Raw genomic sequence first — 57,671 nt, forward strand, 5'->3', positions numbered from 1 at the left:
CCCTACCAGAAGATCGACGGTGGCCACCCTTCTCAGGAAAACCTTCCTACACCACCCCGTGGGACACGACCTCTTTTGGTCCGCTAGGCGTGAAGGTTATTCCGCGGCGGATGTGATTTCGGGCCGTGTTTAGGCTCGTCCCGAACCGCATCTTCTCTTCCGCCAAACCGCACTTTCTCTTTTCAACTAAGTCCGCTTTTAGGGCGAGATTACGTAGTCACCTACGGCCATAAAAGGCGCATGCCAGACACCCTAAATCTCCCACCAAAAAAGGGCGCCCGGTTGCCCGGACGCCCTTCTTCGTTTCGTAAGGAAAGGGGATGCCTTACGCTTTATAGACCTTGTCGACTGCCGCGCGGAATTTGGCCATGTCGTCGGCGGAGCCGACGGTGACGCGGGAGACGGTGGGCCAGATGGCCCAGCTGCGGCCGATCTGCACCTTTTCCGGGGCGGCCAGCAGCGCGGCCTGCATGTCCTTGGCGGGCTTTTTCCAGTTCACCATGAACATATTGGCCTGGCTGCCGGGGTGGACCTCGATGCCCTTCTTGGTGAGCCAGGCGATGGTTTCCTCGCGATTGGCGATCATCTCGTTCCGGCGCGCCTTGATGAGGGCGGCTTCGGTATAGACCGCATTGCCGCAGTGCATCGCGGTGATCGCGAGGCCCCCGGCCGCCGGGCCGAACAGCATGATGCGCTTTTGCACTTCGGGATCGGCGAAGGTGAGGCCGAGGCGCACGCCGGCCATGCCGAACAGTTTGGAGAAGGTCCGCATGACGATGATGTCCTTGCGGGTGCCGATCAGCGTGGCGGCGCTGGGGCTTTCCGAGAAGTGGAGATAGGCTTCGTCCACCAGCAGCATGGAATCGGCAGGCTTGTTGTCGAGCAGCCACTGGATGTCGGCCAGCGGCGTGATCGTGCCGGTCGGGTTGTTGGGCGTGCAGATATAATAGAGGCCCGCATTGGGGTTGGCGGCCAGCATTGCCTTCACGTCATGGCCCTTGCCGATGGCCTGGGGTGCCTTGGCGATGGGAGCCTTCATATAGTCGGCGGTGCGCCAGGCGGATTCGAAGGTCGGGTCGGCGGTCACCAGACCCTTGGTCGGCGAGCAATAGGCCGCCACGATGCTGACCAGCGGGCCGCCCGAACCGGGCCAGGGCATGACATGGCTTTCGGGGATACCCTCGACCGTGGCGACCGTCTTGACCAGATCGCCGCGATAATTGTCGGGGTCATACCAGTTGCCGAACGATGCGGCTTCGGCAGCGGCGGCGACGCCGGACGGGAAGGGGCCGGTCCAGCATTCGTTCGCGCCGATGCGCACCGCGCCCTTGATGCCGCGCCCGGCCTGCTGCTGCGCCATCGCAGCGCCACCCAGCATCGAGCTGGCGGCCACGCCGGCGCCCAGCAGCGCGGCCACTTCGGCCAGCTGGCGGCGGGAATAGCCGCGTTCGATCAGATCGTCTCTGGCATCCTTGTCGAGCATCATGGTCATGTCGTCTGTCCCTTTGTCCAGCCATCCGGGCGTTCGTTCCGGGGGTTCATGGGGATAAACGAAGCGGCGGCGCATTTCCGCAATGCGCCGCCGCCGGAGTCTGTAAATTTTATGGTGGTAAAGGGTCTGTTGCGAAATGCGCGAAAGAGCGCATTTCGGTTACCGCACCGGCCCACACCCCCACCCGACCTCCCATCCAGGATACACTCTGTGGGCGGTCGGGTGGGGGTGCGGGCCGGTGCGGCCTCCAAAAGGGGCCTGCCGTTACGCTTTCCACACCTTGTCCACGGCGGCGCAGAACGCGTCCATTTCCGCCGCCGACCCCACCGATACGCGCGACACATTGGGCCAGATCGGCCAGCTGCGGCCAATTTGCACATTTTCCGCCAGCAGCGCGTCGGCCATCGGCTTGGCGGGCTTGCCCCAATCGATCATGAACATATTGGCATGGCTGCCGGGGATGACCTTGATCTTCTTCTTGGTCAGGAAGGCAATCGCCTTGTCGCGATTGGCGTTCATCTCCGCGCGGCGCGCCTTGATGAGGTCCGCCTGCGCGACCGATACCGTGCCGCACGCCACGGCGGTCATCGGCAACATGCCGGTCACTTGCCCGCCATCATAACGCATCATCTTTTCCATCAGCGCGGGCGCGGCGAAGGTCAGGCCCAGCCGCATCCCCGCCATGCCGAACAGCTTGGAGAAGGTGCGCAGCACGATCACGTCATCACGGGTCGCGGCCATGCTGGCGGCGGTGCCGGTCTCGGTCCAGTGGATATAGGCTTCGTCCACCACCAGGATCGCGTCCTTGGGCTTGTTGTCGGCCAGCCACTGGATGTCCGCGATCGGCGTCACCGTGCCGGTCGGGTTGTTGGGCGAACAGACATAATAGAGCCCGGCTTTGGGATCAGCCGCCAGCATCGCCTTGACGTCATGCGCATAATCCTTGGTCAGCGGCACTTTGGTCACTTTCGCGCCCAGCCAGTCGCCGGTCCGCCAGATCGCCTCATAGGTCGGGTTGGCGGTGACGATGCCGCGCGTGGGCGAGGCGAAGGCGATCGCGACGCGGCTCAGCGGATCGGACGATCCGGGCCAGGCGACGATGCGATCGGCGGGAACGCCCTCGACCGCGGCCACCGCATCGAACAGTTTCTGATGCTCATTGTCGGGTTCATAGCGATTGCCCTCGGTCACCAGCTTGAACGCGGCTTCGGCGGCAATCGGGAAAGGGCCGGTCCAGCATTCATTCGCGCCGATTCGGACAGCGCCAGCGACGGGCTTCGCCGCCTGCTGCGCTACAGCGCTTGTCGCACGGATCGCCGCTGCGCCAGCGCCCAGCAGCGCGGTCGCCTTGGCCAGTTGCCGCCGCGAATAACCCCGGTCCAGAAGATCGCGTTCAAACGCCGTTTCACCTGATGTCGCCATGGTCCCATTCTCCCTGAAAGCCGACTTTGTCCTCTTAGACGATTGTACAGAATGTTTCCGCCATGCAAATGACCTCTGCTTAACTATCGCGCTGCATGAATCGCCTTGGAAAGCAGGCCGCCGATCTGATAGCGCTGGCGCCATGCCCAGCACACCCGCCGCCGCCGCCCGCCAGATCCTCACCCGCCTTCAGGAAGTGATGGCGTCGCGCACCAGCGCGCAGGCCAAATTGAACAAGGTGGTGGAGATTATCGGCCAGTCGCTGTCGAGCGAGGTCTGCTCCATCTATCTGGTGCGCGAGGGCGTGCTGGAACTGTTCGCGACCCGTGGCCTGAAGCAGGAGGCGGTCCATGTCACCCGCATGGCGATGGGGGAGGGGCTGGTCGGCCTGATCGCCACCAATGTCGAAACGCTGAACCTGGATGAGGCCGCGTCGCACCCGGACTATAGCTATCGCCCCGAAACCGGCGAGGAACTGTTCCACAGCTTTGCCGGCGTGCCGATCGTGCGGCGCGAAAGGGCGATCGGCGTCCTGTGCGTGCAACATGCCGAACCGCGCAAATATGAGGAAGTGGAGATAGAGGCGCTTCAGACCGTCGCTATGGTGATGGCGGAACTGATCGCCAACGCCGAACTGGCCGATGACGGGCCAAGCGACCAGCGCGTCACCGACACTGGCACGACAATGCTGCACGGGCTGCAACTGGTGATGGGCATGGCGCGCGGCCATGCGGTGTTCCACCAGCCGCGCGTCCATATCGAACATACGGTCGCGGAGGATACCGAGGCCGAGCGGCAGCGCGTCATTTCCGCCTTTGCCAAGATGCGAGAACAGATTGACCGGATGACCGGCGCTGCTGAATTCGGCATGGAGGGCGAGCATCAGGAGGTTTTGGAAACCTACAAGATGTTCGCCTATGACGAAGGCTGGACCCGCCGGATCAATGAGGCGATCGACAGCGGCCTGACTGCCGAAGCGGCGATCGAACGGGTGCAGCAGCGCACCCGGATGCGGATGCGGCAGATTGACGATCCGCTGCTGTCCGACCGGATGCATGATCTGGAGGATCTGGCCAACCGGCTGCTGCGGATCGTGTCGGGGCAGCTGGGCACGGCGGCGCAGATGGGCCTGCGGCAGGATGCGATCCTGATCGCGCGCAACCTGGGTCCGGCCGAACTGCTTGAATATGATCGCCGTCGCCTCAAGGGTGTGATTCTGGAAGAAGGGTCGCTCACCGCCCATGTCACCATCGTTGCGCGCGCCATGGGCGTGCCGGTGCTGGGCCGCGTGCGCGACATCCGCCATCTGGTGAATGAGGGCGACCTCATCCAGATGGACGTCAACGCCAATGCGCTGCTGATCCGCCCGACCGCCGATATGGAGGAGGCGTTCGATAACAAGCTGCATGTGACGCAAAAGCGCCGCGCCGAATTTGTCGCGATGCGCGATCTGCCATCGGTCACCGCCGACGGGCAGCGGGTGGAGCTGATGGTCAATGCCGGCCTGCGCGAGGATGCGCAGGCGCTCGACATGGTGGGCGCAGACGGCATCGGCCTGTTCCGTACCGAGTTCCAGTTTCTGGTATCCGCCACCCTGCCGCAGCGCGAAAAACAGCAGCGGCTGTACAAGGATGTGCTGGACGCGGCGGGCGATCGCCCGGTCATCTTCCGTACCGTCGATATCGGCGGCGACAAGGCGCTGCCCTATATGCAGCGTGAAGATGAGGAGCTGGAGGATAATCCGGCGATGGGCTGGCGCGCGCTGCGGCTGGCGCTCGACCGCGACGGGCTGATGAAGGCGCAGGCGCGCGCCCTGCTGGAGGCGGCGGCTGGCAAGGTGCTGCACGTCATGTTCCCGATGGTGTCGGAACCCTGGGAATATGAGGAGGCGCGCGCGCTGGTCGAGCATCAGCGCATATGGTTGCAGGAGCGCAAGAAGAAGCTGCCGATCGCGGTCAAATATGGCGCGATGCTGGAGGTGCCTGCGCTCGCCGAAGTGCTCGACATATTGCTGCCCCGGCTCGATTTCCTGTCGATCGGCACCAACGACCTGACCCAATTCCTGTTCGCGGCCGACCGCGCCCACCCGCGCCTGGCCGAGCGCTATGACTGGCTGAGTATCGCGATCCTCCGCTTCCTCGACCGGGTGGTGCGGACCTGCCGCGACTATCAGGTGCCGGTCGGCGTCTGCGGCGAAATGGGCGGGCGCACGCTTGAAGCGATGGCGCTGGTTGGCCTTGGTATCCGCCGCCTGTCGATCACCCCGGCATCGGTCGGGCCGGTCAAGGCGATGATCCGCGCGATCGACGCTGCGGAATTGCAGGCGCTGATGCGCGAACTGCTGGACGGCGGCGCGCGCGACATTCGGGCGCGGCTGACGCAATGGGCGGTTGAACGGAACATCGAACTGGGTTGAGATGAGCTGTGCAGGGTTGACGCGGCGTTGACAATCCCCGACGCTCAATGAGACAAGACCGACCATATAAGGTCGCGGAGCAGCATGGCAGACGAAACAGAAGTGGACACCGGTGCGGACAGCGCGCCGGAAATGCAGCCCGACACGCCCGGCGCGAAACTGCGTGCCGCGCGGGAGGCGTTGGGTCTGTCGCTGGCAGAGGTCGCCACCCGCACGCGCATTGCGCTGCGGCAGTTGGAAGCGATTGAGCGCGACGATTATGCCGCCCTGCCGGGCATTCCCTATGCGGTCGGCTTCGCCCGTGCCTATGCCCGCACCGTTGATGTGGACGAGGTCGCAATCGCTGCGGAAGTGCGCCAGGCGGTGCATAGCAGCGACATGGGTGCCAATCGCTACGAAGCGTTCGAGCCGGTCGATCCCGCCCGCGTGCCGTCGCGCACGCTGGCCTGGACCGCGGCCATCATCGTCCTCATCCTGATCGCCGGTTATACGCTCTGGCGCTCGCAATCGCTGACGCCGCCGACCGGCGAGGAAATCGCCCAGGAACAGGCAAATGCCACAGCCCCCGCCGCCGCCAGCGCTGCGCGGGTAGCGCCAGCCGCACAGCCCGTCGTCTTTACCGCCATCGACGACGTCTGGCTGCGTATCTATGACGAAACGGGCGAACGGCTGAAGGACGGCCTGCTCAAAAAAGGCGAAGCATTCACCCTGCCTGTAGGCGCGCGCAACCCGATGATCCTGACGGGTCGGCCGCAATCGCTCAGCGTCACTGTGGGTGGAAAGGTCGTGCCGCCGCTGGGCGCACCGGACCGGACCATCGCCGACGTGCCGGTCAGTGCCGAGGCGCTGCTGGCGCGCGGAACGGCTGCTGCTGCCGCACCGACAGCGACCACAGCGCTCCCGCCGCCACGCCCCACGCAGCGCCGCTCCGCACCGCGTGAAGCCACATCCCAGCCGACTGGCGAAACGACACCCGCCGCTGCGCCAGGCACAGCGCCAGCACCGACCCCCGCTGCGCCCGATCCTGCTTCGGCACCATCGGGGAGCGACGCTACCGGGGGCTGAGCATCGTTTCCGGCCTTGGGCAGGGCGAAAGTCGCGCTTTACCGCGCGAAATAACGCCTTATGGTTAAGGCTAGTAAGTTAGTCGGGGAATATCATGCGTCACGCCTTCTTCGCGACCTCCTGCCTGGCATGGAGTGCGCCGCTCCTGCTGGCGATCGCGCCGCCAGCCCTCGCCCAAACGGCATCGGTCGATGCGCGGGTCGGTCGGCTGGAAAAGGAAATGAAGGCTGTCCAGCGCAAGGTTTTCCCGGCAGGCGCGCCGATCGAGGCGGAGATTGTCCGGTCCGCTGCACCCAGCATTTCGCCCGGCTCGCCATCCTCCTCGCCGATATCGGACCTGACCGCGCGCGTCGGCGCGCTGGAATCGCAGCTGGCGTCGATTACCGGCCAGGTCGAGGAAAACAGTTTCAAGCTCAAGCAGCTGGAAGACTCGTTCAACAAATATAAGGCCGAAATCGAAGGCCGCCTGCTCCAGCCTGAAACGCCCCCCGCCGTGAAGCCGACGGCGGCTGCATCCGTGGCTGGCGATACCGCGCCGGTCGCGGCCAAGCCTGCGGCACCCAAGCCTGCGCCTGCACCCGCCACCCCGGTCGTGAGCGAGGCCCGCAAGGCGGCGGTCGCCGCAATCGAGCGGCCCGATACGGGTGATGCGCCGATGGACGCCTACAGCTATGGCTATCGCCTGTGGGATGCGAAATATTATCCTGAGGCGCAGGCGCAGCTGAAAGCCACGGTCGACAAATATGGCACATCGCCGGTCGCCAGCCGGGCGCAGAATCTGCTGGGCCGCGCCTATCTGGACGAAGGCAAGCCTGCTTTGGCCTCGGTCGCCTTCTACGAAAATTATCAGAAGCGCCCACGCGGCGATCGCGCGCCCGACAGCCTTGCCTATCTCGGCGAAGCGCTGATCCAGCTCAAAAAGCCCGCCGACGCCTGCAAAGTCTATGCGGAACTGGAGCAGGTCTATGGGACGAGCCTGTCCGCCAGCCTGCGCGGCATGATGGACAAGGGCCGCACCAGGGCGAAGTGCAGCTGACGAGTGACCGCGCTGGCCTGCAAGCCCGGCTGATCGCGGCGACACAGGCGCTGGTGGGGGATGACCCGGCGGCGCGCTTTGGCGTTGCGGTGTCGGGCGGGCCGGACAGCATGGCGCTGCTCTATCTGGCGGCTCAGGCCTTTGCCGGGCGGGTGGCGGCGGTGACGATCGACCATGGCCTGCGCCCGGCTTCCGCCGACGAAGCGGCCATGGTCGCGCGCTGGTGCGCGGGGCAGGGCATCACCCACCATGTCGCAACGCCCGATACGCCGCCCGCTGGCAATATTCAGGCCTGGGCGCGGACGCAGCGTTATGCGCTGATCGAACAATGGCGCGCCGCGCAGGGCATCGACTGGATCATGACGGCGCATCATGCCGACGATCAGCTGGAAACATTGCTGATGCGGCTGAACCGAGGGTCGGGGGTCGGTGGTCTGGCGGGGGTGCGCGGGCGGTCCGGCACGGTCATCCGCCCGCTGCTGGGTGTGCGCAAGGCCGTGCTGCAGCAACTGGTGGATGATGAAGCGCTGCCGCATGTCCATGACCCCTCCAATGTGGATCCACGGTTCGACCGGGCGGCATTGCGTGCGGCGCTTGCCGGGGCGGACTGGCTGAACCCGGAAGCTGCAGCCCGCAGCGCAGCGGCGCTGGCGGAGGCGGAGGCTGCGCTGGACTGGAGCGTTGCTGAATTGGCTGCGCGTCATGTCGAACGGGACGGGGTGCAGTGGCGGCTCGATCGCACCGACCTGCCGCGCGAATATCTGCGCCGTCTGATCCTTCACATGCTGCACACTGCCGCGCCCGATACACCAGCGCCAAGGGGCGATGCGCTGGATCGCGCGATCGGCGCGGCGCAGGCCGGAGGGCAAGCGAATCTGGGGGACTGGCTGCTGCGGGGCGGGTCGGTCTGGACGCTACGTCCCGCGCCGCCGCGCGCTGATCCCAAAAAAGTTCCGCAACCCGACGCATGAACCCAACGGCCTGCCGTTTTTGTGCGCCGCAACAGTCTTTCCTTAACGCCGCCCATGCGTCATTCTGCGCGGAAATAAGCGGAGATTTGCAGCGATGGTGGAATTTGCGGCCCTGACCTACGGCCTGTTGGCCAGTGTCATTCTTTCGGCAGCGCAACGTAACCACAAGCTGGCCCGGCCACACCCGCCGCTGCTGCTCTATCTGGGCTATCTTCTCTGCGGCCTGTCAGCGGGGCTGGCGCTGGTGCTGGCCTATCTCGTGATTGTCCAACTCACCGTCGGTTAATCCTCTCCAGATAGGGTTTGCCCCACGCTTGCGCTTTGCAGGACGCGCCCTATCTTGGCGGGTGAAAGAGAGTGATGATGAACGACGAGAAAGACCCGCAGGGCAATCCCTGGATCAAGAGCGCGATGATTTGGGCAGGGGTGATTGTCGCCCTGTTGCTGTTCGTGTCCATGTTCGACAGCCGTTCCGCCTCCACCGCCGGGACCGGCATCGCCTATTCCGAATTCCGCTCGAAAGTGCAGGAAGGGCAGGTCAAGGACGTCGCCATCGCGCCCAACAAGATTTCAGGCACGCTGGCCAGCGGCCAGAAGTTCAACACCATTCCGGTCAGCGATCCTGGCCTCACGACCCTGCTGGACGATAATGGCGTCAAATATTCGGGCCAGGCCGAAGAGCAGCCCAGCTTCTGGATGATCCTCATCTACCAGTCGCTCCCCTTCCTGCTGATCCTTGGCATCGCCTTCTTCGTGCTGCGCCAGATGCAGAAGGGCGGCGGCGCGGGCGGCGCGATGGGCTTTGGCAAATCGAAGGCCAAGCTGCTGACCGAAAAGCATGGCAAGGTCACGTTCGATGACGTCGCGGGCATCGACGAGGCGCGCGAGGAATTGCAGGAGATCGTCGAGTTCCTCAAGAACCCGACCAAATTCGCCCGTCTGGGCGGCAAGATCCCCAAGGGCGCGCTGCTGGTCGGTTCGCCCGGCACCGGCAAGACGCTGCTGGCCCGCGCGATCGCGGGCGAGGCGGGCGTGCCTTTCTTCACCATTTCCGGCTCCGACTTTGTCGAAATGTTCGTGGGCGTCGGTGCCAGCCGCGTGCGCGACATGTTCGAGCAGGCGAAGAAGAACGCGCCCTGCATCGTATTCATCGATGAAATCGACGCGGTCGGCCGCCATCGCGGCGCGGGCCTTGGCAATGGCAATGACGAGCGCGAACAGACGCTGAACCAGTTGCTGGTTGAGATGGACGGCTTTGAAGCCAATGAAGGCATCATCATCGTTGCGGCCACCAACCGTCCCGACGTGCTGGACCCTGCGCTGCTGCGTCCCGGCCGCTTCGACCGGCAGGTCGTGGTGCCGCGTCCCGACATTGAAGGTCGCGAGAAAATCCTGGCCGTCCATATGAAGAAGGTGCCGCTGGCCCCTGACGTCGAACCGCGCACCATCGCGCGCGGCACGCCCGGCTTTTCCGGCGCGGACCTCGCCAATCTTGTCAACGAAGCGGCGCTGATGGCGGCGCGGCGCGGCAAGCGGCTGGTTGCGATGGACGAATTTGAAGCGGCCAAGGACAAGGTGATGATGGGCGCGGAACGCCGCTCCATGGTCATGACCGACGATGAAAAGAAGATGACCGCCTATCATGAGGCTGGCCACGCCATCGTCTCGGTCCATGAGGCGGCGTCCGACCCTATCCACAAGGCAACGATCATTCCGCGCGGTCGTGCGCTGGGCATGGTCATGCGCCTGCCCGAACGGGACAGCTACAGCTATCACCGGGACAAGATGCACGCGAACATGGCGGTCGCCATGGGTGGTCGCGTCGCTGAAGAGATTATCTTCGGCTATGACAAGGTGTCGAGCGGCGCTTCGGGCGATATCCAGTACGCGACCAAGCTGGCGCGCGACATGGTCACCCAATGGGGCATGTCCGACAAGCTGGGTCCGCTGCAATATGAAGAGCAGCAGGGCGAAACATTCCTGGGTTATTCGCAGAGCGCCCGCGTCCATATGTCGGACGAGACTGCCAAGCTGATCGACAAGGAAATCCGCGGGCTGGTGGAGCAGGGCTATAACCGGGCCAAGGAATTGCTGACCGGTCATGAGGATCAGTTGCACCTGCTGGCCAACGCCATGCTGGAATATGAAACGCTGAGCGGCGACGAGATCAAGGCGCTGCTGGAAAAGGGTGAGATCACCCGCGACGATGGCACGACGATCAAGCCGTCGGTCATTCCGGCAGCCGGTTCCTCCATCCCCCGCGCGGGCAAGCGCAAGGGACCGTTTGGCAACCCGTCGCCCGCCGGAGCCTGATCCCGCAAACGTGAATTAGGGCGCGCGACCGCAGGGTTGCGCGCCCTTTTTCACGCCCCTGCCGCCAGCGCAATAAAATGCCCCAAAGGGACTGGCCGTCCGCCGCCATAGTGGTTACATGGGCCGCCACAAATCCCCCGGAACCAACCAGAGGTTCCGCATCAGAAAGTGGCATTTTCCATGGATATCCGCCTCGGCCTCACCTTTGACGACGTGCTGTTGCAGCCCGGCGAATCCGACGTGCTGCCCAGTCAGGCGGACACGTCGACCTACGTCACGCGCGAGATAAAGCTGAACATCCCGATCCTGTCGTCGGCGATGGATACGGTGACGGAGGCCGACATGGCGATCGTCATGGCGCAGTTGGGCGGCATCGGCGTGCTGCACCGGAATATGACGGTGGAGGAACAGGCCGACGCGGTGCGCGCGGTCAAGCGGTTTGAAAGCGGCATGGTCGTCAACCCCATCACCATCCTGCCCAGCGCGACGCTGGCCGACGCGCAGATGCTGATGCAGAAGCATCGGATCAGCGGTATTCCGGTGGTTGAAGAGTCCGGCAAGCTGGTCGGCATATTGACCCATCGCGACACCCGCTTTGCCGAGAATCCTGCCCAGCCGGTCAGCGAACTGATGACCAGCGAAAATCTGGCCGTTGTCCCCGCCGGCGTCAGCCAGGACGAAGCCAAGCGGTTGCTGCACCAGCGCCGGATCGAAAAGCTGCTGGTGGTGGATGACGCCTATCGCTGCGTCGGCCTGATCACGGTCAAGGACATGGAAAAGGCGGTCACTTATCCGCAGGCGACCAAGGACGGCACCGGCCGCCTGCGCGTGGCGGCGGCGACCACGGTGGGCGACAAGGGGCTGGAGCGCAGCGAGGCGCTGATCGACGCGGAATGCGACCTGATCGTCATCGACACCGCCCATGGCCATAGCAAACAGGTTTCCGCCGCCGTCGAAGCGGTCAAGCGCCTGTCCAACCATGTTCAGGTGGTTGCCGGTAATGTCGCCACTGCCGAGGCGACCCGCGCGCTGATCGGCGCAGGGGCGGATTGCGTGAAGGTCGGCATCGGGCCGGGATCGATCTGCACCACCCGCGTCGTGGCAGGCGTCGGCGTGCCACAGCTGACCGCGATCATGGATTCCGCCGAAGCCGCCGCGAAGCTGGGCGTGCCGGTGATTGCCGATGGTGGCCTGCGCACGAGCGGTGACGTGGCCAAGGCGCTGGCGGCGGGCGCAGGCTGCGTCATGGTCGGATCGCTGCTGGCAGGCACCGCCGAAGCGCCCGGCGAAACCTTCCTCTATCAGGGCCGCGCCTATAAGAGCTATCGCGGCATGGGCAGCGTCGGCGCGATGGCGCGCGGCAGCGCCGATCGCTATTTCCAGGCGGACATCAAGGACCAGATGAAGCTGGTCCCCGAAGGCATTGAGGGCCAGGTGCCGTTCAAGGGGCCGGCCAAGGATGTGATCCACCAGCTGGTCGGCGGCGTGAAGGCCGCGATGGGCTATACCGGCAGCCGCACCATCCCCGACCTGCAGGAACGCGCCCGTTTCGTGCAGATCACCAATGCCGGGCTGTCCGAAAGCCATGTCCATGACGTCACCATCACGCGGGAAGCGCCCAATTATCCGACGCGCTGAGTCCTCCCCGGTACGGGGAGGGGGACCGCTGGCGAAGCCAGTGGTGGAGGGGGGGCGCCGTTGGGCGCTACCTCTCCTGTCGTTGCGCTTGCCTCCCGCCCCCTCCACCAGCCTTCGGCCGGTCCCCCTCCCCGTGCCGGGGAGGATATGACCCCCGCCGCCCGCCTTCAAGCTGCGATAGAGCTGCTCGACGCTATCATCGCGTCGGCGCGGGACGGTGGGCCTGCTGCCGACACGCTGATCGCGCGTTATTTCAAGGAGCGGCGCTACGCCGGGTCGCGCGACCGGCGGGCGGTGCGCGACCATGTCTATGACGCGATCCGGCGCGCGGGGGAGCGGCCCGATACCGGGCGCGAAGCCATGATCGGGCTGGCGCAGGAGCGGCCCGATCTGGCCGCGTTGTTCGACGGGTCGGCCCATGCGCCGATGCCGATCGAGCCGGGCGAGGCCGGGGCCAGCGCCGGGGCGGTGCCGGCATGGCTTGCGCCGCTGCTGGCCGCGCCGGTCGAGCAGGACGCCCTGCTGGGTCGCGCGCCAGTCGATCTGCGGGTCAATCGGCTGAAGGCCACGCCTGCCGCCGTCGCGCCGCACCTGCCCGACGCTCAGCCGATCGCCGGATTGCCCGATGGCCTGCGCCTGCCCGAAGGCTTCCCGGTCGAACAGGCCGATCCATGGAAGCAGGGGCTGGTCGAGGTGCAGGATGGCGGCAGCCAGATGATCGCGCTCGCCTGCGGCGTAGCGCCCGGCATGACGGTCGTGGATCTGTGCGCCGGAGCGGGCGGCAAGACGCTGGCGCTGGCCGCGGCGATGGCGGGGCAGGGGACGCTGATTGCCGCCGATACGATCCGCGCGCGACTGGCGCGGCTCAGCCCGCGGGCCGAACGGGCGGGCGCGACCTTCATCGAAACGCTGCTGATCGATCAGGGGCATGAGGGGCGGGGACTGGACAGCCTGAAGGCGGAGGCCGATGTCGTGCTGGTCGATGCGCCCTGTTCAGGCACCGGCACCTGGCGCCGCAACCCGGAGGCGCGCTGGCGGCTGACGCAGGCGCGGCTCGATCGGCTGGTCGCGGAACAGGCGCGTATTCTGGATTTTGCCGCGCCCTTGCTGGCCCCCGGCGGGGCGCTGGTCTATGCTACCTGCGCGCTGACGGATCAGGAGGGACGCGATCAGGTGGACGGCTTTCTGACCCGGCATGACGGATGGACGGCGGAGGCGCTGGATATGCCGCTGGGCCGCGCCCATGGCGCTGGCTGGCTGCTGACGCCGGGCCATGATGGCACTGACGGTTTCTTCTTTGCGCGGCTGCGCCGGTCGGCATGAAAGCGGCGGCGTGAAACAGGCCATGGACAAGCGCCCGCAAAATGGCGACACTTGGACCACATCAATGCCTGAAACATGGCTGGAGACACTCATGCGTTTTACCCCCGCCTCGATCGCGCTCGCCGCTGTCCTGACCACCGTGTCCAGCGTCGGCCTGACCCAGCGCCCCGACGCACAGATCGAGCCGCGCTCGATCGAATGGCAGAAAGCCGGTGCTGCGGCCTTTGCGGCGGGCAATCTGAACGGTGCGACCGATGCGCTGGAAAGCGCGCTGGCGGTCGATCCGCGCAACCGGGCCGCCTATGTCGATCTGGCCCAGGTCGCCCGCGCACAGGGGCTTCAGGGCAAGGCGATCCGGCTTTACAAGGAAGCGCTGCTGCTCGACCCGACTGACGTGACCGCGTTGGCGGGGCAGGGTGAGGCGATGGTGGAGAAGGGCGCGCTGGCCAAGGCCAAGGAGGTGCTGGCCAAGGCGCAGAGCCTGTGCAAGGCCGATTGCGCGCCCGTTGGCAAGCTTGCCGCGGCGATCCAGAAAGGGCCGCCCGCCGTGGCGCTGACCGCCAAGGATGCCGTCCCGACCGCCCCCAAGACGGTGCCGACCGAGACGCCGTAAATAGGATTTGCTGGGCTTAACTTCGCATATTTCCCGGTAAATGCGACATTTTATTATCGGATTGCGATAGATTATTATGCGGGCCGTTTTGGGTGTCGACGGTGAGAAAGAGCCTGTGGGCGCAATGTAACATGGCTGGCGGCGTGTAGGACAGAGGTCGTCCCGTGCGTCTGGTGTGCGACGTTTCTCGACTTCGCTCGAAACGAACGGATCACAGTGAAGTCAGCGCGCTATAGGGCGCAAGTCGGGTCTACCGCCCCAGCACCCGCGCCACTGCGACAAACTCCTCGACGCTCACCGTTTCCGCGCGGCGTTGCGGGTCGATGCCGATTTCGGCCAGCGCATCGAGCGCGCCGGGCAGGCCTTTCAAACTTTGCCGGAGCATCTTGCGGCGCTGGCCGAAGGCGGCGGCGGTCAGGCGTTCGAGATGTTTGAGTTGCACCCCGTCCGGCGCGGCCTTGGGCGTCAGGTGAACGACGGCGGACATGACCTTGGGCGGGGGAGTGAAGGCGCTGCGGTGGACCTTCATCGCGATGCGCGCGTCGCTGCGCCATTGGGACAGGATGGCAAGGCGGCCATAATGGTCGGTGCCGGGCTGGGCGACGATCCGTTCGGCGACCTCCATCTGGAACATCAGCGTCAGGGTCGACCACCAGGGCAGCGGTTCCCAAGGCGCTGACAGCCAGCCGATCAGCAGCGCGGTGCCGACATTATAAGGCAGGTTGGCGATGATATGCGCGCCATCGCCCGCTTCGGCGCGGGCGTCGATTGCCATCGCGTCACCCGACAGGACACGCAACTGCCCCGGAAAGGCGGCGTCCAGTTCAGCCAGCGCGGGCAGGCAACGCCGGTCACGCTCGACCGCGACCAGTTTTGCACCTGCGCGCAGGATGGCGCGGGTCAGGCCGCCGGGACCGGGGCCGACCTCGAACGCGGGCTGGCCGTCGATCGCGCCGGGGACAGCGGCGATCCGGTCGAGCAATTGTTCGTCGAGCAGGAAATTCTGCCCCAGCGCCTTGCTGGCCTGAAGCCCGTGCGTGGCGATCACCTCCCGCAGTGGCGGGAGCTTCACCTTGCCCTCAGCAGACATAGGCGGCACGCGCGCGGGCGGCGTCGGCGGCCATGCGCAGCGCGGCGATCATAGCGCCCGGATTGGCGCTGTCGGTGCCTGCAATGCCAAAGGCGGTGCCATGGTCGGGCGATGTGCGGATGATCGGCAGGCCCAGCGTGATATTGACGCCATCGTCGAAATTCAGCGTCTTGATCGGGATTAGCGCCTGATCATGATACATGCACAGCGCCGCATCATAGGCTTCGCGGGCGCGGGCATGGAACATGCCGTCGGCGGCCAGCGGTCCGACTATGTCATAGCCTTCGTCGCGCAGCGATTCGACCGCCGGGCGGATGATGTCGATTTCCTCCCGCCCCAGCGCGCCGCCTTCGCCAGCATGGGGGTTCAGCCCCGCGACGGCGAGGCGGGGGCGGGCAATGCCGAAATTCTTTTGCAGTCCCTTGGCCGTGGTGATCGCGCGGGCGCGGATCAGGTCGATGGTCAGCGCGGACGGTACTTCGCTCAATGGAATATGGATCGTGACCGGCACGACCTTGAGCGATGGTCCGGCCAGCATCATCACCGCATTATGGGCCGACACGCCGCAGCGTTCGGCGACGAACTCGGTCTGGCCGGGGTGGGTGAAGCCCACGCCGTACAGCTGTTCCTTGCCCACCGGCGCGGTGACGATGCCCGCCGCCGATCCCGACCGGGCGAGGCCGACCGAGGCTTCGAGCGATTCAAACGCGGTGCGCGCGCCGTCGACGCTGGGGGTGCCGGGGATGATCTCGCCCGCCTGTCCGACCTGAAGGCAGGGCAGGGCCGATCCGAAGGCGGCGGCGGCTTCCTCCGGCGCGCTGATCATCGCGATCGGGCCGAGCCAGACCGCGCGCAGGGCCGCGACGTCGCCCACCGCAAAGAAGGGCGGCAGGCCGCGTGCGTCGCGCATCACCCAGCTTTTGGCGACGATTTCCGGCCCGATCCCGGCAGGATCGCCGAGCGAGACCGCAAAGGGCAGCGGCGGCTGGCCGACCGGGGGGGTGGCGTCAGTTATATTCGATGATCGCATCACGACGCAGATCGCGCAGATAGATGCGCGCACGCTTGTTGACCCGTTCTTCTTCCAGCTGCGCCATAATCTGTTCGGGATTGGGCGCATTGGCCGATGCGGGATCATCACGGCCACAGACGATCAACACGCGAACGCCGTCGGTGATGGAGCCGAAGGGCGGCGTGGCCTGACCGACCTGGAGGTTGAGCAGGATTTCCTGCAACTGGGGCGGCAGGTCGCGCAGCTTCACATTGTCATTGTCGACCACGTCCGCGCCAATCTTTGCGCCCACCTCATTGGCCTGGCCGCAGCCCTTGATCTCCTTGATCGCGGCGGCGAAACCTGCGGCCTTGGCGCTCGCCTGTTCCTTGGTCGTATCCTTGGGGAAGAGCACGGACAGCTGTTTCAGGCTGAGCAGCGAATCGCGTGGATCGGCGGTCAGCACCTTGCGCTTGTCCATCACATAGATCAGCGACACGCCGCCTGCGACCTCGATCGGCCCGGCGATCTGGCCGACCTGCATGTCGGCGGCGGCGGTCGCCAGTTCGGGCGGCAACTGCACCGGGCGGACCCAGCCCAGATCGCCGCCGACCGCTGCGGTCGATGCTTCGGAAAATTGCCGGGCATAGGCGGCAAAGCTGCCGCCCTGCTGGATCTGCTGGATGATGTTGCGCGCGTTGGCGACAATCTGATCGCGATTTTCCGGGGTCGCCGACAGATAGATTTCGCCGATGCGCAGCTCGTCGCTGCCCTTGGCCGCGTTCAGCCGGTCGACCACCGACTTCACTTCATCTTCGGACACATTGACGAAGGGCTGAATATTGCGCCGTTGCAGGCGGCTCCAGGCGAGTTCGCCCTCAATCTGGCGCTTGATGCTGGCGGCCGAGCTGCCCTGGCTGCGCAGATAGGCGTCGAACTGGGTTGGCGACTGGCGGAAATTGGCCGCGACCCGCTCATAGCTTTGCTGGATTTCGGCCGGATCGACCTTGATGTCGTTGGCGGCGGCTTCCTGAATCTGGAGCGTTTCGTCGATCAGGTTGCGCAGCACCTGCACCCGCAGACGCTCCTTTTCTTCCGCTTCCACCTTGCCGCCATTGGCGGTGATGATCAGCGCGAGGCGCTGGTCGATGTCGGTGCCGGTGATGATGCGGCCGTTGACGATGGCGGTTGCCTTGCGGACATTGGGGTCGCTCTTGCCAAAGACTGTGACGTCCCTGGGCAGGTTGAGCTGCTGGCTGGCGACGTCGCCGCCGTCATCGACCGTCTGCGCGGCAACGCCCTGCACCCCGACGCCAAGCAGCGCTGAGGACAGGAACAGGGTGCGCAGGGCCGAACGAACGGCGGGAAACATGCGGGTGGGCGTGGAAACGACAGGCAGCATCGTCGGCAAATATCTCCAATACGGTCCGGCACGGATGCGCCAGTCCGCCTGAACCAGCCCTGACAGGGTAGCGGGAAGGGTGATCCTTATATGCCAATATTGCGGAAAGCTAGCCGAAGCTGGAAAGCATTGCCTTTTCGCGCGTCGCCATTGGCCTGATAGTCGCGCCGCCAGGTGAGGCCGAGCGTCAGACAATCATCCTCATAGGCGATGCCCAGCCGATGGCGAACCGGCTCATAACCATCGGCAATGCTGAGCGGATCTTCCTTGCCATCGGTCAGATCGATCACGGTAGAGCCGAACACCGACCAGAAGCGCGCGAACTGGATACGCCCGCCCAGCCGCAATTCCTCCCGGTCCTGCAAATCCTCCAGCGCGGCCAAAGCATCGCGGTTGAGCCGCAGATAGCCGACCATGGCATAGGTATTCCTGCTGCCCACGGTCGCGTCCAGCTCATTGCGGCGGACGGCCAGATGGTCCTTGTCCAGTCGGAACCGGTGGGTGAAGCTGATGAAATCCTTGTAACGCACAGTCGTGCGGCCAACGATGTCGGACGTGCGATCCGACAGGCCGGTGCCGTCGGGCAGGATGCTGGTGCGGCTGTTCAGGCGATAGCTTTGCCCCACGATGGTCTGGAGCGAGAAGTCGGGCAGGGACAGGCTATATTCGATGCCGTAGGTGACCCGCGTCGAATCCTCGAACCGGTCATAGCCGGCGAAGCGGTTGAGCGCGAAGAGGTTGCTGTCCTCCAGATCGACGGCGCGGGCATCCTCATTGGGTAGCGACAGGTTGGCGAGTTTCGGCGCGGCGACGATCTGGACGCGCGGGGCGATCCGTTGCACCCCGCCAAAGGCTTCGCCGATGAAGGGCCAGCGCATGTCCACTGCGGCGGCGGCGATGCCGCGCGCCTGCCAGCCCGGATCGCCAGCATAGCTGGCGGTCGTCGTCAGCGCATTGTCGCTGCTGTGATAGGCGTCGCCGCGCAGATAGCCGGTGAAGGTCACTTCCTGCCCCATGCCGGTCAGCGTGCGCAGATTCCATTCGGCAGCGGCAAAGGCGCGTTGCGTATCCTGGCCATGGGTGCGGGTGATCGCCAGCGTATTGGCCTGCAATTGCAGGACGCCGCCCAGCAGCGGGTCTTTCAGCCGCAGCCGATAGTCGATGACCGGCAGCGCGATCGGCGTCTGCCCCTGCGAATCGCCTGCGCGCAGCGTCTGCACCGCCCAGCCGCGCAGCGAGAAATAGCTGTTCTGGCCGATTCGCTGCGCGCCGAGGGTCGAGCGCAGCCGGTCATCGCGGCTGATGTCGTAGCGGCGCAGGAAGGTGCGGTCGCTGGCGAAGCGGATCGATCCATCGACGCTCCATTCCGGCGTCAGCTGCAATCCGCCGCTGGCGTCGAGATAGAAGCGCGGATCCTTTTCGGATGCGGCGGGCGTCGTGCTGCTGCTGTCTCCGGTGGCGACGCGGCTGCCATAGGTGGCATAGCCGGTGATCTGATAGGCACCACGATCATAAAGATGGCGGAAACCGGCCTCCAGCATCGGCAGGCTGTTGCTATAGACATGCGGCGTGACCGTCAGGTCGCGATTGGGCGCCAGCTTGAAATAGTAAGGCAGCGCGACTTCAAAGCCGTTGTTCCGGTCATAGCGCAGATTGGGCACCATCAGGCCGCTGCCGCCGCCTTCGCCCACCGGATGGGACAGGCCGGGCAACGGGATCAGCGGCAGGCCGAACAGCTCGATATTGGCGTTGGTGTAGGTCACCCGCTCGCGCGTCGGGTCATAGACGACCTTGACCGCGTTGATCTGCCAGGTCGGTTCCTTGGGGCAGCCGTCGCTATCCTCGACCGCGCAGCCGGTATAGGCGGCGCGGTTGAGCGTATAGATGCCGTTGGTGCGGGTGCCGGTGGCCGCTGCCAGCCGACCGCCCGACTGGAGGACCAGCAGCATATTGTCGACCACGCCGTCCTTCAGCGTATCGGTGACGTCGAACCGGTCGCCATAGGCGATATTGCCGTCGGGATCGGTGACCGAGACATTGCCGATCGCCTCCACCTTGCCACTGGTGCGGTTCCACACGACCTTGTCGGCGCGCAGGCGATTGCCATCGCGCAGCAGCTGCACCGCGCCGCTGGCGGTGACGATTTCGCTATTGCTGTCATATTGCAGCGCGTCGGCGGAAAAGCCGATCTGGTCGTCGCTCGCCGGAACGGGGGCGTCGGGCGCGCTGATCGGCACCTGCGGTTCGTTGAGCTGCTGCGCCATGGCCGGGGCGGTGACCGCAAGGCACGACAAAGCGCAGCCGATCAGCAGGGCGGGGCGCAAAGACATGAACTTTGAAGGGGGGGACATAGGGGAGGTAGCCAAACGGTCAGGCCTCATGAAGGGGCGGTATCAGCGCCTGCCTATCGCACTGCTTGGCGCGCGCCGCAATCGCTGCGCTACGCTCTTTTCCGGCAAAATCGGTCGAACGCCTTTGCCAGACGGGGCAAGCCGCACTATTTGGCAAGGATTACGTCTCAAAGCCCGAACAAGAAAAGGTCCCTTGATGGATATCGCGATCAGCCCGACCCGTCCCGATGCCGACACTCTGGTGCTGGCCCTGCCCAAGGGCGCGCCGGACAGCCTGCCGGTCGCTGCATCCGCGACGCTGGTGGCGGGCGCTGCGGCGGCGCGCTTTACAGGCGAAGCGGGCGCGACGTTCGAGAGCTTCGCGGATGAGGGCGGCAAGGTGCGGCGCATCGTCCTGCTGGGCACCGGCACGGGCAGCGACGCGGACCTGGAGCGGGCGGGTGGCGCGCTGACCGCACGGCTGTTGACCAGTGGCGCGACCCATGCAGCGGTCGAATTTGTCGGCGGCGCGAGTGGCGAGGGCGCGGCGCGGCTGGCGCTGGGCGCGCTGCTGCGCGGCTGGCGGATCGATACCTACCGCACCCGCCAGCCGGAAAAGGCCAAGCCCACGCTGGCGACGGTCACGATCGTGTCGGCGGACGCTGGCGCGGCATGGGACAGGCACGCAGCGGTCGCGGCGGGCGTGGCCCTGACCCGTGAACTCGTGTCGGAACCCGCCAATATCATCTACCCCGAAAGCTTCGTTGCACGCTGCCAGCACCTCGCTGAGCTGGGCGTCAAGATCACGGTGCTGGACCGCCCGGCGATGGAAGCACTGGGCATGGGCGCGCTGCTCGGCGTGGCGCAGGGGTCGGTGCGCGATGCGCGGATGTTGGCGCTGGAATGGGACGGCACGAATGGCGCGGCCGAAAAGCCGCTCGTGTTCGTCGGCAAGGGCGTGACCTTCGATACGGGCGGCATTTCGATCAAGCCCGCCGCCGGCATGGAGGACATGAAGTGGGACATGGGCGGCGCGGGCGCGGTCGCTGGCGCGATCAAGGCGCTGGCCGGGCGCAAGGCCAAGGCGCATGTCGTGGGCATTTGCGGCCTGGTTGAAAATATGCCCGACGGCAATGCCCAGCGTCCCGGCGACATTGTGACCTCCATGTCCGGCCAGACGATCGAGGTGATCAACACCGATGCCGAAGGGCGACTGGTGCTGTGCGATGCGCTGACCTGGGCGCAGAAAACCTACGCGCCCGATACGGTGGTTGATCTGGCGACGCTGACCGGCGCGATCCTGGTGTCGCTGGGCGATCAATATGCCGGGCTTTTCTCCAACGACGATGGCCTGTCGGACGATCTGACCGCAGCGGGCAAGGCGAGCGGCGAACCGCTGTGGCGCTTCCCGCTGTCCGACGCCTATAACAAGCTGATCGACAGTCCGATTGCCGACATGAAGAATATCGGCGGCCGCTATGCCGGGTCGATCACCGCCGCGCAGTTCATCAAGCGTTTCATCGACGATGGCGTCAAATGGGCGCATCTCGACATTGCGGGGATGGTGTGGGCCGACAAGCCCGGCGCAACCTTCGACAAGGGCGCGACCGGCTATGGCGTGCGTTTGCTCGACCAGTTTGTGGCGGACAAGTTCGAGAACTGATGCAGGTCGATTTCTATCAGCTGAGCCGCGATCCCGTCGATCAGGTGCTGCCCGCCATTGCGGCGCGCATCCTGGCGATGGGCGCGCGCCTGCTGGTGGTGGCGGACGAAGCGGACCGGCTGGAGCGGATTTCCGCCGGGCTGTGGAATGGTCCGCCCGACAGTTTTCTGGCCCATGGCCGCGCGGGCGAGGCGGGGGAGGGGCATCAGCCGATCCTGCTGGGCGCATCCTGCGATGCGGCGAATGGCGCGCGCCATGTCGCGCTGGCCGATGGGCTGTGGCGCGACGAGGCGCTGGATTTCGATCGGGTATTCCACTTCTTCGACGATTCAACGATCGAGGCGGCGCGGGCGAGTTGGCGGGCATTGGCCAAGCGCGACGGGATCGAATCCCGCTACTTCAAGCAAGACGGCCGCAAGTGGCTGCAAATGGCATAGAAGGGGCGAAGGTGAAGCCCCTTGCGGCCCGGCCCAGCCCCGTCTAAAGGCGCGCCCAGCATTTCCAACCATTCGGAGTATCGAGGGCCATGGCCGTCACGCGCACTTTTTCGATCATCAAGCCCGACGCGACCCGTCGCAACCTGACCGGCGCTGTCACCAAGATGCTGGAGGAAGCCGGTCTGCGCGTCGTCGCATCCAAGCGCATCCGCATGAGCCGCGAACAGGCCGAAGGCTTTTACGGCGTCCACAAGGAACGCCCCTTCTTCGCTGACCTCGTCGCCTTCATGATTTCCGGCCCGGTCGTCGTTCAGGTGCTGGAAGGCGAAAACGCCGTGCAGCGCAACCGCGACATCATGGGCGCGACCAACCCCGCCAATGCGGACGCCGGCACGATCCGCAAGGAACTGGCCGAATCGATCGAAGCCAATTCGGTCCATGGTTCGGACAGCGAAGACAATGCCGCGACCGAAATCGCCTTCTTCTTCAAGCCGGAAGAAATTGTCGGCTGATCCACGCTGCGGCGTGAGAGCGAATAGGGGCCGGGGAGCGCGTGCTTCCCGGCCCTTTTTCTTTGTTCCCCTGGTCAATCGATCGGCCGCTCGACTGGCTCCCAAGCACCGTCATATTGAACATGCTTCAAAATCCATGGCGCAACCGTCGTTTAACAAGATAAGCGGAGAGCGAATGGATCCTGACTTTCGTCAGGATGACGGCAGGTGCATTTGGCGCCGCCAATAGCGCCCCATTTTGCCGTCCGGTCCCTTCAAGCCACCTGTGGCGGGACTTCGAACCGGTCGATCACCCAGTCCTCGGCCTGCGCGCCGCCGATCCATTCCTGCATCCACGGATGGGCGATGATGGCGTGCATATAGGCTTCGGCAAAGCGGGCCACGGGCAATTGATAGGTGATGAGCCGCGTCACCACCGGTGCGAACATCACGTCGGCGGCGCCAAACGGGCCAAACAGGAAATCGCCCTGCCCGCCATGGCGGGCGCGGGCCTGCGCCCATAGCTGCATCAGGCGCGCCAGATCCTGCTTGACCGCTTCGGACGGTGGCACCGCATCGTAAATCTGGCGGATATTCATGCTATGCTCGCGGCGCAGCGCGGCGAAGCTGGAGTGCATTTCCGCGGCCATCGATCGGGCCATGGCGCGCGCGGCGGGATCGGTCGGCCAGAATTTCTCGTTCCCGGTCTTTTCATTGAGATATTCGACGATGGCCAGACTGTCCCACACGACAATATCGTCGCCGTCCCACAGGATCGGCACCTTGCCGGACGATGGCGCAAACTCGTCGCCCTCGCGCCGCTTTTCCCATGCCTCGTCATAGAGGGGGACGACCGCCTCTTCAAAGGGCAGGCCGGACAGCTTGCACGCCAGCCAGCCGCGCAGCGACCAGCTCGAATAGGCTTTGTTACCGATAAACAGCTTCATCATGGCGCTGCTTTAGCCACAGCGGCGCGCATAAGTCGAGAGCGGGAAACCGGGTGGCGGACCAGCTTGCCAATCTGGGCATGGAGGCGGTCCATCCCGACGCGGGCAGAGGGTTAAGGCCGACCGACATTCCGCTTCGGGTGCGAAACATGTTCGATCGGGAGGATGGCGGATGCCCATGTCCCCATCGTCGCGATGCAGCACCAGATCTGCACTATCGACGTGCAGTTCATCGTCGATGCCGACCAACATGACACCGCCGTTCGTGTGCTGCGCCGAGCGCTGGAGCGAGCCGGGCGGGGTAGGATGGCGATCGGCAGCGGGCGGATCGGCTGGACCGGCCATTGTACCATATTCTACGGGCACTTTTTCAATTGCCTCGCTGCATTCATGCGTTCTGCCGGTCATTACGCGTTGCTAAATTGTGAGATTATGTTGCAACGCAGCGAGGGTCCTTGCGTTGCAAAGGGGCGTGCATATACGTCGCACAAATCACGTCCATGAGGTTTAGATTGGCTGGAGAGCGTCTGGGTCTGCGGAATGCCGCCGCATGGCTCTCGGAGATTGTGGGGCCTGACAAGAGCTATGTGAACGTGGGCATTGTCTACACGTTGGCGATCACCCTTTTGTCGTTGGCGACGCCCATTTCGGTCCAGCTGCTGATCAACTCAGTCGCCCGCACGGCTCTGCCTGCGCCGCTCTGGATATTGTCGGGCGTTCTGCTTGCCCTGCTGTTAGTCGTCGCCGGCCTCAGCGCCCTACGCATCTATCTGCTGGCGATGTTCGAGCGCCGCATCTTCGCCCGGGTGGTTGCGGAGGTTACGGTGCGCGCAGTCCATGCGCAGAACCCCTTTTTCGCGGATGAAAGCCGTGGCAGCCTGTTCAACCGCTATTTCGACATGGTGGTGGTCCAAAAATCGGTCCCCAGCCTGGTGATCGGGTGCTTCACGATCATCCTGCAGGGCGTCGTCGGCCTGATCGTGACGAGTTTCTACCACCCGTTCTTCCTGGCGTTTAACGTCATTCTGGTGGCGACATGCCTGCTGATCTGGCTGGTCTGGCGGGGCGGCGCGATCACGGGTGCCGTCGGCGTTTCGCACGCCAAGCATGAAGCGGCGCACTGGCTGGAAAGCGTGGGCGCGTCGAACGGCTTCTACAAATCCGCGCGCCATCTCGATTTCGCGATGGATCGGTCCGAGGCGGTCACCGCCAACTATATCCGGGCGCATCGTCGCTATTTCCGCTACAGCTTTGCGCAGGCTTTGGGGTATTTCCTGGTCTATGCGCTCGCTGCCGCCGCGTTGCTGGCGATGGGCGGCAACCTCATTCTGGCGGGACAGCTTTCCATCGGCCAGCTGGTTGCGGCCGAGCTTATCCTCTCTGGCGTTTTCTACGGCATCTCTCAGCTGGGATGGTATCTCGACACCTTCTACGATCTGGTGGCGAGTTCGGAGGAACTGTCGCAGATTTTCGCGATACCGCAGGAAGCGGCGGGGCTGAACGGACAGTCGCCGCCCGATGGCTCGGTACGGTTTCGCGACGTGGAACTGACCGGATCGCGCTTCGATTTCGCGATCGGCAGCGGCGAACAGGCTGTCATAGTGGCAGAGCCAGGCGTCGAGAGTCAGGTGGCGCTTCTGCTCAAGCGTCATGCAAGTCCCGAGCGAGGGCTGTTGTCGATCGGGGGCAGCGAGTTTGGCAGCCTGGACATGTATCTGCTGCGATCCGCCGTCATGGTGCTAAACCGGCCCACGATCGTCGATGTCACCATTCGCGAATATCTGAACCTGGCGGCAGGCCGCAATGCGGATGGTGCGTTGATCCTGCGCACGCTCGACAGGGTCGGCCTGGCCGCGCGCATTGCCAGCCTGCCGGACGGACTTGACACGCAACTGGCCAGTTCGGGGTCGCCCCTGTCGATTGTCGAGGTGATGCAGTTGAAGCTGGCGATGGCATTGCTTAGCCGGCCCAAGCTACTGCTGCTGTCGCAGCTCTACGACATGATGCCTGTCGAACCACTATACGCAACGCTGGGGACGCTGCGAGAGCATGGGACGACCGTCCTTCTGTTCACGGGCCGGCCCCAGGCGATGGCGCTCGACAGCTATTTCTGGCTGGGGGTGCGCGCGCAACGCCGTTTTGCCACCCAGGCGGAACTGGCGCGTTTCCTTGCCGCAAGGGAGCCGGCGGCATGACGATCGGGCCTGCGCAGTTGACGCATTTCCGGTCGCTTGCCAGCCTGAAGCCGCCACGCGCGGCGGTGGTGGTGGCCTGGCTCCTGCTGCTGGGAATCGGTCTGGCGGTCGCCATCCTGTTCGTGCCGTGGCGGCAGACCGCGCAAGGGGGCGGGCAGGTGATCGCGCTCGACCCCGACGACAGGCCGCAGCAGATGTCGTCGCTGGTCGATGGCCGCGTTGCGCGCTTCTTCGTGCAGGACGGTCAATGGGTGAAGGCCGGCGACCCCATCGTTCAGGTCGTTGATGTCGATCCGAATTTCCTCGATCGGCTGGCCGCCGAGAAGGCGGAAGTCGTGGCGCAGATCGCCGCCATCGAACAATCGCGCGCCGTTGCATCAATCGATGTAGGGCGCACGGGGCAGCTTTTGGCCGAGGGGCTGGCCGCGCGGCGGGATTATGAACAGACGCAGATCAAGGTCGCCGATGCCAACGCCAAGCTGGCCGAGGCGCGGGCGAAGCTGCAGCAGATCGAGGTGCGGCAAAGGCGGCAGTCTGCGCAGATCGTCACCGCGCCGCGCGACGGACGTGTCCAGAACCTCAACGCCGCAGCCGGCGGTGCGCTGATCTCTGCCGGCACGGTCCTGGCGTTCATCGCACCGGAGAAAATCGAGCGCGCGGTCGAGCTGTATGTTGACGGCCGCGACATTCCACTGGTCGATCAGGGCCGCCCCGTGCGCCTGGAGTTTGAAGGTTTTCCAGCCTTTCAATTCAGCGGCTGGCCAGCCTTTGCGGTCGGCATCTATGATGGTCAGGTGCGCTCGGTCGATCCCACACCGCGCGCCGATGGGCTGTTTCGCGTGCTGGTCGAACCCCGGCCCGGCAGTCTCGCCTGGCCGGACCGGCGGTTCGTGCGCCAGGGCAGCAAGGTGATCGGCTGGATACAAGGCGATAATGTCACAGTCGGTTATGAACTGTGGCGCCAGCTTAACGACTTCCCGCTCAATTTCGGTCAGGATCAGGTGGCGCAGAAGCAGGAAGGCAAGGACGAAAAAAGCTCGATCGAAAAGAAGAAGAAGTGATGATCCGCATCATCCTCTGCATGGGAGCGCTCTTCATCGCGACGGCAGCATCGGCGGCGCACGCGCAGGGTGGCGTGGGACCGTCAACGGCGCGTCCGGGCAACCCCCTCTTGCTGGAAGAAGTTTTGCGATCCTCCGCCCGTTCCGCCCCGGATATCATTGCCGCGCTGGCGCGCAATCGCCAGGCCGACGCCCGCACGCTGACGGCGCAGGGTGCGTTCGACACCGTCTTCGCAGCGGAAGGACGTAGCCGGGTTGCTGGCTATTATGACGGAACGGAGCTTGCTGGAAAGGCAGAGCAGCCCTTCATGGATAATGGCGGCTATGTGTACGGGCAATATCGTGTCTCGCGCGGGGACTTCCCGATTTACGAAGACAAGGCCTTCACCAATCGGCTGGGAGAGGTGAAGGTCGGCGCCCTCTTTTCCCTGCTGCGCGACCGCCTGATCGATGAGCGCCGGTCGACGTTTAGCCTGGCCGCCAACGATATGGACATCGCGCGTTTCGAGACGAAGGCAACCAGCATCGGGGTTCAGGCGCGCGCGATCGAAGCCTATCAGAAGTGGGTGGCGGCGGGGCTGAAACTGAAAGCCTATCAGGCGCTGCTGGCGCTGGCGCAGGATCGGACCCAGGGCATCCGGCGTCAGGTCACGCTGGGGGCCAAGCCGGACATATTGTTGATCGAGAATGAGGCGAACCTGGTCAGGCGGCAGGCCTTTGTCGTCGATGCGCGGCAGGACTTTCGTGCGGCGGCGGTGAAGCTGTCGCTCTACTATCGCGACGATCAGGGCTTGCCGGTCGTGGTCGATGACGCGCGACTGCCGGACGAGGCAAAGGCGTTCGATGGCCTGGGGACGGACCCGACCTTGAACCTCGAACGTCAGCCCGGCTTCGCCATCCTGCTGAAGGAAATCGACAAGGCGATGGTCAAGCTGGCCGTAGCGCGCAACGACATGAAGCCGCGGCTGGACCTGACCGGCGAGGTCGCCAAGGATATGGGCCAAGCAGGGCTAGGCGGAAGCAGTCGGACGCCGCTGGAGACGATCGTTGGCGTGACCTTCAAGATACCGCTCCAGAATCGCAAGGCGAGGGGCAAGATCGCCGAAACCCAGGCAAAGATCGACGAACTGACGGTCAAGCAGCGCTATCTGACGGAAAAAATCCGCGCCGAAATCATGGCGATCGGCATGGAGGTGGAAACGGCCGGCCAGTTGGTGGCGACGAGCGAGCGGGAACGCGCGCTGGCCCAGCAGTTGGCGGGGGCAGAACGCCGCCGCTTCGATCTTGGATCCAGCGACTTCTTCCTGGTCAACCAACGCGAGGAAAGTGCCGCCAACGCAGAAGTGAAGCTGATCGAAGCGCGCGCACGCATTGCCGCCGCACAGGGCGAACTGGCGGCAGCGACCGCAGACGAGGACGCGCTGGGTCTCAACCTTCGGTCAGGGTTCGATTGAGCGCAACCTCTTCCATCGAGCACGCGGCCGGCGGAATGGCCACGTCTGGGGAGCGCGCTTTTCCCGATATTGATCGCGCGCATAGCGGTATCGGTTAGCGCCATTGGGGCCTCGATTCTGCCAGGGCAAAGTGAGGCTCCCATCATCCGCAATTGCAGGCAAACAAGGGCATCCACTCACAATCAGCGAATGCCCATAAACTACCGGAAATTATGGATTTTTCAACTGTTGGCAGACGTCGCCAGACCGAGCCGGAATCCAATCCACAATAATTCTGGTTTAATTTTCAGATATGTAATGAAAATGAGATGAGCGGTAAGGCCCCCAGAAAGGCCCCAGTTCGTTCTTGCTGGAATCGGGAATCCTATTGTTTTCCCAATTACTTATAGCACAATAGCAGATACAAGGGAACGGACCATGAATTAAACTGGGTAGGCGGATCAAACAGGGTGGCTGCCAGTATCCATGGCGGGCTTGCTCACCGGCTGACGATCCCACTCTGTCTTTTCGTCGGGTTTTGCTAATGGCCGATAAGCGAACGTCGCTTTGGAGCGAGGGGCGGCGGATAGCTGCCGTTCGCGTTGCGTCGCTTCCGGTAGCAGTCGACCAGGTACGGACAGCCATCGGCCAGTTCGTGTACGGTTTATTTTGACAGGACCTGCCACTTCTGGATCACCAGACAAAGCGCAGGCGGCCATCGCTCGGCCTGTCGATCAGCGGATGGCCTAATGCGTTGAAAATCGGGCAAATATGGGGGATATGATGTAACGGACCGCGGTGGACGGGCGGCGCCGGGCACAAGCAGGGCGATCCCCGTCTGCGCCTGCTCAACGATGTTGCGAAAACTGTCGACACGGCGGTTGCCGGGCCGATCGGCAAACCATAGCCGGTCGCCGTCGAGCATGGCCATGCAACCGGCGGGGTCGCCCTTCGGACTGAGATCCGCTTGGCCGCCCGCGCTAACCGTGGCCAGCGCCAGAAACCGGCTCGCTGCTACAAAGGCGGCAAGGTCCGTCGGTACGTCGCCGGGCTGCGCCACCCACAGATCCGAGCGGATGACGGCCTTCGCGCAATGGCCGTAGCATTCCTCCACGACGACATGCAGATGGTCGGAATCCACCGCCTCCACCCGGCTATTAATGCGCAATGCCTCCCGGATACCGGGGATCAGGAACAGCGATCCGAACGACGCACCGACCGCCAGGGGCTCGGCATTGTCCAGCGATGCCAGCGGGATGCGCAACCGCCGGGCGTCGCCCGATACAAAGCCCGGTGCACCACCGCCGATGGTCGCGATGACGCCGGCCTTAGCGGCGCGCAGATCGGAACCCAGACCGACGAACGCCAGTGGCGATTGGGCGAGCCATTGCAACGCGCCCTCGTCCAGATGGTCGATGACCTTGAGATGCATGGCGGGCGGCGTGCAGCCCGTCACTGCCTCGAGCATGGCTACGCTGTCGATCATGTCGGTGCCGGCACGTCCGTGGTCATCGCGAGCGGGCTGGCACCGGCGGCACGACAGCACCGCGCGCTAGCCACAACAGCACGCCGCCGCACGCCATCAGCCCGACATCGACCGACCAGATGACCGGATCGGTGGGCCAGAAGCGCAGCACATGGGCCGGCGCCGTGGCGATCAGCAGCACGCCAGCAGCACGCTTGAGCCATAGCGACAAGGCCGTCGCCTCTACCCGCAGGGCGGAGAAGAGGATGATCAGCGTCACGGCCGCCCATATCATGATCAGCGCCTGCTTACTGACGCCGCCAAGCGCCGCCGCCGTTGCGAGCGCCGTGGCGGCAAGGGCGACCGGCTGGCTCCAGACGGTTGCGGCCCATAGCCGTTCAAGGCCAGGCGCTGGATTGCGCTTGTCGCCTCGCCGGGCGAGCCAGATAGTGACGCCGCCTGCCGCCAGATAGGTGAGACCAAGGCCTAGCAGCGCATAGGCGATCTTGACCGCAGCGCCGCCGAACCAGCCAAAATGCAGCTTGCCGATTGATCCCAATATGCGTTCACCGAGGTTATTCTCCGACGACCGGGCGTGGTGATACAGCTTGCCCGTGCGATCGAAGGCATAGGCGTCGTAGTTGGAAAGGCGCGTGTCCTCCCGCTGAACGTTGAACATCGCCGCTCCGCCCATTTCGGCGGGATGCTCCAGCAGGATGAGGTCGGTGCGACCGCCCGGCGCCGCGCGATCGACGGCCGGGAACATCGGGCGCAGGTCGATGATCGGCGCAGGGCGCGGATCGTCCTTGGGCGCCTGTGGGATGAACAGGGCATAGACTTTGGCTGTGTCCCCCTGAAACAGCGCCATGCCCAACACGCCGACGATGATGGTGGTGAGGCCCAGCAGCGCGCCCGTCAGCGATACGATGACATGGAAAGGCAGCGCCCAAATGCCGATGCGGTTGTGCAGGTCCGCCTCTTGTAACCGGCGCGAACCGCCCAGTCGCAGGTGGAAGGCGTCGCGGAAGATGCGGGGATGGGCGAGCAGCCCGGAAATGAGCGAGGACAACAGTGCAACGCCGGTCAGGCCGACGATGAAGATGCCCCAGCTGCCCGGGATGTGCAGGTTGATGTGCAGCCGTGTCAGGAATTCGCTGAACGGCGCATCGCCGGGCGCAACCAGATTGCCGGCGGCGTCGAATATCCAGCCATGCTGCACATGGTCCTTCTCGACGCTGATGCTGGCCTGCGGCAGATCGGGCGTGGGCAGATTGATATAGGCATGTTCCGCGCCGCCGCTGACCCGCGCAATCGCCGCCTCCAGCGCGTGCTGGACGGCATCGGGCGATATGCTGGTCAGGCGCGGCGCGCCGGCCGTTTCCCAGCGCTGAAATTCATGAGCGAACACGGCGATGCTGCCGGTCAGGCAGACCAGATAGATGATCGCGGCGAAGGCGAGGCCAAGCGAACTATGCCCCTTCAGCACCGCGCGTACGAAGTCGGCGGGCACGCGGGACAGGAGCGGCTTGCGTCTGGCAGTCGTGGTCACGCGAACCCCTTCAATATGGCCAGGCCGAAGCCAGTGAGCGCGGTGCCGACCAGAACCGCCGTCGCGCGAAGGATACGATTGTCTGCCAAGGTCCAGGCCATGGCGCCGCCCCAGGCGACTGGCACGATCAACGCGCCGATCAGCAGCCGCGTCTGCGCCTCGCCGGGCACCCAGACGGCATAGCATATGCCCACCGCCATGGCCGCGATCATGCCGATCGGGCCGGCCAGCAGCCAGCGCAATATGTTGCGCCAGCGGGTCGTCGGCCTGTCCGATGGTTCGGGCGCTAGGCTGTCCGATGCGCGCCCGGCGCGATCTGACCTCCGGGCCTTGGCCGGACGGACCGTCGCTCCACTCGCAACCACCGCCAGCGCGGCTACCGACATCATGGCCAGCGCTATGAACGGCCCGCGCATGTCGCCCAGCAGGACTGCCGGCCAGACCAGTGTCACGACGATAGCCACCCAGCCGAGCGCCCGGTAGCCCGCGCCCTTTTCAGCCGGAGATCGCCACGCCCGGCGCAGCGCCCAGGCGCCCAGTGCTCCACCGGCCAGCATGGGGAGACAGGCGGCGAGCGTCATCATTACCAGTTCGTCTCCAGAGATACGCCCAGCACGCGGGGATTACCCAGCACGCCGCGACCCAGCCCTTCGACGGTATATTGGAAATATTCTTCGTCGAAGAGGTTGGAGGCAAAGGCCGAAACCGTCCAGTGCTCTGCCTCATAGGCGATGCGTGCGTTCACCAGCGTGCGGGCGCTCAGCCGCGTTTCCGACTGCGGGATGCTGATTTCGGAGAATAGTGCGCTGCGATGGCTCGCGTTGACATTCAGGCTGACATGCTCGACCGGGCGCGCATTGATGCCTGCCGACAAGGTCCAGTGCGGCGCATGGGCAAATTCCAGCCCGGCATAGTCGGTCACGCTGCCCATCGTCGTCGAAAATTCGTCGAACTTGGTCTTGGTATAGCCGACGGAGGCATACCAGTCGAAGGCCGGACTGACGCGATGCGCCGTTTCCACCTCGAAGCCATAGAGATGCGACTTGCCGGCATTGATGACATTGGTGTCATAGACGTTGAGGCCGAAATTGGCCGACACCTGCTGATCCTTCCAGTCGACATAGAAGGCGTTGGCATTGAGCGTCAGGGCATCGTCCAGCCACGCAGAGCGGAAGGAAAGTTCGTAATTCCACGTGAATTCGGGATTATAGGCGAAGGTTGCCGACCGGGCCAAGTTGCTGCTCGATCCGCCCGAGCGATAACCACGCTGCGCGGTGAAGGCGGTCTTGATGTCCGGCGTCCATGCCATCTCGATCCCGGCCTTGGGCAGGAAAGCATTGAAGGTGCGGTTGATCGCAACAGCGCCGCCGGTCGCGTCGGACACGATCCCCTCAACCCCCGCATTGATGCCCATGACCGCAAACCAGAGAGGCGAGCCTGCCGGACCAAAGGCCAGCGGGTCAGGATAGGTGCCGGCAAAGGTCGTCTGCTGCGCCACGGCAATACTGTTGGTTTCACGATCGTAGCGGAAGCCGCCGAGCAACGAAAGCCGGTCGGTCAGCTTGAACCGGGCGTCACCGAACAGGGCGTAGGTTCGAACTTTGCCCGCGCCCTGCGACGCGAAATCGACGGGGATCTGGGGCAGGGCCGCGCCGTAGAGGCCGGCGACATATTGCGCGGTCGCCGCATCAAGGCCATTCGACTGGAGCAGCGCGGCGATCGTGCCGATCGGGGTCGGAACACCAGTCTCGCTGGTCGTATTGATGCTGTTCCTGCGGCTGTAATAGAAGGCGCCGAGCAGACCGCTCAGCCTTTCCCCCTCATAATTCAGCCGCAGTTCCTGGGAGAAGGTCTTGTAACGGTTGCGCTGGACATATTGCCCGCTGTCCGCCGCTGTCAGGTCATTGTCGTAATTGTTGATCTCGGCCACATCATTATAGGCTGTGATCGCCGTCAGGTTGAGGCCGCCGCCGAAATCATAACGCAGGTCGAGCGTGCCGATATCTGTATTGGAATCGCTGTCATTGCGGACATTGGAAAAATTGCGCCGATGGTCGAAGAAGTCAGGCGTGGTCGTATCGACATAGCTGAAGCTGTAACCGCCATAACGGTCATAATGCGTGTAGCCGGCGCGCGCTTCGAATCCCGGCAGATCGCTGGGCGTCCAGAGCAGCTTGGCGCGGACATTGGTGGAATCCAGCGGATTTTCATGCGCGCGGCGCGTCGGGTTCCAGGTGAAACCGTCCGCGTCACGCTTTTCGGCCGAAACGCGGAACGCAAGTTCGCCCGGAACGATCGGTCCACCGGCGGCCACGGCGAACTGCCGGTCGTCGCCGCTGCTATATTGAGAGCGGGCGCGCAGCGACCAGTTCATCGTCGGCTCGGTCGTGCGCAGGATGACCGCCCCTGCCAGCGCATTCAACCCTTGCAGCGTGGATTGAGGCCCGCGCAAAATCTCGACCTGCTCTACATCCCACATATCCGTGGGTGCCGCCTGGACGATGGCCGATGGTAGAGCAGCCCCATCGACGAAGATGGTGGCGAGCGCGGCTCCTTCGCCGCCTGTGATGCCACGGTTTGCGATGCCACGGATGGTAAAGCCGGAGACCCCATAGGTTTCGGTGACGTTGGCGGTCCGCTGGAACACATCCTGAATAGTGATGAGGTTTTCCTGCTCCATACGCTTTGGCGTCGTCACCGCGACGCTCGTCAACGTATCCTGAAGCGAGCGATTGGCCTTTTCACCGGTGACGATGATGGTGTCGGCATTCCCGTCGGCCTCGCCAGCAGGAGCCTGAGCGAAGGCCGGACTTGCGGCATGAATTGCAAACAGGCTGCAGGCAGCCAGATATAGAGCGCGCACGATGTTTCCCCCAATTTGCATGATCGTTAAAAGGGATAGTATTGCGAGTCAATATCAATTAGGATGTTGCATCTGGTGTGCTGTCGGCTAGGCTTGCGGCTCCCTCTCCGGAGATTTACATGCGCCGCTTTGCCATTTTTCTCCCCATCTTCTGGCCGTGCGCCGCAATCGCGCAATCGGGCGAGGAACAGCGCCCCCGGATCGTCGTGAATAGTGCTGCGACGGTCCCGAGCCCGCCCGACCGTGCCGTCGTTAGCTTCTCCGTTCATGGCGAAGGCGCGACCAGCGACGAGGCCGTGCGCGACATGGTGGCGAAACGGGACGCGATCGAGAAGGGACTGGCAGGCGTCTCTGCCCGACCCGATATACGTGCCGCTCAAGTCGGTATTGCCGAGGTGCGCGGGCGTGACTGCAATCGCAACACCTACGGCAATCCGCGCCTGTCGACCGGCGAATGCGCGATCATCGGCTATACCGCCGATCTTCAGGTGGAGTTCCGCACCGCGGCTGTGAACGAGGCCGGCACAATGGTGTCGCTTGCTGGCCGTCTCGGTGCGACCAACCCCCGCATCGACCGCTACTTCCTCGCCGAGGACAAGGAGATACGGCGGCGCGGGATCGCGGAGGCGGTGGCCGAAGCAAGACTTCAGGCTGAAGCCATCGCGCGCGCCTCCGGTGTCAGGCTCGGCGGCGTCCTAAACGTGTCCAACCTCAGCTTCAACGGCCCAGGCCCGTATGACGAGATCGTCGTCGCGGCAGCGCGGGTCAACTCGCCGCCACCGCCTCCACCCCCACCGCCGCCGGTTGCGATCGGACTGAAGCCCCGCGCGATCGAAACGCAAGTCCGCGTGCAGGTGATCTACGCAATTCAACCCTGATTATCAGGTGGCGTCGTCCCGGTCAGTGGGATCGAGGGGTGCAACGTCCGTGTCGGGCGCCACGGCCGGCCATCGCAACAGCGCCCTAGGCTCTAACCGGCCAACCGGAAGCTAAAGCGTCCGGTCTGAAACGTTTTCACGAGAGCGTTCAGTCTGCCGTCGACCAACTTACGTCATTGCGACGCGGGTGCGCGAACGACAGGTTATGTTAGCGGACATTCGCCGCTATTGAGATGGCGGTACCAAAGACTCGTGAGCAAGGACGATTCGCCAACCTTCAGCTCGCTTCCGCCATACCGATGTGATGACCAGTTTAAGGCGATCGACGCCATACGACGCTCGGACTGAACGCGTAGTCATGTTGGCATGAAACGCTCGCGGCGCCCTCGACAAAGCCCTCCAGCGTCTCGTCGCCACCGGCACGCTCCGCAGGATCGACAGAGGCCTATATGACAAGCCAGATTTCAACAGCCTCACCAAGGCGCCGAATCCGGCTGATCACCGCCAAGTGGTCGAGGCGATCACCCGTCGCGATCAGATTCGCGTCCTGGTCGACGGCATGACTGCCGCCAACGACCTTGGTCTCACCAACGCGGTCCCCGCCAAGATCGTCGTCCACCCCGATTCCCGACTGAAACCGGTCCATCTCGGCAATCTCGAAATCAGCTTCCGGCCCACGGCCGTCAGCAAGCTCTTCTGGGCCGGTCGCCCGGCCATGCGGATCGTCCAGGCACTCCACTGATTGCGCGACACTACGGCCGACGTCGAAGAGGCCCGCTCTATCCGCCATCGGCTCCTCTGGCGCGAGCCGGATGGCGTGCGGCTGCGCAAGGATCTGCATGACGGCATGTCGGCATTGCCGGCCTGGATGCAGGCCTATCTGAGAACCATCCTCACCGCCGAGCCCAAAGCCGCATGAACCCAAATTATGATGCGATCCTGTCCGCGGATCAGAATATCCGCGCGGGTCTCTTTACCGCGACCGCGCAGCGTCTCGGCACAACGCCGCAGAATGCCAAGAAGGAATTCTGGTCTGCTGGACGCTCGATGCGCTCTTCAACGGACTCCCCGAAGGCCCGAGGCTGCTCTTCAAGGGCGGCACTTCGCTGTCGAAGGGATTTGGCCTCATCCGCCGGCTCTCCGAGGACATCGACGCAACGGTCTCCCGCGACGATCTCGGCGAAGCAGCGAGCGTCGAGGAGCTTCAGGCGTTAAGCCGCAAGAAGCGCGATGCCGCGCTCGATGCGATCAAGGTGGCCTGCGAAGCCGATATCAACGGGCCGCTTCTGGAGCAGCTGTCCTCGATCGCCGCAGCGACCGCCCAGCGGACGGGACTGCCTGTCAACTGGCTCCGCATCACACCGCATGATGGCGACCGCCAGACGCTGCAGGTCCTCTATCCGACCGCCACACCTGCCGATGGCTATATCGACAACGCGGTGAAGATTGGGTCGGGTGCCAAATCCGCGCTCGCTCTCAACGCGGTCCATTCCATCCGAACCTACGTCCACGACGACGCCCCAGACTTTGATCTGACCGTGCCGAACGTCACCATCGATCGACGTTCCGCTCGAGCGCATTGGCCGGATCGAACGTAGCCCATGGTTACCTGATGCGGTCGCCGAAAGTCTGCAGGCTGTGCTTTCATCCATCGTCCGTGAGAACGGATTCCCACTGCAATGCTGATCCTAAAGATCATGGCGACGCTGCTAAACGCAAGGACGTGGATTGGACAAACTGTCCCGAAAGGTCGTTGCCTGTCCTCCTTGGCTGTTCCCGGCTGATCAGGATGGTGCAAGAAGCCCGACTCCAAGAATGAAAGTGGGGACGGGAATGCTTATCAACGGCAAAGTTGCGGCGGTTGTGACTGGCGGAGCGTCCGGACTGGGCGCAGCAACGGCAAAAGCGCTGGCGGCAGCGGGCGCCAAAGTGGCGATCTTCGATATGAATGAGGCTGTTGGTTCAGCACTCGCCACTGAAATCGGCGGAACATTCTGCAAGGTCGACGTGACATCCGATGAACAGGTCGATGCTGCCTTTGCCAAGGCGCGCGATGCTTTTGGGCAGGAGCGTATCTTGGTAAACTGCGCCGGTATCGCCAACGGTATCAAGACCGTCTCGCGAAACAAAGTAGACGGAAGCGCCGTTCGATTCCCGATGAGCGATTTTGCAAAGGTCGTTCAGATCAATCTTCTGGGCACATTTCGGTGCATCGCCGCTTCGGCGCAGGGCATGATTGATCTCGATCCGCTTGAGGACGGGGAACGTGGCGCCATCGTCTGCACTGCGAGCGTCGCCGCGCAAGATGGGCAGATGGGGCAAGCCGCCTACTCCGCGTCAAAAGCTGGTGTCCTTGGCATGACGCTGCCGATCGCACGCGACTTGATGGGGGAGGGTATCCGGATCAATACGATCTTGCCGGGCCTGTTCCTGACGCCCATGATGCGGGGTCTGCCTGAAAATGTGCAGATCGCTCTTGGCGCATCGGTTCCGTTTCCTAAGCGCCTTGGCGCCCCGGAGGAATATGCCGCCCTTGCGCTGCACATGATCAGCAACGGCTATTTGAACGGCGAGTCCGTTCGGCTCGACGGCGCCATCCGCCTTTCTCCGCGATAAGCAGGTGATTTCATGACAAATGCTTATATCTATGATGCTGTCCGCACGCCGCGCGGCAAGGGGCGGGCGGACGGATCGTTACACGAAATTACGGCGCTTTCGCTCGCTGCGCAGACGCTGCAGGCGATCCGGGACCGGAACGGGCTCGATACGGTACTGGTGGACGATGTCATTCTGGGCTGCGTGATGCCGGTAGGTGAGCAGGGCAGCGATATCGCCCGCATTGCGACATTGGTTGCAGGTTATGACGAGCAGGTGCCAGGCGTCCAGATCAACCGTTTCTGCGCTTCAGGGCTCGAGGCCTGCAACATGGCTGCGGCAAAGGTCGCATCTGGGGAAGCGCGCTTCGCGATCGGCGGCGGCGTGGAATCGATGTCGCGCGTGGCGCTCGCGGCGGACGGTGGCGCGATGATGGTCGATCCGACCTTTGCGTTCGATCACTATTATGCGCCGCAGGGAATAGGTGCCGACATGCTGGCAACGATCTACGGTTTTAGCCGGGACGATGTGGACGCATATGCGGTCGAGAGCCAGAGGCGCGCGGCCATGGCCTGGGCAGACGGGCGCTTCGTCCGATCCGTGGTTCCGGTGCTCGACCAGGCCGGCGTCGTTATTCTGGACCATGATGAACATATGCGGCCGCAGACCGATGCGCAGTCGCTTGGCAAGCTGAAACCGGCTTTCGCCAAAATGGGCGAGGCTGGCTACGATGCTGCCGCCCGGGCGCGTTACCCTCAAATGGGACCGATTACGCACGTACATCATGGTGGCAATTCGTCCGGAATCGTTGATGGCGCGTCGGCCGTTCTGATCGGATCGAAGGATGCGGGGGAAGCGGCAGGCCTGAAGCCTCGCGCCCGCATTCTGGGCACGGCCTCGATCGGATCGGAGCCCACGATCATGCTGACCGGCCCGGAATTCGTGACCCGCAAATTGCTGGCCCGGCTGGGAATGAGCGTTAGCGACATCGATCTGTACGAACTCAACGAAGCCTTCGCCGCTGTTGTTCTGCGCTACCAACAGGCGCTGGAGATTGATCCCGACAAGCTCAACGTCAACGGCGGGGCGATTGCCATGGGGCATCCGCTGGGCGCCACCGGTGGCATGATACTGGGCACGGCGCTCGACGAACTGGAGCGCACGGGCAAGGAGTCGGCTCTCGTAAACCTGTGCGTGGGTGCGGGCATGGGTACGGCCATGGCGATCGCGCGAGTCTGAGGGGAGGCATTAGCATGCAAAATATCACGATGGAGGTCGACGGGCACGGTGTCGCATTGGTCACGCTCGACGTGCCGGGCAAGCCGATTAACGTCATCAGCCAGTCGGTGCAGCAAGATTTGGATCTGTTCGTCGAGCGGCTCCGCACCGACCCTGAGATACGGGGCACAATCGTGCGATCGGGCAAGACCGGCGGGTTGTGCGCCGGCGCCGACCTTGGTGAGATGCTGGATGACATTGCCCGGTGGCGCGAAGCTGAGAGCCAGGATGACCTGCGCGCAGCAGTGGCGGAGGCGGGTGGCTACAGCCAGCGCATCCGGGCGATCGAAACCTGCGGCAAGCCCGTGGCGGTAATCGTCCATGGCCAGGCGCTGGGCGGCGGTCTCGAACTGGCGCTGGCCGGGCATTATCGGGTTGCCGTAGATGATGCGACTCTGCGTTTGGCGCTGCCGGAGGCGAGCATCGGGCTGATGCCGGGAGCCGGCGCCACCCAGCGTCTGATCCGGATGATCGGTATCAACGCCGCCTTGCCCTATCTTCTCGACGGCACCCCGCTAACGCTATCCGACGCACTGGCCGGGGGAGTCGTACATGCCGCAGCCACCGACGGCCCACAGGCGCTGAAAACGGCACGCCAATGGATTTTGACCAGCGGTGATCCCGTCGCGCCGTGGGACGTCAAAGGTTTCAAACTGCCCGGCGGCGGGTCGCATTCTCCGGCCGCCTATCAATTTTTTGGCCCGGCCATGGCGGCACGACTCGCCGAAGCCGATCAGTCGCCCGGCATCGGCAATATACTCAAGGCCGTGTATGAAGGCGCACAAGTGCCGATCGATGCAGGCTTAAGGATCGAAACCCGCTATTTCTTCAACACCGCCCGCTCGCCAGATGCGAAAGCAAAGATCGACGCATTCTTCGCCAGGCGCTCCACGCGGAATAAGGCGACAGCCTAGTCGTCAGGACTTCGCGCGCGATAGGCAAGTCCGATCCCAGCGACACCTGCAATCATCTGCAATTATCGCCACAGAGATTGCGCGCCGCGCAGTGCGGACGGACGGCCACCGCCGCGCTGACGCGGCAGCCGCTCCCGGCGGCTCCGTATAGGCGGCGCGCATGCATAGAGACGGGGTTGCCTCACAATCACCGATCTGCCGAGCAGGAGATGGGCTGACATCTCTGCCGAGAAAAGACCGGGCCGCAGCCGAGTCGACCGGCCGCGGCTTTCCCTCCCTGAATATTTGCCTTTCGCGACGGGCGCCTGCATTATGGCCGCGCCAGGAATATCTGGATGTAGGGGAGAGACCAGGCGTGCAGACCGGCCTGTCGGCTTGGATATTAGCGATTGTCAAGGCGCTGGAGGATGTTGGCGTCGATCCGCCCGCGCTGATGCAGGGCATCGGCATGGATGCCAGCCGTGTCGGCGACCTGTCCTATCGCTATTCGCAGGATCAGGTGACCAGCCTTTGGATCGCCGCTGTCGACGCTACAGGCGACCCCAATTTCGGCTTGAAGGTCGCGCGTCATATCCGGCCTTCGACCTTCCATGTCGTCGGATATGCCATGTCGTGCAGCGCAACGCTGCGCCGCGCAGCCGAGCGCTTCTCCCACTCCGCCCGCCTGATCTCTGATTCCGCGGCGGTATCCTTTGGCCGTGAGGGCGGGGGCTACCGGCTGACGGTCGACCTCAACACCGGTGGCCGGCAGCCGATCTACCAGACCATCGACACGATGCTCGCCGGCTTCTTCCTGCTGTGCGAATGGATATTGTCCGCGCCGATCACCCCGATCGAGGTGACGTTCCGCCATCGCAGGCCGGCCGACGACCAGGCCTACCGCGACGTCTTTCGCTGCCCCATCCGCTACAACCAGCCGATCAACAGCATCCTCTTCCCCGCCGAAATCCTGGAGTGCCCCGTCCCCTCCGCGAATGAGGAACTGGCGACGATGCTCGACGAGATGGCCGCCAAATATCTCGCCTTCCGCTTTTCCAGCCGGTTTTCCCGCAAGGTGCGCGACGCGCTGATCGGTCAGCTGCCCAATGGCGAGCCGAGCAAGCAGGAAACCGCCCAGTTGCTCGCCATGACCGAACGCACATTGCTGCGTCGCCTGCGCGAGGAGAACACCACCTTCCAGGAAGTGCTCGACCGGCTGCGCGAGGAACTGGCCTATGATTATCTGCGCCGGCCGGATCTGACGGTGGAGAGCATCGCCTTCCTTCTTGGCTTTTCGAGTAGCAGCACCTTCTCGCGCGCCTTCATGCGCTGGAACGGGCAGCGGCCGAGCGTGTGGCGCGAAGGGCGGTCGGTGCTTGACCGCAGCTAGATCGAGGACTGATCGACGGCAAGATTGGCACGATAAGCCTGCTTCGCGCGTCCGCGGTCATCGACCTGCGGTGCCATGCGCCTAACCTGGCGGAAACCGGCATGCTGACCGGCGGACAGGAGCGGGGTACATCATGGCATCCAATGCACGCAGCGCATCGATCGATCTGCTCCCGAACGTCGATGCCTGGCCTCAGGCGCAGATCGCACCGCCCAATCCGTTTCGCTACGTCCGGTTCTGCCTGTGGATGGGACCGGCGCTTCTCATCCTCCTGATCCTCTTCTTCGCCATATTGGGCCATAATCTGCCGCCCTATTCGGCAGCGCTCAGCGCCGACGGCATCGCGCAGCATTTCCGCCAGCACACTACGTCGGCGCGGATCGGCATGATAGGCATGATGGTGTCGGGCGTTCTCTATCTCGTCTGGGGTATGGGCATCACCAAAGTGATGGAGGCGGCCGAGCGGGACAATGACGTGCTATCGCGGCTGCAGACCTGGGGGGCGGGCTTCACCACGCTGGTGCTGGTGTTTCCACCTGCCTTCTGGCTGACCGCCGCCTTCCGGCCGGAGGCCGACGCCGCGATCCTGATGACGCTCTACGACACAGGCTGGATCATGTTCGACATGGTCTTTTCGCTGACGATGCTGCAGGTCACGGCCTTCGCCATCTGTTTCCTCCACGACGAACGCGCCGTCCCGCTGGTGCCAAAGCCCGTCTCCTGGTTCGCGATCTGGGTCGCGGTTGCCTTCATGGGTTTCTGCTTCCTGCCTTTCTTCCGCGACGGGCCCTTCTCGCGCAGCGGCTTCTTCAACTATTGGGTCGAATTTTCGCTCTTCTTCTGGGCGATGCTGATCCTGTCGATCTTCACCCTGCGCGCCCTGACACGACTGCAAAAGGAGCATGCCGCCCATGGGTGATGCCGCGTCGCATCGCCACAGACCCGTCCCCGGCATCCTGACCTTCATCGCAGCGGACACCGCGAATTTCATCCTGTTCTTCGGCTATTTCATGGTCGAGCGGCTGCATCAGCCGGCGCTGTTCGCCCGGTCCGCGGCACAGCTCCATATCCAGCTGGGACTGCTCAACACGGTGATCCTGATCACCAGCGGCTGGCTGGTGGCGCTGGCGGTCGAAGCGGCGCGAGCGGCGGAGATGGCGCAGGTGCGCCGCCGGCTGCTCGGGGCGATCGGCCTGGGTCTGTGCTTCGCCATCGTCAAGGCCATCGAATATGGCGTCAAGATCGCAGACGGACTGACCCCGCAGACCGACGCCTTCTTCACCTTTTACTATGTCTTCACCGGCGTGCATCTGCTGCACTATGCCATCGGCATGGCGCTTCTGGTAGCGACGGCGGTGATGGCGCGCACTGGCCGGACCGATACCGGCTTCACCGGCTGGATCGAATCCTGCGCGCTGTTCTGGCACATGGTCGACCTGCTCTGGGTCTTTCTTTTCGCGATGCTTTATCTGCAGGGCGCACGATGAAGGCCCTGCGCGGCCCGACGGCGATCTGGGCGCTCCTGATGCTGGCGACGGTGGCGGGGTTCGGCACTGCGCGGGCAGGCGGCTGGGGCTTTGCCGTGGTCATCCTGGCCGCGACGTTCAAGGCGCATCTGATCGTGCGCCACTATATGGAGTTGCGGTTTGCGCCGCCGGCCTGGCGGCTGGTGTTCGACGGACTGGTGGGTTTGAGCGGAGCGATCATATTGGGCCTGCATGTTCTGGCGTGACGCATCGAGCGCCAGACCTGTCCTACACGCACGGAGAGTGATAGGCGGAATCAGGTTCTTTTTCTCGTCCGTCTCCCCAATCGATTCATGTAATTATATTTCCAACTCTTGTTCTTGTTCGAAAGAGTCGAAACTTACGGGACATGTGTGAAGTTAGGCGCAGGACCGCCGTCAGTCCGTCGTCGACAGCGCCAGTTCGATCCCCTTGATCGACGTGCCTGTGCTCCATCCGCCATCGACCAGCAGGGTCTGCCCGGTGACATAGCTTGCATCGTCGCTCGCCATGAAATGCACCGCCGCGGCCAGTTCCTCCGGTCGCCCGATCCGGCCCAGCAGAGTGAAGACATTGGCGTTGCGTGCAACCATGTCGGGCGCTTCGTCCATCGCCATCGGCGTGTCGATGATCCCGGGCGCGATGCAGTTCACCCGAATGCCGAGCGGCCCATATTCCACCGCCGCCGTCTGGGTCAGCGAGATGATGCCCGCCTTGGTCGCGGCATATTCGCCCCAGTGCAGGAAGCCCCGCATCGCCGTGATCGACGATATGTTGACGATCGCGCCGCCCGCCGTCATCCGCGCCGCCGCTTCCTTGATCCCCGTCTGCACGCCCAATATGTGGACGCGCCAGAAGCGCTGCGATCGCGCCTCGTCCGCGTCCGCGATCGGCGACGCGGCGGCGATGCCGGCATTGTTGACCAATATGTCGAGTTTGCCGAAGCGCGTGACCGCCTCCTCGCACAGCGCCGCCATCTCGGCGGGATGCCCGACATCGGTGCGGCGGAAGGCGCAGCCCCAATCGGCGGCGAGCGTCTCCGCCTGCGGGCTGATGTCTGCTACCAGCACATCGGCCCCGGCCGCGCGGAACCGCTGCGCGATCGCCGCACCGATGCCCGACCCGCCGCCGGTGACGATGGTGGCCTTGCCTGTCAGATCGAACATCATGCGAACTCCAGCTCGACGGGCGCCTGCAACCCCAATTGCCGCATTAGCGCGGCAGTGTCCCACAGGCTGCGCTCCAGCACGATCTTGCCGTCCTTGAACGCGTGGATGGTCATGCCCTGGACCATCGTGGTCTTGCCGGTTGCGGGGAGGCCAAGGAAATCGGAGCTGTGGTGGATCTCCCATGTCCATTCCAGGCAGCCGCCACGCTCGTCGCCATGATAGCGGGTGGCGTTGAAATAATGTTTCGACTTGTCGGGATCGGCATTTTCGAAGGTGGTGAACCAGCGCCGCAGCTTTTCCCGGTCATTGTCGATCCGGACGCCGAAATTCAGGTCCTCATATTCGAATTCTTCCGGATAGTTCGCCATCAGCTCTTCCAGCCGGTTGTCGAACTGTTCCAGCCAGTCCTGTTCCCATTCCAGGTTCATGCATGCCTCGAAAAAAAAGTCAGGCCCGGCATGACGCCGGGCCTGGAGGGGGAGGATCAGAAATCGACGCGGGCTTCCAGGCCGTAGCTGCGGGTCGGCCCGCGATAATTGACGGTGAAGACCGACAGCAGCGGCACGACCTCCTGGAAATATTTCCGGTTGGTCAGGTTGTCGCCATAGGCGGAGATTTCCCAGCCATTGGCGCTCTTGAGCGAGAGCCGCGCCTTCAGCAGCGTCAGCGGGTTGCGCTTGGTGCCGGCGAAATTGTCGACGTCCCACCAGATCGAACCATAACGGTTCACTTCGACCCGCGGCACCAGCGTCAGCTTGTCGGTCAGGTCGATAACCTGGCTGGCGCCCAGGTTCAGCGTATATTTGAACGCGCCGGGCGCCACATTACCGTTCGCCAGCGGATTACCGGCAAATTCGGCGACCCGGCCATGCGTATATCCGTACCCGCCGAACAGGTGCAGCCCCATCGGCAGCTGCGCGTCGAAATCGATGTCGAAGCCCTTGAGCTTCACCTTGTCGATGCTGATCGTCGTCTGCAGTCCCGCGGACGGCTGGAACTGGAACTGCTGCGCGCCGGAAATGTCGGTCTTGAACACGGCAGCGTTGATCGAAAGGCGACGGTTGAAGAAGCGCGCCTTCGCGCCGATTTCATAGGAGGTCGAAACCTCCTTGTTGTAGCCGTCCTGCACATAGATGTTGGCCGCATTGCCGCCCGCCGCGTCGATCAACGCCTGGCGCGAACCGATCGGATTGAACCCGCCCGACTTGAATCCCTTGCCGTAGCTCGCATAGACGCTGGCCGTCGGCGCGATATCGTAGGACAGGCTGGCCTTGGGTTCGAACTGCTTGAAGGTGCGTGACAATTTGCAGTCGGCGATGGCCGTCCCCTGCGCCACGCAATTATTATAGCTGACGCCGGTAAGCGGATTGATCGCGGGCGATGCGACTTCCCGGATCGACCGCTTTTCCGTGTCATAACGTCCGGCCAAGTTGATGTGGAACTGGTCGGTCACATCGAACTGGACGCTGGCGAACGGCGCGTAGCTGGTCGTACGGTAGATAGGGTTGCTGTAGGAAAGCGTCGTGGCGGGATCAATCATGTTGCGGTCAGCGGGCAGCGACCCGTTGGTGTCCAGGCCGATCTTGCTGGTCTGGTCTCGTTCGAACCGCAGGATGTAGAAGCCAACCTGCCACCGGAAGCGATTGGCGCTATCGGACGTCAGGCGTATTTCCTGTGAATAGTTGGTGTCGTCATAGGTATATTGCTGCACCGTGCCGCCCCCGGCCGGGCCCGTGTCGAAAGGAATATAGGGCGGCGAATCACTACCGAAATATTGCTTCAGATGATTGTAGCTGGAGATCGACGTGATCTTGGCCCAGCCCATGTCATATTCGGCTTTCAACGTCGCATCGATGAACTTCTCGTCGAACGCGCCTGTCACGTTGGAGATGAAAGGCATGTCAGTATTGTTGGCGTCCAGCGCCGTCCCGGGAAATCCGCCGATCGGCAGGCCAACGAACTGCGCGTTATAGGCGCTGCCGCCTCCCTTTGACCGGTGCGCCGTCAGCTTCAAGTCGGCCGAAAATGGCCCGTCATTCTCGTAGACCAGGCGCGCACGGCCGGCACTGTTCTGGAAACGCTGGACTTTCTCGCCCGTCGTAATGTTGGTGAAAGGGCCGTTGGTATCGCGGAAGGATCCTGCGATGCTGAAGCCGAGCCCCGGTGCGAGCGGCCCGCTGACCGATGCGCTAGCGCGCGCGGTGTTGAAGTTGCCATAGGCGGCAACGACATTCCCCTCGAAAGTCTCGCCCGGCTTCTTGGTCGTGACGACGATCGCGCCGGCCGCCGCGTTACGGCCATAGAGCGCGCTCTGCGGACCCTTAAGCACTTCGATCTGCTGGATGCCGAACAGATCCTGGTTGAACGGCTTGACGCTCGACAGGGTGACGCCGTCGATGACGATCGCGACGTTCGGATCGGAATTGCGCACCGACGTCTGGCCGCGAATGTTGATATAGGCCTCGCCCGCATTGTCCTCGACAAAAGTGACGTTAGGGGTTGAACCAAGGAAGTCCGATGGGCGCGTAATCCCGCGTTCGGCAATGGCCGCTTCGGTAACGACGCTGACGGAAATGGGAACTTTCACCAGATTTTCGTTGCGCTTGGTCGCGGTGACGACGATTTCGTCGATTGCGTTGCCGGCGCGCTGTTCCCCTTGGGGCGCAGCGTCCTGGCCCATCGCCGGCATGGCCAGGCCCGCCGATATGATGAGGCCGACAAGCGGTAGATTCGTGATGGCTTTCAAAGCGTCTCTCCTTCCCTATGGCATGGCGTCGGTTGACCCGGCGCTCGCAAACGTGGTTCTTCAGGTGAACTGTTGAAGACAGCGATATTGCGTCGGAGAAAATGCCCAAGCGTGACAGGGGATGACCTAGCGGGACAATAGATCATCCACATAGATGGGAGTTTTCCGCCATTTTGCGCTGCAGCAAAGCAATGACTAGTAGAAAAACCCCCTCATTTTGGCACGAAAAGCAAATTGGTCGTGCGTTGGGCCATGGCCCACTTTCCAGTCAAGCCTATCAGTTGGATATCGACGTGCGCCATGGCATTCATGACGTGCCAAATTATCACAGGCGTGCATGCAGACGCGCTGCGAGGAGAGAGCGATGAACAAGGATTGGGCGCAATATTGGATCGGCCTATTTGCCGATGGCACAGACGAGCTGATGACGCTCTATAATCCGCAGTTCCAGTTCGAAGATGTCAATTTCGACCTCCGCATCAACAATGATCTCCCTGCGCTACGCAAATTCTTCGAAGGCTTCATCATCAAGGACCCGACGCAGAGCTACAACAAGTTCGACGTGTTCGACTATGTCGGCGACAACCGTCTCGGCTCTTTCCAGTGGACCTGGGAAACCAAGCATGCCGGCGATTTCCTGGGCGTGCCTGCAGCCGGCAAGGTGACCAAGACGCGCGGTGTTACCGTCATGGGCTGGGACGAGGACGGCAAGATCGTCCTGGAACGCAGCATCTGGGATGCGATCCCGGTCTTCCAGCAGTTGGGCGTCGTCCCTGCCTTCGACGCCGTCGGTGCCTGACCCCCGATGAGCTACAACCCCCTGGACCCGGCGGTCACCGCCAACCCCTATCCCCATTACGCGAAACTGCGATCCGACGAGCCGGTCAAGTGGCTGGAGATGATGCAGGGCTTCGCGGTCGCCCGCTGGGACGATGTCGAGGAAGTGCTGAGCGATGGCAAGACCTTCTCGTCGGCGCTGTTCTGGCCGGCGCTGCTCGGAGAATATGACCCTGTGCCCGAAGTCCAGCCGATGATTTCGCTCGACCCGCCGGGCCATGTCCGCATCCGCAAGCTCGCCAACAAGGCGTTCGTGCCGAGCCGCGTCGGTGCGCTCAGCGACCGCATCCGCAGCGTGACGCACGAACTGATCGACGACATCTTCGCCAAGCATGGCAGGGAAGGCGAGTTCGACTTCGTCTGGGAGTTTTCCGGCCTCTTCCCCGTAAGCGTCATCGCCGAAGTGCTGGGCGTCGACATCGCCCGCCGGGTCGATTTCAAGAACTGGGTCGATGACCTGCTCGCCGCGGGCAACCGCGCGGCCTATGGGCCCGAGCGACTCGCGGAGATCGACAGGAGTTCGCGGGCGATCCGCGCCTATTTCGAACAGGTCTATGACGAACGGTCCGCCAATCCGGGTCCCGACCTCATCAGCGGCTTCATCCTGGCGGAAGTGAATGGCGAACGCCTGACCCGCAGCGAAGTGCTCAACATGGCGATCCTGCTGCTGATCGGCGGGGTGGAAACGACCACCAATCTGCTCGGCATCACTTTCGCGCATCTAAAGACCCATCCCGATATCGCCGCGGCGATCTGGGCCGATCCCGGCCAGATTCCGGCGCTGCTGGAGGAGATGCTGCGGTTCGACGGGCCAGTGCAGATGCTGTTCCGGCATACGACCTGCGACACGGAACTGGCGGGCGTCGCGATCCCGAAAGGCTCGCTGGTGCTGCCGCTGCTAGGCTCTGCCAATCATGACGAACGCAAGTTCGACCGGTCAGAAGAGCTGGTGTTGGAGCGCAATCCCAAGGAACTCATGTCCTTCGGCCAGGGACCGCATTTCTGCCTCGGCTCGTACCTCTCCCGCATGGAAGCCAAGAGCGCGCTGGAGATACTGGTCGCCCGCTTCGAAAGTATCGAGGTGATCGGGGATACGGTCAAATGGTCCGATTCCTATTTCGCGCGGGGTCCCAAGACCCTGCCAGTCAGGTTCAAGGCCCGGTGAGCGCCTCTCCAGCGGCGGCGCATATGCCCCCATCCGCATTGATCGACGAGTTCCGCGCCATAGTGGGGGAAGGCGGCGTGCTGACCGGCGACGACGTCACCGGCCGCTATCCGGGCTATTTCATGCAACGGGTTGAGGCGGACATACTCGTGCGGCCCGAGACCACGGAGCAGGTGTCGCAGATCATGGCGTTGTGCAACGCCGCCGGTCAGCCGGTGGTGATCCAGGGCGGCATGTCCGGCTGGGTCCGCGCGACCCAGACCCGGCAGGGCGAAGTCATCCTGTCGCTCGAACGGATGAACCGGATCGAGAGCATTGATCCCGCCAACCGTACCGCGATCGTGCAAGCGGGCGTGATATTGGAGCGTTTCCAGGACGATCTGGAACCCTACGGCCTCAGCTTTCCTCTCGACCTTGGTGGCCGCGGGTCCTGCCAGCTCGGCGGCAACGCGGCGACAAATGCGGGCGGCATGCGCGTCATCCGCTATGGCATGATGCGCGAGCAGGTGCTGGGCATGGAGGTAGTGCTGGCCGACGGCCGGGTGCTTTCGTCCATGAACCGGATGATCAAAAACAACACCGGCTATGACCTGAAGCAGCTGTTCATCGGCAGCGAGGGCACGCTGGGCGTCATCACGCGGCTTGTGCTGCGCCTGCGCGAACGGCCGGTCAGCAGCAATACGGCACTGGTCTGCTGTGACAGTTTCGACCGGATCGCGAAGCTGCTGCGCCATATGGATGGGGCGCTGGGCGGCCTTTTGAGCGCGTTCGAACTGGTCGACAACAGCTTCTACCGCACCAATACCGGGGAGGGACGCCACCCTGCGCCGCTGGGATCGGACAAGCCCTATTATGCGATGATTGAGGCGCTCGGCTCCGACCATGAGCGCGATCGCGACCTGTTCGAATCCGTCCTCGCCGACGCTGCGGAAAAAGGCCTGTTCGACGATGCCATCGTCGCCCGTTCGGAGAAGGATCGCGACGCCATCTGGGGCATCCGCGAAGATCTTGAACATATCGTCCACGACTTCCAGCCCTTCTATGCCTTCGACGTCAGCCTGCCGGTTGGCGACATGGAAGCCTATATGGGTGAGGTTACACGGCGGTTGAAAAGCATCTGGCCCGAAGGCGGCATCGCCTTCCTGGGCCATGTCGGCGACGGCAATCTCCACATCGCCATCGGCGCGGGCACCACTGAGGACCGCGAGCAGGTGGAGAGTTGCGTCTACGAACCGCTCCGCCCCTTCGGCGGATCGGTATCGGCCGAACATGGCATCGGGCTGGAAAAGAAGCCATGGCTCTCCATCACGCGCAACCCGCTCGAGCGGGGCCTGATGCGCGACATCAAGCAGATGTTCGACCCCAAGGGCATTCTCAATCCCGGCAAGATTTTCGCGGAGGAAGCGTCGTGAACGGGCCATTTCCCGCCGCGCATAGCGTCGCCGCCCGTTACCTTTTGCCTGGATATGGCGTCGATCGCCCTGCTGGAATGCGCCAGGATGGGATTGGACAGGATAGGGCCCCACAGCGCAGGGGGACGAAGGAGCGGATATGATGAAAGTGGGTGAAATGTCGGAGTTGACGGCAGACAAGCCGCTCCGCGCGTCGCTGGGATCGGAAAAGATCCTGATCTTCCTGGTGGAGGACGCGCCCGTCGCCACCGCCGCGCGCTGCCCCCATGCCCACGGGCCCCTGCATCAGGGCGAACTGTGCGGCACCGTCCTTACCTGCCCCTGGCACGGCTGGAGCTTCGACCTGATCACCGGCGAATGCGAGGAAGACCCGGACCTGCGGCTCAAGCGCTACGATGTGACGGTCGATGGCAACGACATCCTCGTGGCCTCGGTCACGGCATGACATGAGGGGATCCGATAGCGCCCCTGCGCCGCTGGTCCTCCACGGTCATCCGGTGAGCAACTATTTCAACGCCGCCCGCGCGGCGCTGATCGAGAAGGGCGCCGACTTCACTGTCGTCCCGACCCGGGCGGCACAGGAGGACGCGTTTCTCGCGCAAAGCGCGATGGGCAAGATACCCTATCTGCGCACGCCCCATGGCTGCATCGCCGAAACCGTCGCGATCCTGGAATATGTCGAGGACACAGTGCCCGGCGTTTCCCTCTATCCCGCGGGCGCTTTCGAGCGCGCCCGCGCACGCCAGGTCATCAACATTGTGCAGGTCTATGTCGAGGCATCCCTGCGCTCGCTCTATCCTGGCGTCTTCATGGGCGGCGCTAACGCGCCGGAGGCGATCGCAGCGGTCCGGCCAGTGGTCGATCGCGCGATGCGGGCGCTGTCGCATCTGGTGACGCCTGCGCCCTTCCTGATGGGCGGGCAACTGACCCATGCCGATCTGTTCACCTTCCACCATTTCGACCTGGGCGAGCGGGTGATGCAGTTCACCTACGGAACGTCACTGATCGACGCCGTGCCGGGCCTGCGCGACTGGCACGCCACCCTGGCGGCACGCCCGTCCATCCGCACCGTCCTCGCCGATTTCCACCCCGCCTTCGCCGCCTACCTCCGCGACAAAGGCGCCGCCTGGCACGAGCCGGAGCCGAAAGAACCAAGCTATGCGTGACGTGAAACTGGACGATAAATATACGGTCGACGACGGCCGTGTGATCATGAGCGGCACCCACGCGTTGATCCGCGTGCCGCTGTTGCAGAAGGAGATCGACCAGCGCAACGGGCTCGACACAGGCGGCTTCATCTCGGGCTATCGCGGATCGCCGCTGGGCAGCTACGACATGGAGTTGTGGCGGGCCAAGAAGCTTCTCGAAAGCCACGACATCCTGTTCCAGTCCGGCGTGAACGAGGATTTGGCGGCGACGGCAGTATGGGGCACGCAGATGCTGGCAACCACGCCCGGCGCCAATAAAGATGGCGTCTTCGCCATCTGGTACGGCAAAGGGCCGGGCGTCGACCGCTCGGGCGACCCCTTCAAGCATGGCAATATCGCGGGCACACACCCGAACGGCGGCGTATTGATCGTCGCGGGGGACGATCATTCGGGCAAATCCTCGACTGTCGCGCATCAGAGCGAGGTTGCGCTGATGCATGCCGGCATGCCGATACTGGCGCCCTCCAACGTGCAGGATGTCATCGACTTCGGCCTGTTGGGCTTTGCCATGTCGCGCTATACCGGCCTTTATACCGGCTTCAAGCTGACCAACGAGACGCTGGAACAGACCATGACGGTCGACATTCGCTCCGGCGACAATGGCCCCGTCACGCCCGATCGCGGCCCCGCGCCCGCTAACGGATTCCACAATTATCCGACCCATATCGATCGGGCTGCCTCGGAAATCGTGGTCAAGCGCTACCGCTGGCCGTTGGTCGAGAAATTCGTGCGCGCCAACCGCATCGACCGCGTGCTGATCGACGCGCCCGTGCGCAAACTGGGCATTGTCACCACCGGCAAGGCTGCGCAGGATGTGCGCCAGGCGCTCAAGCTGCTGGACCTTAGCGATGACGCCGCCGCCGCGCTTGGCCTTGGCGTCTATAAGCTGGGCTGCATGTATCCGGTCGAACGGCTGGGCCTCGCCGAATTCGCAGCCGACCAAGCCGAACTCCTCTTCATCGAGGAGAAGGACCCGCTGACCGAGAACCAGGCCAAAGCGATTCTCTACGGCCGCCCCGCCATGCCGCGCATCGTCGGCAAGCTGGACGAGGACGGCGTCTTCATGATCCCGTCCGACGATCAACTTGAACCCGTGCAGCTGGCGCTGGTGATCGCAGAGCGGCTCCGCCGGCTGGGCGTGGAGAATGCGGCGCTGGCCGAGCGCGCCGACCGCCTGTCGCGCCAGATGGCGACGGTGAAGGCGCTGAAGCCCGCCGACGCCGCGCGTTCGCCCTATTTCTGCTCGGGCTGTCCGCACAATACCGGCACCCGCTTTCCCGAAGGGTCGATCGCGGCGGGCGGCATCGGCTGTCACGCCATGGCCATGTATTCGGGCCCGGAAATGTTGCCCAATACCCAGATGGGGGGCGAGGGCGCGCACTGGTACAGCCAGGCCTACTTCTCCGACATGAACCATATCTTCCAGAATATGGGCGACGGCACCTATTATCATTCGGGCCTGCTGGCCGTGCGCGGCGCGGTCGCGGCAAAGGTCAACATCACCTTCAAGATCCTGTTCAACGATGCCGTCGCCATGACCGGCGGCCAGCCGGTCGACGGGCCGCTGACGCCCGGCGACATCACCCGGCAGGTGCTGGCCGAAGGGGCGGTGCGCTGCGTCGTCGTTACCGACCGGCCCGATCTCTATGGCGCGCATAGCGGGTTGGGGGAGGGGGTAACCGTCCATCACCGCGACACCTATGATACGGTTCAAAAGGAACTGCGCGACGTTCCCGGCGTGACCGTCATCGTCTACGAACAGACCTGCGCTGCGGAAAAGCGCCGTCGCCGCAAGCGCGGCAAGTTCCCCGATCCGGCCAAGCGCATGTTCATCAATGCGGCGGTGTGCGAGGGCTGCGGTGATTGCTCGGTCCAGTCCAACTGCGTCAGCGTCTGGCCCAAGGAGACCGAACTCGGCCGCAAGCGCCAGATCGACCAATCCAACTGCAACAAGGACTATAGCTGCGTGAAGGGCTTCTGCCCCAGCTTTGTCACCGTCCTCGACGCCGAACCGCGCAAGCCCAAGAAGGCGCAGCTGGATGGCGAGGCCGACATCGCGCTGCCTGATCCGATGATCGTCCCGCTGCACGACGGCGCGTACAACATCATGATCTCCGGCATCGGCGGCACCGGCGTCGTCACCATCGGCGCGCTGCTCGCCATGGCCGCGCATCTGGAGGGCAAGTCGACATCGGTGTTCGACATGACCGGCCTCAGCCAGAAGAACGGCGCGGTGTTCAGCCATCTGCGCATCGCCGCGCATAATAACGATCTCGGCGCGCAGAAGTTGGGCATTGCCGAGGCGGACCTGGCACTGGCCTTCGATGCCGTCGCCGGCCTCGCCAAGGAGCCGGCGATGACCCTGTCGACCGAGCGCACGAAGGTGGTGGTCAACGCCCGCGTCACGCCGACGCCGGCCTTCCAGCGCAATCCCGACCTGACGCTCGATCAGGGGCTGCTCGTTCGGCGATTGCAGAAGATGTCGGCGCAGCTGCACGGCGTCGACGCCACTGGCCTCGGCCTCGCGCTGCTGGGCGATACGATCGCCGCCAACCTCTTCATGCTCGGCTATGCCTGCCAGCTCGGCCTGCTGCCCGTCTCGCCCGACTCCATCGAACGCGCCGTCGAGATCAACGGTGTCGCCATTCCCTTCAACAAGGCCGCCTTCGCCTTGGGCCGACTGCAGGCGGTCGATCCGGCCCGCATCGAAAAGGCGGTGGTCAGCCACGTTCAGGAACTTGACTTCACCCCGCTGACTGCGCTGGCGGACATCGTCGCCCACCGCACGCAACTGCTGACCGACTATCAGAATGCCGCCTGGGCGCAGCGCTATCGCGATCTGGTCGATATCGTCGCCAAGGCCGAAGCGCTCGCCACCCCTGGCCAGGACAGCCTGTCGGTCATGGTGGCCCGCAATTTCGCCAAGCTCATGGCCTATAAGGACGAATATGAGGTCGCCCGACTGCATGCCGACCCGGCCTTCAAGCAGCAACTGAAGGACGCGTTCGAGGACGGCGCGAAGCTGCGCTACAATCTCGCTCCGCCGCTCTTTTCCAAGCGCGATGCCGACGGGCATCTGATCAAACGCGAGTTCGGCCCCTGGATGGGCAAGGCCTTCGCCTTCCTCACCCGCTTCAAGGGCCTGCGCGGCACCGCGTTCGACATTTTCGGCTACACCGAAGAACGCAAGATGGAACGCGATCTCATCGATCATTACGAAGCGCAGATGCGGATGATCGCCCAGAAGCTCAGCCCCGCCAATCACGCTGCGGCGGTCGAACTGGCCTCGCTGCCGGCCCAGATCCGCGGCTATGGCCATGTGAAGCATGCCAATGTCGAGAAAGTTCGCGCCCTCGAACCCATGATCGTCAAGAAATTCGAGGATGCCACCATCCTCACTACCGGGGCGCCCGCGCCACTGGCCCAGAACGCCTGACGCAAAAACAAAATATCGGAGAGTGAACATGGTCAAGATGCTGATCGACGGAGCGCTGGTCGATACCGCGCGCCATATGGACGTCATCGACCCGAGCGATGAAAGCGTGGTCGCGCAAGTACCCGATGCCGGCACCGCGGACGTCGATCAGGCGGTCGCCGCCGCGAAACACGCCTTTCTCGCCTGGCGGGATGCGACGCCCGAAGCGCGCGGCGCTGTGCTGACCGCGATGGCCCAGGTCGTCACCGACAATCTGGACGAACTGTGTCAGCTTCTCGTCCAGGAAACCGGCCGCCCGCTGGGCCTCGCCCAGTTCGAAATCGCGAATCTCGCGGCTGGCTATCTGAACTACTATGCTGGCCTGCGTATCGCGCCTGAAATCCTGGTCGAGGACGACACCCGCCGGGTCGAACAGCATCGCAAACCCCTGGGTGTCGTCGCGGCCGTCGTGCCGTGGAACGCGCCGGTCTACATTGCCTGCAACAAGATTGCCCCCGCACTGGCCGCCGGTAACACCATCGTTGTGAAAACCGCGCCGTCCACTCCGCTCACGACCCTTCGACTGGGCGAGCTATGGCAGGACGTCGTCCCCCGCGGTGTCATCAACATCCTATCCGGCGGCAATGAAGCAGGCGCGCATCTCGTCTCGCATTCCGATGTCGCCAAGGTCACGTTCACCGGATCGACCGCCACCGGCCGCAAGATCATGGAGGCGGCGTCCCCGACCTTGAAGCGTGTAACGTTGGAACTGGGCGGCAACGACGCCGCGATCATCTTGCCCGACGCCGACGTGAAAGCGATCGCGCCCGCCATCTTCGCCTTCGCCTTCTTCAACAGCGGCCAGGTCTGCGCGATCATCAAGCGGCTCTACGTCCATGACAGCCTGTACGACGCCATGTGCACGGAAATCGCCGCCTATGCGACCGGATCCAAGGTCGCGGGCGGCCGCGATCCCGAAGCACAGTTCGGCCCTGTCCAGAACAAGGCGCAATATGACAAGGTGCTCGATTATCTGGCCGGCGCGAAGGCCAGCGGCACCATCATCGCCGGCGGCGACCTTCCGGAAGGTCCCGGCTATTTCGTCCCCCTCACCGTCGTGCGCGACGTGAAGGAAGGCGACGTGATCGTCGATGAGGAGCCGTTCGGCCCGATCCTGCCGATCATCCGCTACACCGACATCGACGATGTCATCGCCCGCGCCAATGCGTCGCCCTATGCGCTGGGCGGATCGATCTGGTCGAGTGACCCGGAAGCCGCCGCCAAGATCGCGCTGCGCCTGGAAAGCGGCAGCGTCTGGGTGAACCAGCATTGCGCGCTAGACCCGGCCGTTCCCTTTCCGGCGAACAAACAGTCGGGCTCCGGCGTCGAAGGCGGTCTGGAAGGCCTCTACCCCTATACCGCGCTCCAGATCCTCAACATCGCCAAGCCGCAAGCGGCATGAGCATCCTCGAAACCCTTTTCTCCGTCGCGGGGAAGACCGCCGTGGTGACGGGCGGCGCCAAAGGCGTTGGGGCGATGATCAGCCGCACGCTGGTCGAAGCTGGCGCGGACGTGCTGATCGTCGGACGTGGCGAAGAGGCCGGCAGAACATTCGCCGCTGGTCTCGAGGGGCCCGGCAAGGCGACCTTCCTGGCCCACGATCTAGGGACGGTCGCAGGCGTCGAAGCCGCCACTGCCGACATCGCAGCACGCGTTCCCGCGCTCAACATCCTGGTCAACAATGCCGGGCTGTTCAGCGCCGGCGCGATCGAGGACGCCAGCGCCGACCAGTGGGACCGCGAACTCGGCCTCAACCTGCGTGCGCCCTTCTTCCTTGCGCAGGCGCTCCTCCCCCAACTCAAGGCAGCCTCAGCCCCCGGCGATCCTGCCCGCATCATCTCGATCGGCTCGATCGGCGCGCTGTGGGGCCGTAGTAGCAACGGCGCCTATGCCTATGGCGCCAGCAAGGCGGCGATCCACCAATTGACCCGCATGATGGCGTCGGATCTGACTGCGCAGGGCATCACCGTCAACGCCATTGCGCCCGGCTTCTTCCCTAGCGACATGACCGACGGGTTCTTCGCGGCAGTGCCAGGTCTAAAGGATCAGGTCGTCGCCAGCATTCCCGCAGGGCGTCTGGGTTCGGCGGAAGACGTGGGCGGCTCCGTCCTGTTCCTCGCCTCACGGGCGGGCGCCTATGTGTCGGGTACGGTCCTACCCGTGGAGGGCGCATTATGGCAGGCGTGACATTGGAACAGGCGGCATGGCGGTTCGAGATCATGGACGTCATCCACCGCTATTGCCATGCAGTGGACCGCCGCCGCTGGTCGTTGATGGACAGCGTGTTCCACGAGGACGCCACCTATAAATTCTTCTCGCTGGGTGGGACTTGGCGCGAATTCGTGGCGCAGGCCCAGGGTCTCATCGATCCGATCGGCCCGACCCATCATCAGGTCAGCAACATCACCGTCCGCTTCGATGGCGACATTGCCTGGACCGAAACCTATCTGCGCGCCTATCATCAGGTGCCTGCCGACTATCCGCCCTGGAATATCTTTGCCTTGCCCGGTGGCGGCGTCATCCTGATCGGCGGACGCTATATCGACCGTTTCGAGCGGCGCGACGGGGAATGGCGCATCGCGCATCGTCATGGCCTGCTCGACTGGCGGCAGGACCATGCGCTGGCCGATGGCGGCCTGAGCATAACGCCGCCCGAATGGCGTGGCCGCTATGGCGATGCCGATCCTTCCCGCCCGGTGATGGAAGGTTGGCTGTAGTGGGCGTACCCACCACCATCGCCTTGCTGGAACGCAAGCCGAGCATTTCCCGCGATCTGTTCTGCCGCTACTGGCGCGACGTGCATGGCGTGATGGCGGCGCGGATACCGGGTTTTGAAACCTATACCCAGCATCATGTGACCCCGCACGTCGCCATGGGTTCGCAGGTTGTCGAGTCGTTCGAGGGCATCGCTGTC

General features: G+C 63.9%; 50 protein-coding genes and 1 pseudogene (1 of these 51 running past the window's edge). 37 read left to right on the forward strand and 14 right to left on the reverse strand.

Annotated elements, in window-relative coordinates; genetic code table 11:
* Window positions 1-325 precede the first annotated feature (325 nt).
* Both D0Z70_RS13140 and D0Z70_RS13145 read right to left on the reverse strand, forming a co-directional pair.
* Window positions 326-1,492, reverse strand: a complete 1,167-nt coding sequence (locus D0Z70_RS13140; protein WP_119747402.1) for a pyridoxal phosphate-dependent aminotransferase — start codon at window positions 1,490-1,492, stop codon at window positions 326-328.
* Between the two features lie 264 nt (window positions 1,493-1,756).
* Window positions 1,757-2,914: a pyridoxal phosphate-dependent aminotransferase gene (locus tag D0Z70_RS13145; RefSeq protein ID WP_119747149.1), complete on the reverse strand. Its 1,158-nt coding sequence runs from the start codon at window positions 2,912-2,914 to the stop codon at window positions 1,757-1,759.
* A 142-nt stretch (window positions 2,915-3,056) separates the two neighbouring features.
* On the opposite strand from D0Z70_RS13145, the gene ptsP reads away from it, so the two are divergent.
* The 9 genes from ptsP (at window position 3,057) to D0Z70_RS13190 (ending at window position 14,289) form a co-directional block, all read left to right on the forward strand.
* Window positions 3,057-5,330 carry a phosphoenolpyruvate--protein phosphotransferase gene (ptsP, locus tag D0Z70_RS13150; RefSeq protein ID WP_119747150.1) on the forward strand — a complete coding sequence of 758 codons (2,274 nt, stop codon included), beginning with the start codon at window positions 3,057-3,059 and terminating at the stop codon, window positions 5,328-5,330.
* Between the two features lie 84 nt (window positions 5,331-5,414).
* A complete protein-coding gene (locus tag D0Z70_RS13155; RefSeq protein ID WP_119747152.1) occupies window positions 5,415-6,395 on the forward strand; it encodes a helix-turn-helix domain-containing protein in 981 nt (326 codons plus the stop codon).
* A gap of 94 nt (window positions 6,396-6,489) precedes the next feature.
* The gene (locus D0Z70_RS13160) at window positions 6,490-7,431 is read left to right on the forward strand and encodes a tol-pal system YbgF family protein (RefSeq protein WP_119747154.1); all 942 of its coding nucleotides are present in this window, start codon (window positions 6,490-6,492) and stop codon (window positions 7,429-7,431) included.
* Window positions 7,422-8,402, forward strand: a complete 981-nt coding sequence (gene tilS, locus D0Z70_RS13165; RefSeq protein WP_119747156.1) for a tRNA lysidine(34) synthetase TilS — start codon at window positions 7,422-7,424, stop codon at window positions 8,400-8,402. The genes D0Z70_RS13160 and tilS overlap by 10 nt, the downstream gene beginning before the upstream one ends.
* Before the next feature lie 94 nt (window positions 8,403-8,496).
* A complete protein-coding gene (locus D0Z70_RS13170; RefSeq protein WP_006954928.1) occupies window positions 8,497-8,688 on the forward strand; it encodes a hypothetical protein in 192 nt (63 codons plus the stop codon).
* A 77-nt stretch (window positions 8,689-8,765) separates the two neighbouring features.
* Window positions 8,766-10,715, forward strand: a complete 1,950-nt coding sequence (gene ftsH, locus D0Z70_RS13175) for an ATP-dependent zinc metalloprotease FtsH (protein WP_119747404.1) — start codon at window positions 8,766-8,768, stop codon at window positions 10,713-10,715.
* Between the two features lie 180 nt (window positions 10,716-10,895).
* On the forward strand, window positions 10,896-12,353 hold the full coding sequence (guaB, locus tag D0Z70_RS13180) for an IMP dehydrogenase (RefSeq protein ID WP_119747158.1): 1,458 nt from the start codon (window positions 10,896-10,898) through the stop codon (window positions 12,351-12,353).
* A gap of 147 nt (window positions 12,354-12,500) precedes the next feature.
* The gene (locus tag D0Z70_RS13185; protein ID WP_119747160.1) at window positions 12,501-13,676 is read left to right on the forward strand and encodes an RsmB/NOP family class I SAM-dependent RNA methyltransferase; all 1,176 of its coding nucleotides are present in this window, start codon (window positions 12,501-12,503) and stop codon (window positions 13,674-13,676) included.
* Between the two features lie 91 nt (window positions 13,677-13,767).
* Window positions 13,768-14,289, forward strand: coding sequence for a tetratricopeptide repeat protein (locus D0Z70_RS13190; RefSeq protein ID WP_182913966.1), 522 nt, complete (start codon window positions 13,768-13,770; stop codon window positions 14,287-14,289).
* A gap of 250 nt (window positions 14,290-14,539) precedes the next feature.
* Here the strand turns inward: D0Z70_RS13190 and rsmA are convergent, their stop codons facing one another.
* From rsmA to D0Z70_RS13210, 4 genes are all read right to left on the reverse strand, one after another.
* A complete protein-coding gene (rsmA, locus tag D0Z70_RS13195; RefSeq protein WP_119747164.1) occupies window positions 14,540-15,379 on the reverse strand; it encodes a 16S rRNA (adenine(1518)-N(6)/adenine(1519)-N(6))-dimethyltransferase RsmA in 840 nt (279 codons plus the stop codon).
* A complete protein-coding gene (gene pdxA, locus D0Z70_RS13200; protein ID WP_119747166.1) occupies window positions 15,369-16,409 on the reverse strand; it encodes a 4-hydroxythreonine-4-phosphate dehydrogenase PdxA in 1,041 nt (346 codons plus the stop codon). The genes rsmA and pdxA overlap by 11 nt, the downstream gene beginning before the upstream one ends.
* Complete coding sequence (locus tag D0Z70_RS13205; protein ID WP_119747168.1) at window positions 16,387-17,772, reverse strand: peptidylprolyl isomerase; 1,386 nt, start codon at window positions 17,770-17,772, stop codon at window positions 16,387-16,389. The genes pdxA and D0Z70_RS13205 overlap by 23 nt, the downstream gene beginning before the upstream one ends.
* A gap of 86 nt (window positions 17,773-17,858) precedes the next feature.
* A complete protein-coding gene (locus D0Z70_RS13210; RefSeq protein ID WP_182913954.1) occupies window positions 17,859-20,102 on the reverse strand; it encodes an LPS-assembly protein LptD in 2,244 nt (747 codons plus the stop codon).
* 217 nt (window positions 20,103-20,319) lie between these two features.
* Here D0Z70_RS13210 and D0Z70_RS13215 point away from each other — a divergent pair, with 217 nt between their 5' ends.
* From D0Z70_RS13215 to ndk, 3 genes are all read left to right on the forward strand, one after another.
* Window positions 20,320-21,765 (forward strand): leucyl aminopeptidase, encoded by a 1,446-nt coding sequence (locus tag D0Z70_RS13215; protein ID WP_119747170.1) that lies wholly within the window; start codon window positions 20,320-20,322, stop codon window positions 21,763-21,765.
* Entirely contained in the window at window positions 21,765-22,202 is a 438-nt protein-coding gene (locus D0Z70_RS13220) for a DNA polymerase III subunit chi (protein WP_119747172.1), read from the forward strand. Before D0Z70_RS13215 ends, D0Z70_RS13220 begins: the two co-directional genes overlap by 1 nt.
* Before the next feature lie 89 nt (window positions 22,203-22,291).
* Complete coding sequence (ndk, locus tag D0Z70_RS13225) at window positions 22,292-22,714, forward strand: nucleoside-diphosphate kinase (RefSeq protein ID WP_019053398.1); 423 nt, start codon at window positions 22,292-22,294, stop codon at window positions 22,712-22,714.
* Between the two features lie 254 nt (window positions 22,715-22,968).
* Here ndk and D0Z70_RS13230 read toward each other — a convergent pair whose 3' ends face one another.
* Window positions 22,969-23,643 (reverse strand): glutathione S-transferase family protein, encoded by a 675-nt coding sequence (locus tag D0Z70_RS13230; RefSeq protein WP_182913955.1) that lies wholly within the window; start codon window positions 23,641-23,643, stop codon window positions 22,969-22,971.
* Window positions 23,644-23,805: 162 nt separating this feature from the next.
* On the opposite strand from D0Z70_RS13230, the gene D0Z70_RS25355 reads away from it, so the two are divergent.
* From D0Z70_RS25355 to D0Z70_RS13250, 4 genes are read left to right on the forward strand one after another with little or no spacing between them, the layout of a single operon-like run.
* A complete protein-coding gene (locus tag D0Z70_RS25355; RefSeq protein ID WP_239018914.1) occupies window positions 23,806-24,144 on the forward strand; it encodes a hypothetical protein in 339 nt (112 codons plus the stop codon).
* Between the two features lie 8 nt (window positions 24,145-24,152).
* Entirely contained in the window at window positions 24,153-25,835 is a 1,683-nt protein-coding gene (locus D0Z70_RS13240; protein WP_119747174.1) for an ATP-binding cassette domain-containing protein, read from the forward strand.
* Window positions 25,832-26,896 (forward strand): efflux RND transporter periplasmic adaptor subunit, encoded by a 1,065-nt coding sequence (locus tag D0Z70_RS13245; protein ID WP_119747176.1) that lies wholly within the window; start codon window positions 25,832-25,834, stop codon window positions 26,894-26,896. Before D0Z70_RS13240 ends, D0Z70_RS13245 begins: the two co-directional genes overlap by 4 nt.
* On the forward strand, window positions 26,896-28,350 hold the full coding sequence (locus D0Z70_RS13250) for a TolC family protein (protein WP_119747178.1): 1,455 nt from the start codon (window positions 26,896-26,898) through the stop codon (window positions 28,348-28,350). Before D0Z70_RS13245 ends, D0Z70_RS13250 begins: the two co-directional genes overlap by 1 nt.
* 643 nt (window positions 28,351-28,993) lie before the next feature.
* Here D0Z70_RS13250 and D0Z70_RS13255 read toward each other — a convergent pair.
* Genes D0Z70_RS13255 through D0Z70_RS13265 form a run of 4 tightly spaced genes read right to left on the reverse strand, consistent with a single transcriptional unit; the run spans window position 28,994 to window position 34,206 of the window.
* Window positions 28,994-29,815, reverse strand: coding sequence for a pyridoxamine 5'-phosphate oxidase family protein (locus D0Z70_RS13255; protein ID WP_119747180.1), 822 nt, complete (start codon window positions 29,813-29,815; stop codon window positions 28,994-28,996).
* A 22-nt stretch (window positions 29,816-29,837) separates the two neighbouring features.
* A complete protein-coding gene (locus D0Z70_RS13260) occupies window positions 29,838-31,343 on the reverse strand; it encodes a PepSY-associated TM helix domain-containing protein (RefSeq protein WP_239018915.1) in 1,506 nt (501 codons plus the stop codon).
* Window positions 31,340-31,927, reverse strand: a complete 588-nt coding sequence (locus D0Z70_RS25360; RefSeq protein WP_239018916.1) for a hypothetical protein — start codon at window positions 31,925-31,927, stop codon at window positions 31,340-31,342. Before D0Z70_RS25360 ends, D0Z70_RS13260 begins: the two co-directional genes overlap by 4 nt.
* Window positions 31,927-34,206 (reverse strand): TonB-dependent receptor, encoded by a 2,280-nt coding sequence (locus tag D0Z70_RS13265; protein ID WP_275402214.1) that lies wholly within the window; start codon window positions 34,204-34,206, stop codon window positions 31,927-31,929. The genes D0Z70_RS25360 and D0Z70_RS13265 overlap by 1 nt, the downstream gene beginning before the upstream one ends.
* Window positions 34,207-34,325: 119 nt before the next feature.
* Here D0Z70_RS13265 and D0Z70_RS13270 point away from each other — a divergent pair, with 119 nt between their 5' ends.
* The 11 genes and pseudogenes from D0Z70_RS13270 to D0Z70_RS13315 all read left to right on the forward strand — a co-directional run bounded on the left by D0Z70_RS13270 (window position 34,326) and on the right by D0Z70_RS13315 (window position 42,972).
* Complete coding sequence (locus D0Z70_RS13270; protein WP_119747186.1) at window positions 34,326-35,084, forward strand: SIMPL domain-containing protein; 759 nt, start codon at window positions 34,326-34,328, stop codon at window positions 35,082-35,084.
* Between the two features lie 394 nt (window positions 35,085-35,478).
* Window positions 35,479-35,826, forward strand: a pseudogene (locus tag D0Z70_RS25175) (DUF6088 family protein); the annotation flags it as partial.
* Window positions 35,827-36,003 (forward strand): hypothetical protein, encoded by a 177-nt coding sequence (locus tag D0Z70_RS24925; protein WP_182913957.1) that lies wholly within the window; start codon window positions 35,827-35,829, stop codon window positions 36,001-36,003.
* Window positions 36,004-36,190: 187 nt separating this feature from the next.
* Window positions 36,191-36,682 carry a nucleotidyl transferase AbiEii/AbiGii toxin family protein gene (locus D0Z70_RS13280; RefSeq protein WP_239018929.1) on the forward strand — a complete coding sequence of 164 codons (492 nt, stop codon included), beginning with the start codon at window positions 36,191-36,193 and terminating at the stop codon, window positions 36,680-36,682.
* Between the two features lie 235 nt (window positions 36,683-36,917).
* A complete protein-coding gene (locus tag D0Z70_RS13285; protein ID WP_119747189.1) occupies window positions 36,918-37,700 on the forward strand; it encodes an SDR family oxidoreductase in 783 nt (260 codons plus the stop codon).
* Window positions 37,701-37,712: 12 nt separating this feature from the next.
* Window positions 37,713-38,918: an acetyl-CoA C-acetyltransferase gene (locus tag D0Z70_RS13290; protein WP_119747191.1), complete on the forward strand. Its 1,206-nt coding sequence runs from the start codon at window positions 37,713-37,715 to the stop codon at window positions 38,916-38,918.
* Window positions 38,919-38,932: 14 nt separating this feature from the next.
* Window positions 38,933-39,871 carry an enoyl-CoA hydratase/isomerase family protein gene (locus D0Z70_RS13295; protein WP_119747193.1) on the forward strand — a complete coding sequence of 313 codons (939 nt, stop codon included), beginning with the start codon at window positions 38,933-38,935 and terminating at the stop codon, window positions 39,869-39,871.
* 355 nt (window positions 39,872-40,226) lie between these two features.
* On the forward strand, window positions 40,227-41,240 hold the full coding sequence (locus tag D0Z70_RS13300; RefSeq protein ID WP_182913958.1) for an AraC family transcriptional regulator: 1,014 nt from the start codon (window positions 40,227-40,229) through the stop codon (window positions 41,238-41,240).
* Between the two features lie 133 nt (window positions 41,241-41,373).
* Window positions 41,374-42,159, forward strand: a complete 786-nt coding sequence (locus tag D0Z70_RS13305; protein WP_119747197.1) for a hypothetical protein — start codon at window positions 41,374-41,376, stop codon at window positions 42,157-42,159.
* On the forward strand, window positions 42,152-42,727 hold the full coding sequence (locus tag D0Z70_RS13310; RefSeq protein ID WP_182913959.1) for a cytochrome c oxidase subunit 3: 576 nt from the start codon (window positions 42,152-42,154) through the stop codon (window positions 42,725-42,727). The genes D0Z70_RS13305 and D0Z70_RS13310 overlap by 8 nt, the downstream gene beginning before the upstream one ends.
* Window positions 42,724-42,972: a cytochrome C oxidase subunit IV family protein gene (locus D0Z70_RS13315; RefSeq protein WP_119747201.1), complete on the forward strand. Its 249-nt coding sequence runs from the start codon at window positions 42,724-42,726 to the stop codon at window positions 42,970-42,972. The genes D0Z70_RS13310 and D0Z70_RS13315 overlap by 4 nt, the downstream gene beginning before the upstream one ends.
* Window positions 42,973-43,143: 171 nt before the next feature.
* Here D0Z70_RS13315 and D0Z70_RS13320 read toward each other — a convergent pair whose 3' ends face one another.
* The 3 genes from D0Z70_RS13320 to D0Z70_RS13330 are packed head-to-tail and all read right to left on the reverse strand — an operon-like array spanning window position 43,144 to window position 46,660.
* Window positions 43,144-43,914 (reverse strand): SDR family NAD(P)-dependent oxidoreductase, encoded by a 771-nt coding sequence (locus tag D0Z70_RS13320; protein ID WP_220475642.1) that lies wholly within the window; start codon window positions 43,912-43,914, stop codon window positions 43,144-43,146.
* Window positions 43,911-44,342, reverse strand: a complete 432-nt coding sequence (locus D0Z70_RS13325) for an ester cyclase (RefSeq protein ID WP_119747203.1) — start codon at window positions 44,340-44,342, stop codon at window positions 43,911-43,913. The genes D0Z70_RS13320 and D0Z70_RS13325 overlap by 4 nt, the downstream gene beginning before the upstream one ends.
* Window positions 44,343-44,398: 56 nt before the next feature.
* The gene (locus D0Z70_RS13330; protein WP_119747205.1) at window positions 44,399-46,660 is read right to left on the reverse strand and encodes a TonB-dependent receptor; all 2,262 of its coding nucleotides are present in this window, start codon (window positions 46,658-46,660) and stop codon (window positions 44,399-44,401) included.
* A 364-nt stretch (window positions 46,661-47,024) separates the two neighbouring features.
* Here D0Z70_RS13330 and D0Z70_RS13335 point away from each other — a divergent pair, with 364 nt between their 5' ends.
* From D0Z70_RS13335 to D0Z70_RS13380, 10 genes are all read left to right on the forward strand, one after another.
* Window positions 47,025-47,459 (forward strand): ester cyclase, encoded by a 435-nt coding sequence (locus tag D0Z70_RS13335; protein ID WP_182913960.1) that lies wholly within the window; start codon window positions 47,025-47,027, stop codon window positions 47,457-47,459.
* A 6-nt stretch (window positions 47,460-47,465) separates the two neighbouring features.
* Window positions 47,466-48,662 carry a cytochrome P450 gene (locus tag D0Z70_RS13340; RefSeq protein WP_119747209.1) on the forward strand — a complete coding sequence of 399 codons (1,197 nt, stop codon included), beginning with the start codon at window positions 47,466-47,468 and terminating at the stop codon, window positions 48,660-48,662.
* Window positions 48,659-50,074 carry an FAD-binding oxidoreductase gene (locus tag D0Z70_RS13345; protein ID WP_220475643.1) on the forward strand — a complete coding sequence of 472 codons (1,416 nt, stop codon included), beginning with the start codon at window positions 48,659-48,661 and terminating at the stop codon, window positions 50,072-50,074. The genes D0Z70_RS13340 and D0Z70_RS13345 overlap by 4 nt, the downstream gene beginning before the upstream one ends.
* 139 nt (window positions 50,075-50,213) lie before the next feature.
* Entirely contained in the window at window positions 50,214-50,519 is a 306-nt protein-coding gene (locus tag D0Z70_RS13350; RefSeq protein WP_119747213.1) for a Rieske (2Fe-2S) protein, read from the forward strand.
* Between the two features lies 1 nt (window position 50,520).
* Window positions 50,521-51,240: a glutathione S-transferase family protein gene (locus tag D0Z70_RS13355; RefSeq protein WP_182913961.1), complete on the forward strand. Its 720-nt coding sequence runs from the start codon at window positions 50,521-50,523 to the stop codon at window positions 51,238-51,240.
* A complete protein-coding gene (locus tag D0Z70_RS13360; protein WP_119747217.1) occupies window positions 51,233-54,718 on the forward strand; it encodes an indolepyruvate ferredoxin oxidoreductase family protein in 3,486 nt (1,161 codons plus the stop codon). The genes D0Z70_RS13355 and D0Z70_RS13360 overlap by 8 nt, the downstream gene beginning before the upstream one ends.
* A gap of 28 nt (window positions 54,719-54,746) precedes the next feature.
* A complete protein-coding gene (locus D0Z70_RS13365) occupies window positions 54,747-56,159 on the forward strand; it encodes an aldehyde dehydrogenase family protein (protein ID WP_119747219.1) in 1,413 nt (470 codons plus the stop codon).
* Window positions 56,156-56,944, forward strand: a complete 789-nt coding sequence (locus D0Z70_RS13370; RefSeq protein ID WP_119747221.1) for an SDR family oxidoreductase — start codon at window positions 56,156-56,158, stop codon at window positions 56,942-56,944. The genes D0Z70_RS13365 and D0Z70_RS13370 overlap by 4 nt, the downstream gene beginning before the upstream one ends.
* A complete protein-coding gene (locus D0Z70_RS13375) occupies window positions 56,932-57,474 on the forward strand; it encodes a nuclear transport factor 2 family protein (protein WP_119747223.1) in 543 nt (180 codons plus the stop codon). Before D0Z70_RS13370 ends, D0Z70_RS13375 begins: the two co-directional genes overlap by 13 nt.
* Window positions 57,474-57,671, forward strand: partial view of an EthD domain-containing protein gene (locus D0Z70_RS13380; protein WP_182913962.1) — the 5' end (the start) only. Its footprint extends 576 nt past the window's final position; only the first 198 of its 774 coding nucleotides appear in the window; it begins with the start codon at window positions 57,474-57,476; its stop codon lies beyond the right edge, outside the window. The genes D0Z70_RS13375 and D0Z70_RS13380 overlap by 1 nt, the downstream gene beginning before the upstream one ends.

The organism is Sphingobium terrigena, assembly GCF_003591655.1.
Lineage (GTDB): Bacteria > Pseudomonadota > Alphaproteobacteria > Sphingomonadales > Sphingomonadaceae > Sphingobium > Sphingobium terrigena.

Excerpts from the sequence above, each read along its gene's own strand:
- D0Z70_RS13220 (WP_119747172.1), top strand. The coding sequence starts at position 21,765 with ATGCAGGTCGATTTCTATCAGCTGAGCCGCGATCCCGTCGATCAGGTG.
- D0Z70_RS25360 (WP_239018916.1), bottom strand. The coding sequence starts at position 31,927 with ATGATGACGCTCGCCGCCTGTCTCCCCATGCTGGCCGGTGGAGCACTG.
- D0Z70_RS25355 (WP_239018914.1), top strand. The coding sequence starts at position 23,806 with ATGGCGGATGCCCATGTCCCCATCGTCGCGATGCAGCACCAGATCTGC.
- ftsH (WP_119747404.1), top strand. The coding sequence starts at position 8,766 with ATGAACGACGAGAAAGACCCGCAGGGCAATCCCTGGATCAAGAGCGCG.
- D0Z70_RS13315 (WP_119747201.1), top strand. The coding sequence starts at position 42,724 with ATGAAGGCCCTGCGCGGCCCGACGGCGATCTGGGCGCTCCTGATGCTG.
- D0Z70_RS13370 (WP_119747221.1), top strand. The coding sequence starts at position 56,156 with ATGAGCATCCTCGAAACCCTTTTCTCCGTCGCGGGGAAGACCGCCGTG.
- D0Z70_RS13205 (WP_119747168.1), bottom strand. The coding sequence starts at position 17,772 with ATGCTGCCTGTCGTTTCCACGCCCACCCGCATGTTTCCCGCCGTTCGT.
- D0Z70_RS13145 (WP_119747149.1), bottom strand. The coding sequence starts at position 2,914 with ATGGCGACATCAGGTGAAACGGCGTTTGAACGCGATCTTCTGGACCGG.
- D0Z70_RS13190 (WP_182913966.1), top strand. The coding sequence starts at position 13,768 with ATGCGTTTTACCCCCGCCTCGATCGCGCTCGCCGCTGTCCTGACCACC.
- D0Z70_RS13155 (WP_119747152.1), top strand. The coding sequence starts at position 5,415 with ATGGCAGACGAAACAGAAGTGGACACCGGTGCGGACAGCGCGCCGGAA.
- D0Z70_RS13320 (WP_220475642.1), bottom strand. The coding sequence starts at position 43,914 with ATGATGTTCGATCTGACAGGCAAGGCCACCATCGTCACCGGCGGCGGG.
- D0Z70_RS13310 (WP_182913959.1), top strand. The coding sequence starts at position 42,152 with ATGGGTGATGCCGCGTCGCATCGCCACAGACCCGTCCCCGGCATCCTG.
- D0Z70_RS13160 (WP_119747154.1), top strand. The coding sequence starts at position 6,490 with ATGCGTCACGCCTTCTTCGCGACCTCCTGCCTGGCATGGAGTGCGCCG.
- D0Z70_RS13170 (WP_006954928.1), top strand. The coding sequence starts at position 8,497 with ATGGTGGAATTTGCGGCCCTGACCTACGGCCTGTTGGCCAGTGTCATT.
- D0Z70_RS13270 (WP_119747186.1), top strand. The coding sequence starts at position 34,326 with ATGCGCCGCTTTGCCATTTTTCTCCCCATCTTCTGGCCGTGCGCCGCA.
- guaB (WP_119747158.1), top strand. The coding sequence starts at position 10,896 with ATGGATATCCGCCTCGGCCTCACCTTTGACGACGTGCTGTTGCAGCCC.
- D0Z70_RS13285 (WP_119747189.1), top strand. The coding sequence starts at position 36,918 with ATGCTTATCAACGGCAAAGTTGCGGCGGTTGTGACTGGCGGAGCGTCC.
- D0Z70_RS13335 (WP_182913960.1), top strand. The coding sequence starts at position 47,025 with ATGAACAAGGATTGGGCGCAATATTGGATCGGCCTATTTGCCGATGGC.
- D0Z70_RS13215 (WP_119747170.1), top strand. The coding sequence starts at position 20,320 with ATGGATATCGCGATCAGCCCGACCCGTCCCGATGCCGACACTCTGGTG.
- D0Z70_RS13185 (WP_119747160.1), top strand. The coding sequence starts at position 12,501 with ATGACCCCCGCCGCCCGCCTTCAAGCTGCGATAGAGCTGCTCGACGCT.
- D0Z70_RS13140 (WP_119747402.1), bottom strand. The coding sequence starts at position 1,492 with ATGACCATGATGCTCGACAAGGATGCCAGAGACGATCTGATCGAACGC.
- rsmA (WP_119747164.1), bottom strand. The coding sequence starts at position 15,379 with ATGTCTGCTGAGGGCAAGGTGAAGCTCCCGCCACTGCGGGAGGTGATC.
- D0Z70_RS13360 (WP_119747217.1), top strand. The coding sequence starts at position 51,233 with ATGCGTGACGTGAAACTGGACGATAAATATACGGTCGACGACGGCCGT.
- D0Z70_RS13250 (WP_119747178.1), top strand. The coding sequence starts at position 26,896 with ATGATCCGCATCATCCTCTGCATGGGAGCGCTCTTCATCGCGACGGCA.
- ndk (WP_019053398.1), top strand. The coding sequence starts at position 22,292 with ATGGCCGTCACGCGCACTTTTTCGATCATCAAGCCCGACGCGACCCGT.
- D0Z70_RS13375 (WP_119747223.1), top strand. The coding sequence starts at position 56,932 with ATGGCAGGCGTGACATTGGAACAGGCGGCATGGCGGTTCGAGATCATG.
- D0Z70_RS13325 (WP_119747203.1), bottom strand. The coding sequence starts at position 44,342 with ATGAACCTGGAATGGGAACAGGACTGGCTGGAACAGTTCGACAACCGG.
- D0Z70_RS13365 (WP_119747219.1), top strand. The coding sequence starts at position 54,747 with ATGGTCAAGATGCTGATCGACGGAGCGCTGGTCGATACCGCGCGCCAT.
- D0Z70_RS13255 (WP_119747180.1), bottom strand. The coding sequence starts at position 29,815 with ATGATCGACAGCGTAGCCATGCTCGAGGCAGTGACGGGCTGCACGCCG.
- D0Z70_RS13290 (WP_119747191.1), top strand. The coding sequence starts at position 37,713 with ATGACAAATGCTTATATCTATGATGCTGTCCGCACGCCGCGCGGCAAG.
- D0Z70_RS13305 (WP_119747197.1), top strand. The coding sequence starts at position 41,374 with ATGGCATCCAATGCACGCAGCGCATCGATCGATCTGCTCCCGAACGTC.
- D0Z70_RS13210 (WP_182913954.1), bottom strand. The coding sequence starts at position 20,102 with ATGTCTTTGCGCCCCGCCCTGCTGATCGGCTGCGCTTTGTCGTGCCTT.
- pdxA (WP_119747166.1), bottom strand. The coding sequence starts at position 16,409 with ATGCGATCATCGAATATAACTGACGCCACCCCCCCGGTCGGCCAGCCG.
- D0Z70_RS13350 (WP_119747213.1), top strand. The coding sequence starts at position 50,214 with ATGATGAAAGTGGGTGAAATGTCGGAGTTGACGGCAGACAAGCCGCTC.
- D0Z70_RS13295 (WP_119747193.1), top strand. The coding sequence starts at position 38,933 with ATGCAAAATATCACGATGGAGGTCGACGGGCACGGTGTCGCATTGGTC.
- D0Z70_RS13355 (WP_182913961.1), top strand. The coding sequence starts at position 50,521 with ATGAGGGGATCCGATAGCGCCCCTGCGCCGCTGGTCCTCCACGGTCAT.
- D0Z70_RS13340 (WP_119747209.1), top strand. The coding sequence starts at position 47,466 with ATGAGCTACAACCCCCTGGACCCGGCGGTCACCGCCAACCCCTATCCC.
- D0Z70_RS13245 (WP_119747176.1), top strand. The coding sequence starts at position 25,832 with ATGACGATCGGGCCTGCGCAGTTGACGCATTTCCGGTCGCTTGCCAGC.
- ptsP (WP_119747150.1), top strand. The coding sequence starts at position 3,057 with ATGCCCAGCACACCCGCCGCCGCCGCCCGCCAGATCCTCACCCGCCTT.
- D0Z70_RS13230 (WP_182913955.1), bottom strand. The coding sequence starts at position 23,643 with ATGATGAAGCTGTTTATCGGTAACAAAGCCTATTCGAGCTGGTCGCTG.